The sequence below is a fragment of the Pseudomonas sp. CBZ-4 genome, assembly GCF_000346755.1.
In the GTDB taxonomy this organism is placed as follows: domain Bacteria; phylum Pseudomonadota; class Gammaproteobacteria; order Pseudomonadales; family Pseudomonadaceae; genus Aquipseudomonas.
This window is the reverse complement of record NZ_ANNV01000020.1, coordinates 1-41,925: the sequence shown is the minus strand read 5'-3', so window position 1 is coordinate 41,925 and position 41,925 is coordinate 1. Positions and strand designations below refer to the sequence as shown.

The following is a 41,925-nucleotide window of genomic DNA, read 5'->3' as shown; positions in this document are numbered from 1 at the left end:
GTGTCAGCCCCACATTTTGCACTGATAGACCGCTATCGCAGGCAAGCCAGCTCCCACATTTGGACCGAGGACAACCTTTCAGCCAGCAACCATCTCCGCCTTGAGCTGCGCTTCCTTCGCCTGCGCATCCGCCAACCGATACAACTCGATCTGCCCATCCCAGTGCTCGATCAACGCCGTGCACGACTCCACCCAATCCCCGCAATTGAGGTAATCCACCTCGCCCACCTTGCGAATCTCCGCATGGTGAATGTGCCCGCACACCACGCCGTGCAGCTCGCGCTTGGTCACTTCGTGGGCGATGGCTTCTTCGAAATCGCTGATAAAACTCACCGCCGTCTTCACCTTGTGCTTCAGATACGCCGACAGCGACCAGTAGCCGTAGCCGTACCGCGCGCGCCAGTGATTGAGCCAGCGGTTCAGGGTGAGGGTGAATTCGTAGGCCGAATCGCCAAGGAACGCCAGCCAACGGTGATAGCGAGTGATCACATCGAATTGGTCGCCATGAATCACCAGCAGGTGCCGACCGTCCGCCGTCACATGCACCGCTTCGTCGACCAACTGGATATTGCCGAGGATCAGCTTGGAATAACGGCGCAGGAATTCGTCGTGGTTGCCGGTGACATAGATCACCTCGGTGCCGCGCTTGGCCATGGTCAGCAGGCGGCGGATCACGTTGGTGTGGGCCTGGGGCCAATACATGCCGCCGCGCAGTTTCCAGCCATCGATGATGTCACCCACCAGGTAGATCTTGTCGGCGTGGTAGCCCTTGAGGAATTGCGACAAATGTTCGGCCTGGCAATCCCGGGTGCCCAGGTGCACATCGGAAATCCACAGGGTACGCACCCGTTGCTTGCGGCTGGGCTTGGTCAACTCGGCACTGGTCATGGGCATCCCTCGACGCTGTTTTTGCGAGCTTGCGCCAAGGCGATTAATAGCCCATGACAACGGTGCGTCAGTCTGATGACAGCGCCCAGCAGGCACGAAGCGTTGTAGACTGCGACAGCCTGCCCCAGGAGACCGCGATGAGACCAATCCTCACGCTACGCCATTACACCCAAGCGCCCATCGACCACAGCCATGACCATGCGCAGCTGGTGTTCGGCCTGTCCGGGCACCTGGACTTCGAGGTCGAGGGCCGTGGCAGCCAGGTGCGCGAAAGCAGCGTGATGGTGCTGCCCTACTCTGCCCACCACGTCTGCGACAGCCGCGATGGCAGCCGCTGCCTGGTGCTGGACGTGCCCACCGAACACTGGGTGCTGCAATCGCTGGGGGAGCATGCGGATGCCAGTCGCCGCTTGCTCGATCAACCGACGCGCCTGGCCCTGGACGCGCGGCAACACCAGTTGGTGCAGTGGCTGGCGCACAGCCCGGTGAACGACCCGCTGATCGTGCAACAAGGCGCGGTGCTGCTGCTCGCCAGCCTCAACCATCAGCAAGAGCCCCTGCCGGGCAAACGCCTGCCGTATGCCGCGTTCAATGCGCACATCGAGCGCCACGTCGCCCACCCGCTACAGGTCGCCGACCTCGCGCGCATCGCCGACCTGTCGCCGGCGCGCCTGCATGCACGGTTCATAGCCGAATGCGGGCAGACACCCATGGACTACATCCGCAGCCGTCGCCTGCACATGGCCCTCGACCTGCTGCGCCGCACACCGCTGCCCATCGGTGAAATCGCCGAGCGCGTCGGCTATAGCTCGCAAAGCGCCTTCGCCGCCGCGATGCTGCGGGAATTCGGCGCCTCCCCTGGTCAGTTGCGGCGCGCACCGTAGCAAGAGTCCCGCGACAAACAGCGCGAGCCCGACGACAGACACCCAGGCCTGCCACCCTCTAGACTGGGTTTTTCGTCACCCCGTATGGTCAAGGATTGCAATGACTCCCCGTTCAGCCCTCGGCGCCCTGCATATCGGCGCATTGATGTTTGGCCTCACCGGCGTATTCGGCAAGCTGGCGGCCGCCTCGCCGACCATCATCGTGTTTGGTCGCGCCGCGTTTGCCGTGCTCGCCCTGGCGGTGTTCGCACGCTTTGCCAGCAATGCCCCCTGGAAAAAACTGCAAAGCCGCGACTGGCGCCGGCTGCTGGTCAGCGGCGTATTGCTGGCGGCGCATTGGGTGACGTTCTTTATGGCCGTCAAGGTGGGTGGTGTGGCGGTCGCGACCCTGGGCTTTACCGCGTTCCCGGCGTTTACCGTGATCCTCGAAGGGTTGATTTTCCGCGAGCGCATCCGCGCCAACGAAGTGCTGCTGGTGGTGTTGGTCAGCATCGGCCTGGTGCTGGTCACCCCAGACTTCAATCTGGCCAGCGAAGCCACCGGCGGCCTGTTGTGGGGCATCGCCTCGGGGCTGCTGTTCTCCTTGTTGTCGCTGAACAATCGCGCCAGCTCCGGGAGGATTCCCGCCGTGCAGGCCGCGCTGTGCCAGAACGTGGTGGTCGCGGCGTTGCTGTTGCCGGTTGCGGCCCCCGGGCTGGCGGATGTGCGCGGCATGGACTGGTTGTGGATCGGCTTGCTGGGGGTGTTCTGCACCGGCCTGGCCCACAGCCTGTTTGTCGCCAGCCTGGCGGTGATCAACGCGCGTACCGCGTCGGTGGTGTTTGCCATGGAGCCGGTCTACGGCATCACCGTGGCCTGGCTGCTGTTCGCCGAAACCCCGACGCTGCGCATGCTCCTGGGCGGCGCGCTGATCATCGTCGCCATCGTGCTGTCCGGCCTGATGGGCAGCGCCAGCCAGGCCAAACAGCCGGCGGCAACGGCCTGATCTATACTCTGGCGATCCGCAACAGTCTGTCGTCGTTCAACGGATAAAGACTTCTCGACGACAGCCCTGACGTTTGAAGTTGCTGCAAGCGAGTGGTCACTCCATTAACGCTATGCAGGGGTTTCATCATGGAAACACTTATCAGCTTGCTGGTGCAGATCATCAGCGGTGCCGTCGGCGGCAACCTGGCCGGCATGACCAAGCAGAGCCTGGGGACCGGGCTCAACACCTTTCTCGGCGGTGTGGGCGGCCTGGTCCTGGGGCAGGTCATTGCGCAGTTCACCGGCACAGCCGACGGCGCGGCACTGGACGTGGCGGCGGTGGGCACCAACATTGCCGGTGGTGGCCTCGGCGGCCTGGTGCTGACGTGGGTTGTCGGGTTCATCAAGCAGAAGATGGCCGCCAAGTAGCCACGTCCTGGTCACCGTTCCCCTGGAGCGGTGACCTTCACGGCGTGCGGTCGTTGTGCCCGAGGTCGCGCTGCGGGTCGATCTGATCACGCACCCGCTGCTTGAGCACCTTGGCTTCCGGGAAGCCGCCATCCCCTTTGCGCTCCCAGATCTGCACGCCATCGCAGGTGATGCGAAACGCACCGCCGGTGGCCGGTTCCAGCGACACTTTGCCCAGGTCATCCGCAAACGTGCTGAGCAGCTCCTGGGCCAGCCACGCCGCGCGCAGCAGCCACTGACACTGGGTGCAATAGGTGATGACAATCTCGGGCTTGCTCGTGGACATAACTTGATAGGCTCCAGGGGTAACGGGCTCGGCGGATCGGGTGGCTATAATACCGGCCTTTATCGCCAAGCCTTGAGATTCATGATGCGCCGCCTGCTGTCCTGCCTGTTGCTGTGCCTGCTGCCCCTCCTCGCCCAAGCCGTCGAAACCCCACGTCCGAAAATCGGCCTGGTGCTCTCCGGCGGCGCCGCCCGTGGCCTGTCGCATATCGGCGTGCTCAAGGCGCTGGAGGAGCAAGGCATCCATATCGATGCGATTGCCGGCACCAGCATGGGCGCGGTGATTGGCGGGCTGTATGCGTCGGGCTACAAGATCGACGAGCTGGAAAAACTGGCGCTGAGCATCGACTGGCAACAGGCACTGTCCGACGCGCCGCCACGGGAAGACGTGCCGTTTCGACGCAAACAGGATGACCGCGACTTCCTGGTCAAACAAAAGCTGAGCTTTCGCGACGATGGCAGCCTGGGTTTGCCACTGGGCGTGATCCAGGGCCAGAACCTCGCGCTGCTGCTGGAAAGCATGTTCGCCCACAGCAGTAACACGCGCAATTTCGACAAGCTGCCGATCCCGTTCCGCGCGGTGGCCACCGACATCACCACCGGCGAAAAGGTGGTGTTCAGCAAGGGCCACCTGCCCCAGGTGATCCGCGCCAGCATGTCGATCCCCGCTGTGTTTGCCCCAGTGGAGCTGGACGGCCGCCTGCTGGTGGACGGCGGCATGACCGACAATATCCCGCTGGACGTGGCGCGGGAGATGGGCGTGGACATCGCCATCGTCGTGGACATCGGCACCCCACTGCGTTCGCGCAAACAACTGGCGACGGTGGTGGACGTGCTCAACCAGTCCATCACCCTGATGACGCGCCGCAATTCCGAGGAACAACTCAAGGCCCTGCACCCCAAGGACGTGCTGATCCAGCCACCCCTGGCGGCCTTTGGCGTGACCGACTTTGGCCGCGCCAAAGAGATGATCGACGCCGGCTACCGCGCCACCCGCGCCCTCGACCTGCGCCTGGCCCACCTGCGCCCCGCAGAGCCGGTCGACCCGCAACTGGTGGCGGCGCGTACACCGGGCGAGCGCACGCCGGTGATCACCGCGATCACCGTGGAGAACGATTCGAAAGTCAGCGAAGACGTGATCCGCTACTACATCCGCCAACCCCTGGGCGAACCGCTGAACCTGGGGCGCCTGCAAACCGATATGGGCACCTTGTACGGCCTGGATTACTTCGAGCAGGTGCAATACCGCGTGATCAAGAAAGGCCAGGACAACACCCTGGTCATCAGCGCACGGGGCAAGCGCAGCGGCACCGATTACCTGCGCCTGGGCCTGAACCTGTCCGACGACATGCGTGGCGACAGCGCCTTCAACCTCGGCGCCAGCTACCGCATGAACGGCATCAACCGCCTGGGGGCCGAATGGCTGACGCGGGTACAGATCGGCGATCGCCAAGAGCTGTACAGCGAGTTCTACCAACCGATGGACACCGGCTCGCGGTACTTCGTCGCACCTTATATCAGGGCCCAGGCGCAGAACGTCGAGCTGATCCTGGACAACGATCCCATCTCTGAATACCGCCTGGAACGCTACGGTTTCGGCTTGAACGTCGGACGGCAGATCGGCAACAGCGGCGAAATCCGCTTCGGTGTCGGTGAGGCCTGGGGCAAGGCGGATGTGCGCATCGGTGATCGCGACCTGCCGAGCGTGAGCTTCAGTGAAGGCTTCTACGAGTTGAAGTACTCCTTCGACTCCCTCGATAACGTGTACTTCCCCCACACCGGCGAAGACATCGGCCTGGCCTACCGCGAATTCGAACCGGGGCTGGGCTCTGACCAACGCTACCGGCAGTGGGAGTTCAAACTGGACAAGGCCATGAGCAATGGCCCGGATACGCTGGTGCTGGGCGGTCGTTACGGGCGCACGCTGGATAAGTCTGACGTGGTGATTTCCAGCTTCCTGCTGGGTGGTGCGCGGCAGCTGTCAGGCTTTCGCGAGGATGCGATTTCCGGGCAGAACGTCAGCCTGATGCGGGCGGTGTACTACCGCCGGCTGACGCCGCGCTCGTACTTGCCGCTGGATTTCCCGCTGTACCTGGGGGCGTCGCTGGAGCGGGGCCGGGCGTGGAACAACGATAACGAGTTCGACAGCGGGTACATCAACGCGGCGAGTATTTTCCTGGGGTTCGATACGCCGTTGGGGCCGCTGAATTTCAGCTATGGGTTTAACGATGACAATCAGAAGGCGGTGTATTTGAACCTGGGCCAAACCTTCTGACACAGCATGTGTGGGAGCTGTTTTCTGTGGGAGCTGGCTTGCCTGCGATGGCATCACCACAGTTTAACTGGCAGACCGAGGTGCCTGCATCGCAGGCAAGCCAGCTCCCACACAAGCCAGCCCCCACCTATCGTCCAGGATCAGGACTTTTCCAGATTCGCCAGGATGTGCCCATGCACGCGCATGCACACCTTCATATCCTCTTCATCCACACCGACAAACAGCTCATGCCGCAACGCCGTGGCGATGGTTTCGATCTGATCGATCAGCGGGCGGGCCGTGTCGCACAGCAGGATGCGCTTGGCGCGGCGGTCTTCCACCACGGCCTGGCGTTGCACCAGGCCCTGGCTTTCGAGGCTGTCAAGCAAACGTGCGAGCGTTGGCCCTTCAACGCCGACACTTTGTGCCAGCTCACGTTGGGTAGGCGCTTCTTCAAAACGCGCCAGGTGCAACAGCACCAACCAGCGCGCCTGGGACAAGCCCAGCCCCGCCAGGCGGCGATCCAGCTCGGCGCGCCAACCTCGGGACATTTGCGCCAACTGCATGCCAAAACGGTGTTGATCGGTTAACGGCATAAAAAACTCATGATTTAGACTGAAAACAAAGTGTGGCTAATTATTAGTCAGCTAAGCATGAGCCCTGCCAGTAGGCAAGAGGTGCTATGTACTGATTCGTTACATTGTCGTAATTGACGCACTAAATTTCGAATTCGGACTGCAAAGCAGCCCGTACGCAGTACAAAACGCCCTCAGGCACCCGCCCGGTGAACAATGGCGCGATCTCCGCAACCGGCGGCAGTTCGCCCTCGCCGTCGAGGAATGCATCCTGGATTTCACCCAGCAAGTCTTCCGGCAAATCGAGGGCCTGCTCCAGCGACAGCTGCTGTGCGCCGATGGACTCGGCCAGCAAGGTATAGACGTTTTTCTCCGAACATTGCAGTTGGCCGGCGATCTGGATCGGCGTCATGCCCGCACGCGCCAGGCTGATCAGCTCGTGGCGGATATCGGCGACTTCCTTCGGCGCTTCGGCCTGGCCGCCAAGGACTTCGAGGAAGGCCTGGCCATAACGTTCCAGCTTGCGTGCACCCACGCCGCTGACCCGGGCCATTTCCGACATCGTCGTCGGCTGCTCGCGCAGCATTTCCAGCAACGTGGAGTCGGGGAAGATGACGTACGGCGGCACGCTGTGTTCCTGGGCCAGTTTGCGCCGCAGGGTGCGCAAGGCTTCCCACTGTTCGCGTTCTTCGCCACGGACCAGTTGGCTGGCCTGGCTGGTGCTGGTCTTGGCGGTGGTTTGCGGCTTGAGGTCGCGGCGCAGCTCCAGACTAACCTCGCCCTTGAGCAACGGCCGGCAGCTGTCGTTCAGGCGCAGGCCGCCATAACCCTCGATATCGATGTCCACCAGGCCACGCGCAACCATCTGTCGGAACAGCGAGCGCCATTCGCCTTCGGCGCGGGCCTTGCCGACGCCGTAGACCGAGAGTTTCTCGTGGCCGAAGCTGCGCACCTTCTCGTTGTCCTTGCCCAGCAATACATCCACCAGGTGGCCGACGCCGTAGCGCTGGCCGGTGCGGTAAATGGCCGACAGGCCCTGGCGCGCGGGTTCGGTGGCATCCCAGGTCTGCACGCCATCGGTGCAGTTGTCACAGTGGCCGCAGGGCTCGGGCATGTCTTCGTCGAAATACGCGAGCAGGGTCTGGCGGCGGCAGCGTGTCTCTTCGCACAACGAGAGCATGGCATCCAGCTTGTGCTGCTCCAGGCGCTTGTGGCGCTCGTCGCCTTCGGAGTTTTGCAGCATCTGCTTGAGCATCACCACGTCTTGCAGGCCGTAGACCATCCACGCATCCGCCGGCAGGCCATCACGGCCGGCGCGGCCGGTTTCCTGGTAATACGCCTCAAGGGACTTGGGCAGGTCCATGTGCGCCACAAAGCGCACGTTGGATTTGTCGATGCCCATGCCAAATGCAATGGTAGCGACCATGATCAGGCCTTCCTCGTTGAGGAAGCGCTTCTGGTGCGCCGAACGCGTTTCATTGGGCAGGCCGGCGTGATACGGCAGCGCCGGGTAGCCTTGCTCGCAGAGGAACGCGGCGACTTCATCGACTTTCTTGCGCGACAGGCAATAGACGATCCCCGCATCGCTGCGCCGCTCCGACAGGAACGCGAGCAACTGCTTGCGCGGCTGCTCCTTGGGCACGATGCGGTAGAAGATATTCGGCCGGTCGAAGCTCGACAGGAAGCGCTCGGCGTTCTGCAAATGCAGGCGTTCGACGATTTCTTCACGGGTGCGCTTGTCGGCGGTGGCGGTCAGGGCGATGCGCGGTACGTCGGGGAACAACTCGGCCAGTTGCCCCAGTTGCAGGTACTCGCGGCGGAAATCGTGACCCCATTGCGACACACAGTGGGCCTCGTCGATCGCGAACAGGGCGATTTCCAGGCTCTGCAGGAACGCCAGCATGCGCGGCTGCACCAGGCGCTCGGGCGCCAGGTACAGCATCTTCACTTCGCCGCGCTTGATCCGCGCGGCCAGGTCGCGCTGCTGCTCGGCGCTGAGGGTGGAGTTCAGGGATGCTGCGGCGACGCCCAGTTCTTCAAGGGTCGCGACCTGATCGTCCATCAACGCGATCAGCGGTGACACCACCACCGCCAGGCCATTGCGCAGCAGCGCCGGCACCTGGAAGCACAGCGACTTGCCGCCGCCGGTAGGCATCAAGACCAGTGCATCGCCGCCACTGGCCACGCGCTCAATGATCGCACCCTGGCGGCCACGAAAACTGTCGTAGCCGAAGATGTCCTTGAGGACGCGTTGAGCCTGCTCGAGCATGTAAAACTCCAAAATATCGCCGAAATCCCTCTGTACAGGCTGGCCGAAAAAACCCGGTCTCACGGAAAATAATCCGTAAGCGAAGTTTTCGCGGGTTGGCGCTTGGCCTGCAGGGGCATCACAAAACGCGGCAGTATACCCGAGCAGCACCCGGCAAAGGGCGCGGCTGACGAATAGCGATGGCTATCTAAAACCTGGCAAATATGCAGTGTGGCTGGCCTGGGCGCTCAAGAAAGCCTAGAATTCAGCATCGTTTATTCCCAAGGTAGTCCTTCAATGTCCTTCGCTGAGCAACTAACCCGCCTGCAAGCCTTCCTCGACGCCGATGAGCTGCATGACGAGGCGCTGGACTACGTGGCCGCCCACGGCTACCTGACCGCCCTGTCCATCTGTTCCGAAGAAGTACCGGATCGTGAGTGGATCGATGCCCTGTTCGCCGAAGAGCCGCACTATGCGGACGCCGCCCAGCGCGAAGAAATCGAATCGACCCTGATCGCCCTCAAAGCCCACATCGGTCGCCAACTGGCCTCCGACGAGGAATTCGAGCTGCCATGCGACCTCGACCTGGGCGAAGAGCCGGACGACTCCGACCTGCGCGGCTGGTGCATCGGCTTCATGGAAGGCGTGTTCCTGCGTGAAGCCGCCTGGTTCGAAACCGCCGAGGAAGAAGTCAGCGAAATGCTGCTGCCGATCATGGTCGGTTCGGGCCTGTTCGACGACCAGCCAGAGTTCGCCGACATCGCCTCCGACGCCAACCTGATGGACGACATGATCGTCCAGATCCCGGAAGCCCTGACTGCCTTGTACCTGCTGTGCAACGCCCCTGACGAAAAACCGGCGATCCTCAAGCCACGTCACCACTGAGTCGCGTGCCCGTGACACCCATGGGCAACCGCTCGCCGCTCCTGCGTTACGCACTGCTGGCCATCGGCTGGCTGAGCGTAGCGCTGGGAGTGATCGGCATTTTCCTGCCGGTATTGCCGACCACACCTTTCCTGCTCCTCGCCGCCGCCTGCTTCGCCCGCAGCTCCCCGCGCTTCTACCACTGGCTGGTGGAACACCCGCGCCTGGGCCCGTGGATTCGCGACTACCTGGACGGCCATGGCATCCCCCTCAAAGGCAAGGTCTACGCCATCGGCTTGATGTGGTTGAGCATCGGCCTGTCCTGCTACCTGGTGCCGCTGCCGTGGGCGCGAGGGTTCATGCTGACCAGCGCCGTACTCGTGACTATCTATATCCTGCGCCAGAAGACCCTGCCGCCGCGCTAAATGCGAGCCTGCGACATTCCCCCTCACGCGACCTTGGTCGACACTGACTAACCCCCTGCATCGTGCGAAACTGCCCCACCGGGCCTGGAATGCCTGGGTGTTCTTCTGCTCGGAGTTACCATGACGCTGTCCAGCGGGCTGATCGCCGCCGTTGCCCTGGCCTATATGGCCATTATGTTTGCCATCGCCTTCTACGGTGACCGCCGCCGCGCGCCGCTGCCGCCACGTGTGCGCGCCTGGGTGTACAGCTTGTCACTGGCGGTCTACTGCACCAGTTGGACCTTCTTCGGCGCTGTCGGCCAAGCTGCCGAACAACTGTGGGCGTTTTTACCGATCTACCTGGGACCGGTGCTGCTGCTGGTGTTGGCACCCTGGGTATTGCAAAAGATGATCCTGATCAGCAAGCAGGAAAACATCACCTCCATCGCCGACTTTATCGCCGCACGCTACGGCAAATCCCAGTCCCTGGCGGTGGTGGTCGCGCTGATCTGCCTGGTCGGCGTACTGCCCTACATCGCCCTGCAACTCAAAGGCATCGTGCTCGGCGTGAACCTGCTGATCGGCGCCGGCGCAGACACCACCGGCACCCGCGCCCAGGACACGGCATTGATCGTGTCGCTGGTGCTGGCGCTGTTCACCATTGTCTTCGGTACCCGCAACCTCGACGCCACCGAACACCACCGTGGCATGGTGCTGGCGATCGCGTTTGAATCGCTGGTCAAGCTCTTCGCTTTTCTCGCCGTCGGCGCGTTTGTGACCTACGGCCTCTACGACGGTTTCGGCGACCTGTTCAACCAGGCGATGCTCGCGCCGCGCCTGGAGGAATACTGGAAAGAAACCGTCAACTGGCCGTCGATGGTGGTGCAGACCGGCGTGGCCATGATGGCGATCATCTGCCTGCCCCGGCAGTTCCACGTGACGGTGGTGGAGAACATCGACCCCCAGGACCTGCGCCTGGCCAAATGGGTATTCCCGGCCTACCTGATTCTCGCCGCGTTGTTCGTCATCCCTATCGCCCTCGGCGGCAAGATGCTGCTGCCCGGCTCGGTGCTGCCGGATTCCTACGTGATCAGCCTGCCGATGGCCGAAGCCCATCCGGCCCTCGCCGTGCTGGCGTTTATCGGCGGCGCGTCGGCGGCCACGGGCATGGTGATCGTGGCGAGCATCGCCCTGTCCACCATGGTTTCCAACGACATGCTGCTGCCCTGGCTGTTGCGCCGCTCCAGCGCCGAGCGGCCGTTCGAAGTGTTCCGCCACTGGATGCTGTCGGTGCGCCGGGTCAGCATTGTGATCATTCTGTTGCTGGCCTACGTGAGCTACCGCTTGCTGGGCTCCACCGCGAGCCTGGCGACCATCGGCCAGATCGCCTTCGCCGCCGTGACCCAACTGGCACCGGCCATGCTCGGCGCGCTGTACTGGAAACAAGCCAACCGGCGTGGCGTATTTGCCGGTTTGGCGGCGGGCACTTTCCTGTGGTTCTACACCCTGGTCCTACCGGTGACGGCGAAAAGTCTCGGTTGGTCCTTGAGCCTTTTCCCTGGCCTGACGTGGATGCATTCCCACCCGTTCGGCTTGTCGGTGACCTCGCTGACCCTGGGTACCGTGCTCTCCCTGGCGGGCAACTTCACCCTGTTCGTCTGGGTGTCGATGTTGTCGCGCACACGGGTGTCCGAGCATTGGCAGGCGGGACGTTTTATTGGCCAGGAAATCAGCCAGCGGGCCAGTGCGCGGTCGATGCTGTCGGTGCAGATCAGCGATCTGCTGAGCCTGGCGGCGCGGTTTGTCGGTGAAGAGCGCGCCCAGCAGAGCTTTATCCGTTTCGCCTACCGCCAGGGCAAGGGTTTCAACCCCAACCAGAATGCGGACAACGATTGGATCGCCCACACCGAACGCCTGCTGGCCGGCGTGCTTGGCGCATCGTCCACGCGGGCCGTGGTTAAAGCCGCAATTGAAGGTAGGGAAATGCAGCTGGAGGACGTCGTAAGGATCGCCGACGAAGCCTCCGAGGTGCTGCAATTCAACCGGGCGCTGTTGCAAGGCGCGATTGAAAACATCACCCAGGGCATCAGCGTGGTGGACCAGTCCCTCAAGCTAGTGGCGTGGAACCGCCGTTACCTGGAGCTGTTCAACTACCCGGAAGGCTTGATCAGCGTCGGCCGGCCGATTGCCGACATCATTCGCTACAACGCCGAGCGCGGCCTGTGCGGGCCGGGCGAGGCGGAAGTGCACGTGGCGCGCCGCCTGCACTGGATGCGTCAGGGCCGCGCGCACACCTCCGAGCGCTTGTTCCCCAACGGACGGGTAATCGAGCTGATCGGTAACCCGATGCCGGGCGGCGGTTTTGTCATGAGTTTCACCGACATCACCGCCTTCCGCGAAGCCGAACAAGCGCTGACCGAGGCCAACGAAGGCCTGGAACAACGGGTGACCGAGCGCACCCATGAACTGTCGCAACTCAATGTGGCGCTCACCGATGCCAAGGGCGTGGCCGAGTCCGCCAGCCAATCGAAGACGCGCTTCCTCGCCGCAGTCAGCCATGACCTGATGCAACCGCTGAACGCCGCACGCCTGTTCTCCGCCGCCCTGTCCCACCAGAACGACGGCCTGTCCGGCGAAGCCCGGCAACTGGTGCAGCACCTGGACAGCTCGCTGCGCTCCGCCGAAGACCTGATCAGCGACTTGCTGGACATCTCGCGCCTGGAAAACGGCAAGATCAATCCGCAACGCCAGCCCTTCGCCCTCAATGACCTGTTCGACACCCTCGGCGCCGAATTCAAGGCCCTGGCCCAGGAACAAGGCTTGCGCTTCCGCCTGCGCGGCAGCCGCCTGCGGGTAGACAGTGACATCAAGCTGCTACGGCGGATCTTGCAGAATTTTCTCACCAACGCCTTCCGCTATGCCGACGGCCCGGTGCTGCTTGGCGTACGCCGGCGCAAGGGCGAGTTGTGCCTGGAGGTGTGGGACCGTGGCCCCGGCATTCCCGTAGACAAACAGAAAGTGATCTTCGAAGAATTCAAGCGCCTGGACAGCCACCAGACCCGCGCCGAAAAAGGCCTGGGCCTGGGCCTGGCGATTGCCGATGGCCTGTGCCGCGTCCTGGGCCACCGCTTGAGCGTGCGCTCATGGCCCGGCAAGGGCAGCGTGTTCAGCGTGCGCGTGCCATTGGCGCGCAACCAGGCGACCCCGCAGGTGAAGAGCGCGCAAGAAAGCGGCTTGCCATTGAGCGGCGCGCAAGTGCTGTGCGTGGATAACGAAGAAAGCATCCTGATCGGCATGCGCAGCCTGTTGAGCCGCTGGGGTTGCGAAGTGTGGACCGCCACCGACCAGGCGCAATGCGCGGCGTTGCTGGCCGACGGCGTGCGCCCGCAACTGGCCTTGGTGGATTACCACCTGGACCATGGCGAGACCGGTACCGAGTTGATGGGCTGGCTGCGCGCACAATTGGCGGAGCCGATTCCTGGCGTGGTGATCAGCGCCGATGCCCGGCCGGAGATGGTGGCCGAGGTGCATGCGGCGGGGCTGGATTACCTGGCCAAGCCGGTGAAGCCGGCGGCGTTGCGGGCGTTGCTGAGTCGGCATTTGCCGCTGTAGGTAGGCTTGGCACATATCCCTGTGGGAGCGGGCTTGCCCGCGATAGCGGTGGATCAGCTTGTATATGGGCTGCTGACACACCGCTATCGCAGGCAAGCCAGCTCCCACATTTTGCTCAGTGTTTATTCAGGGAGATGAGCTACGCCATCTGCATCGGTCATTGCCCGTTCCAGCAGATCTGCCGGCAGGCTTTTGCTGGCGCGCGCACCCAGCAACCTTAATTGCTCGGTACGACTGACCAGATTTCCGCGTCCATCTGTCAGCTTGTTCCGCGCCGCGCTGTAAGCCTTATCCAACTGCTGCAGACGATTGCCCACTTCATCCAGATCCTGGATAAACAACACGAACTTGTCGTACAGCCACCCGGCACGCTCGGCGATTTCCCGCGCGTTCTGGCTTTGCCGCTCCTGCTTCCACAGGCTGTCGATCACCCGCAGGGTGGCAAGTAACGTGGTCGGGCTGACGATCACGATATGGCGGTCGAACGCCTCCTGGAACAGGTTGGGCTCGGCCTGCAAAGCCGCGGAAAATGCTGCTTCGATCGGCACGAACAGCAACACGAAATCCAGGCTGTGCAAGCCTTCCAGGCGTTTGTAATCCTTGCCCGCCAGGCCTTTGACGTGGTTCCGCAAGGACAGGACGTGTTGCTTCAATGCCGCCTGGCCGATCACCTCATCATCCGCGCCCACATACTGTTGATAGGCAGTCAGGCTGACCTTGGAGTCGACCACCACCTGCTTGTCACCGGGCAACATGATCAACACGTCCGGCTGGAAGCGCTCGCCGTCCGGGCCTTTGAGGCTGACCTGGGTCTGGTACTCGCGGCCCTTCTCCAGACCGGCGTGTTCCAGCACGCGCTCGAGGATCAGCTCGCCCCAGTTGCCCTGAGTTTTCTGGCCCTTGAGGGCGCGGGTCAAGTTCGTGGCTTCGTCGGACAGACGCAGATTCAGTTGCTGTAGGCGTTCAAGCTCCTTGGCCAGGGAAAAGCGCTCGCGTGCCTCATTCTGGTAGCTCTCTTCCACGCGTTTTTCGAAGGACTGGATGCGCTCTTTCAGCGGATCGAGCAACTGCCCCAGGCGCTCCTGGCTGGTTTCGGCAAAGCGTTGTTCGCGCTCATCAAAGATCTTGCCGGCCAGCTCGGCGAACTGCGCCCGCAGCTCGTCGCGCGAGCCTTGCAGGTCGGTGAGGCGTTGTTGGTGGCTGTCCTGTTGCTCGCGCAGCTCGGCGCGCAGGGCGGCCGACAACGCGTCGAGGCGGCGCAGCTCGGTGTCCTTCGCGTTGCGGTCGAGGTTCCAGGCATGGGCGGCGTCGCGGGCGTTGTCGCGGTCGATCTGCAACAACTCGACTTCGCGGCGCACGGCAGCCAGGTCGGCTTGCTTGGCAGCATTGGCCTGGCTCAGGTCGCTGATTTCATCGCGGCTCGCGTCCAACTGGGCAGCCAGGCCTTCCTGGGCCATCTGTGCCGTGGCCAGACGCTCTTCGAGCAATTCCCAGCCGGTGGTGCGTGCGGTCAACCGCCGTTGCAGCTGCCAGCACAGAGCCAGTAGCGGCAATCCAGCGCCAGCGAGGCCCAGGGCAATACCTGTCCAGTCAAAAGCCATAGCCATTTCTGCCATCAGCGAAAAAGAGAGAGGTTAACGGAGCACAGGACCTGGCGACAGCTCAGTCTTCGACCTGGCCCAATTCACGCTGGGCACGCCGATCACCGGCGCGGGCGGCCAGGCGCAGCAGATCATGGCCGATGCGGCGGTCGCGCGCATTCCCGCATTCGCGGCACATCAACTGGCCCAGGCGGCTCTGCGCGGCCACGACACCGTCACGGGCAGGCTGCTTGAGCAAGCGCCCGGCAAAGTGTTTGACGTTGGTGCTGTGCCCCAGGCGAGGACTGTCGAGCAACCACAAGGCGACTTTCAAGGAAAAGCGCTTGGGTGCGGTAACAGTTTGGGGGGCGTCGGTAACAGAAGGTGATACTGAGCGAAACTTCATAAAGCACTGTGGGACAGAACGGAAGGCGCGCCACTCTACTCTTTTTTTCGCACAGGTAAAGCTGAAAAAACGCGGCACGCCCGTTCTAGAGCAAGCGCTCGGGACAATCCACAGAAGCTGTGGATAAGTCAGTGGACAACCCCACTTAAACTCACGCAAAGGCCCATGGAGCGGGGGCCGCAGTCAAACTGACGATTTTTTCACCAATTAAAAAAAGCCAGATTTTTCATTGACTTAAATTTCCATAACAGGCTAAAGGCATCCCTGCGAAGCCGTTGACAGGTTGGTTACACACATCGCAACTAATGTGCACAAGTACCCATCCGCTGGTTATATCGCCGGCTTTTTTAAAGCGCATGGCCGCAAAAATGTTACCGCCCCCGCGAATCGGCCACTTTTCAAATCCTGGCCAGCTCGCCACACTGCTCCACCGCTAGCGCAACGGTGAGTGAGCCGATGAAAGGGATATTGTTGTTCGCCGTGTTGCTACTGGCCATCTGTGCAACGTCGCTAGGGATCAATGCAGCGTTGCCCTCCCCCGACGGTGCGTTGTTTGCCATCGCCATTTTGTTATCAGCGGCCTTTACCGCCGTGAGCCTGTGCATCGAGCTGGGCGACGGTCGGATCAACGACATGCGCGACGTGATGAATGTGATCGAGGCCGGCCAATCACTGCGCCTGACACTGGCGGCCTATGCCCTGGGCTGCTCGCTGGCCGCAGCCGCCACGGTGCTGGTCTATCGCGGCTTGCTGGGAGGCTGATTGAAGTTTTTTGGCTGGCACACTTTCTTTCCTTGTTTCAATCCGTTACTATCCGCGGCGTTAGTACCAAGCTGAAAGTCAATTCTGGTCGAACAACTCCCCCGAACAACGCGGGATCGACCACCTCGATGGTTTCCAGGTATCACTTGCGACGACACTGCCTTTGCACAAGCAAAGGGTGACGCGAAGTCTTGATACTCTGACCGAACCAACCTGCAAATTGATCAGGATCTTCACCCCGGGCCCAGAACCTTTGCCCCTGTTGTGTTGCCTGCCCTCCTAAGTACCTACCTGCCAGCCCAAGCGCGCCTAACTTATCAGCGCTTCAAACTGGCTGCTTTGTTCCAGTCGGTTTCTTCGTTCGATCAATCGTGATCAACGTCGCTGGAACGTTTTAATACGGCACGGTTCTTATCCGTGTCATTTGTAGGAACACCAATAATATGAACGCTCAAATCCATACTCAGGATGCCATTCGCACCCTCACCAACGCTTTTGCACCAATGAACTGCCTGATCATGGCTGCTCGCAAAGGCTGCTTCAGCTTCACCCTGGTCAACGAACACGGCATCGCTCGTCACAGCGAACGCCTGTACCCCGATCAATACTCCAGCGCAGAACCGCTGCAGGCCGTGATCGAGCGTACCCGTCAGGCACTGACTGCCTGATCGACCCGAGTCGCTGAAACACCAAAAACCCTGTTTAAAACACAGGGTTTTTTATTGCCTGAAGTTTCTGCAATGCGCTTTCTTGCTCATTACGAATAGATATAAACGATATAACTAAATGAATAAGATGTTTTAAAAACAGTCCTTTACATCATGAATATGACACTACACTTCAACTCAAGCGGCATGATCCGCTTCCGGCAAGCCTGAGATCCGATCCATTGCTGCCAAGCCCCCCCCCCCGCTCTCAGGCTTCGCCGACCTATTCGTCACGGATTGAGGCCTGTATGGGTATCGCTGCCAGCGAATTATGTCGTTATGTGATCCGGCCGACGTTGATCTACCTGGGCCGCCATGACCCGACTGCCGAAGCCCTGCTGCTGGGCATCGCGGCCAGCCAGTCAGAACTGGGCTCGGCCCTGCACGACCGGCGCGGCCATGGCCTCTACAGCATCACCGAGCCGCGCCATCGCGCCCTGTGGGACGACTACCTGGCACTGGACCCCGAGCGCGCCAGCCTCGTACGCGGACTGGCCAGCCAACACGCCTTCCTCAGCGCGCCACAACTTGAGCTCACCGTAAACCTGCGTTACGCCACCGCCATTGCCTGGCTGCTGGTCGAACAACATCACCCCGCACTGCCACCCCCTGGCGATATCCTGGCCATGGCGCGTATCTGGAAAGAAATATTTCACCCACAAGGACGCCTGCGTGATTTCACCCAAACCTGGCAAACCTGTGTTTCACCCATGAATCACGTGGTTTGCTGACCGGGCAATTTACAAGGTTCGTCAAAAAACCTGAATTTTGGTCGGATTGTCCTACAAAACCGCTCTATCTCCAGCATTTCAGCCTATAGCGCGAACTTAAAATTATTGTTACTTTCCGCAGCGGTGATCACCACGGAGTTCTAATAATGAAAAAAGTAATGCTCAAGACCACACTTAGCCTCGCCGTTGCCATGGCCTCTTCCCAACTGTTCGCAAGCGGCTTTGCCCTCAACGAACAGAGCGTCAGCGGGATGGGTACCGGTTTCGCAGGTCGCTCTTCTTCTGCCGATGATGCAAGCACTGTCTACGGTAACCCTGCCGGTATGTCGCGCCTCAATGGCCAGCAAATCACTGGCGGCGTTGCAGCCATTGATGCATCGACCAACATCAAAGATGCGAGCGGTGGCGTCAAAGGCACCAACAAAGGCGACATGGTTCCCTTCACGGCCGTGCCCTTTGGTTTCTACACCAACAAACTCAACGATCAGTGGGCCATCGGCTTTGGTGTGTACGCACCGTTCGGCCTGGTGACCGACTATGAAAGCGGCTTCCAGGGCCGTGGCTTCGGCAGCAAGAGCGAAGTGAAGGTCATGACCTTCCAGCCGACTGTCAGCTATGCATTCAACGACAAAGTGTCCATCGGCTTTGGCCCGACCATCAACCGGATTTCCGGCGTACTGGAATCGGACAAGACCATCAGCCCGCTGGCCAACGACACCAACGTCAAAATCAAGGGTGACGATACCGCCCTTGGCTTCAACGTCGGCGTATTGGTGCAAGCCACCGACACCACCCGCGTTGGCCTGACCTACCATTCGAAGGTCAAGTACAAGCTTGAAGGTCACACCACCGTCAGCGGTCCAGCCGCGACTCAACCCGTGCTGAGAAACAACCGTTACGACGCGTCGCTGAAAATCGACACGCCGGAATCCTGGGATGCGTCGGTCACTCAAGACCTGACCGCCGATTGGAAACTGTACGGCGGTGCTACCTGGACCCGCTGGAGCCGCCTGAAAGAAATCACCGTCAACAACGAAGGTGTAACGGCTGCATCGGGCATTGGTGCTGCCGCGATCAAGACCATCAGCGAGCCGCAAAACTGGCACGACACCTGGGCCTACGCAGTGGGTACCTCGTACCAGCTGACCAAGCAGGTTGTGCTGCGTACCGGCCTGACCTTCGACCAGTCGCCGACCAACAACAAAGACCGTTCGCCGCGCATCCCGACTGGCGACCGTACGATCTTCAGCGTCGGCCTGGGCTACAAAGTCATGGATAACATGACCGTCGACCTGGCTTATTCCTACCTGCAGGAAGAAGACATCAAGGTCACACGCACCGACGCGCCGGGCTACCGCGCCAAGTACGAAAACAGTGCCAACGGTTTCGGCCTGGGCATGACTTACACCTTCTGATTCAGACCGGTGTAAAAAAGCCCCGCTCTCCTGCAAAGGAGGCGGGGCTTTTTAGTGGCCGGCGATCAGGGCTTGGAAGCCAACGCCTTCTCCACGGCCTCGATCAGGTCCGGGCTGTCCGGCTTGGTCAGGCTGGAGAAATCGGCGATCACTTTGCCTTGGCGGTCTACAACGTACTTGTAGAAATTCCACTTCGGCGCGTTGCTCTGCGCGGCCAACACCTTGAACAGGTGCACCGCATCCGGCCCCTTGACCTTCTGCGGATCGGTCATGGTGAAGGTCACGCCGTAGTTCACGTAGCAGACCTTGGCGGTCTCCTCGCCGGTCTTGGCTTCCTGCTTGAAGTCATCGGACGGTACGCCAATCACTTCCAGCCCTTGATCCTTGTAACGCTGATACAACGCCTCAAGCCCTTTGAATTGCGGCGCAAACCCGCAAAAGCTCGCAGTATTGACGATCACCAGGGGCTTGCCAGCAAAGCGTTGGCACAGGTCGATGGATTCCTTGGCCCGCAGCTTGGGCAATTGGCCCTCCAGCAACGGCGGGCAACTGGCAGCCATCGCGGCACTGCCAATGGCCATCAGCACGGGTACAGCGAGCCAGCGCATCTGCATGTCGTGTGTCCTTGAATAGGTTCAGGCAACGAACTTAACAGATCGCCATGCCCAGTTGCATCAATGCCAGGCCACCGTGCTGCCAGCCCATCCAGGCCAGCACCATCAGGATCAACCCCGCCGCGATCAACAACCCGCGTACCGCTATGCTCATGCCGCCTCCATCTGCGCCTGCAAACGTGCCACCGGCCGCTCGCGCACCGGCCAGTTCAGGGCCGCCGCCAGCAGGCTCAAGAGAATCGCGCCCTGCCAGATCAAATCGTAGTTACCGGTTCGATCATAGACCACCCCGCCCAGCCATCCGCCCAGGAAGGAGCCGATCTGATGGAACAGGAACACAATCCCGCCGAGCATCGACAGGTTTCGTACACCAAATAAGGTCGCCACCGTGCCGTTGGTCAGCGGCACGGTGGACAGCCACAACAACCCCATCGCCATGCCGAACAGGTAGGCACTGACCTGCGTCACCGGTGCCCACAGGAACAACACGATAACCACCGCACGCAACAGGTACAACGCCGTCAACAAGCGCGGCTTGGACATGCGCCCGCCGAGCCAGCCGGCGGTGTAGGTGCCGATGATATTGAACAGGCCAATCAACGCCAGCACGGTGGTGCCGGTGGTCGCCGGCAAGTGCTGATCCACCAGGTAAGCCGGCAGGTGTACACCGATAAACACCACCTGGAAACCGCAGACGAAAAAGCCGAACGCCAGCAGCCAGAACCCGGAGTGGGAGCAGGCTTCTTTCAACGCTTCACGCAGGGTTTGCTGGCCGGCCATCACCGGCAGCGGCTTGTCCTTGAGCATGCCGACCAGCGGCAAGATCAACGCGACCATCAGGCCCAACGCCAGCAAGGCGGCGGACCAGCCCAACCAACTGATCAAACCCAAGGTGCCCGGCACCATGGCGAACTGGCCAAACGAACCGGCGGCGCTTGCAATGCCCATGGCCATGCTGCGTTTTTCCGGCGCCACAGCACGGCCCACCACGCCGAGAATCACCGAGAACGAGGTCCCGGACAGGCCGATACCGATCAACAAGCCGGCACTGAGGGACAACGACCACGCCGAATCAGACAAGCCCATCAGCACCAGGCCCACGGCGTAGAGCACCCCGCCGACAAACACCACTTTGGTCGCACCAAAACGGTCGGCCAACGCGCCGGCAAACGGCTGGGCCAGGCCCCACACCAGGTTCTGCAAGGCAATCGCCAGGGCAAACGTGCCGCGGCCCCAGCCGAATTCGGCGCTCATCGGCGCCAGGAACAGGCCGAAGCCATGCCGTACGCCCAAGGACAACGCCAGGATCAGCGCACTCCCTAAAAGGATCCAACCACTGGTGCGCCACATCGAGGTCATTTCTTATTCTCCGCTCGCGGGTATATACCCGCTTGTATTCGAACAAACCCGCCGTCAGGCGAGTTCGTCCAGCAAGGCCAACAAGGTTTCGCGTTTTTCCGCGCCGAGTCGATCGATCAGTTTCTGCTGTGCTGCTTCCCAGGCCGGTAACGCCGCGGCCAATCGCTCCTCGCCTGCCGCGGTCAACAACACCAGGCGGTTACGCAGGTCATCACCTTCCACCAACTGCACCAGGCCTTCGCCTTCCAACACCCGCAGGTTGCGCCCCAGGGTGCTGCGATCCAGGCCCATGGCTTCGGCCAGGCTGGAAATGCTGGGTTGGTCGAGACGTTGCAGGTTGCACAGCAAAGAATACTGGGCAACGTTGATCCCGAAGCCGTCGAGAGCGCCGTCGTAGTGCCTGCTGACGCCACGAGCGGCGCGACGCAGGTTGGTGCATAAACATTGGGAGGCAAGCATGGAACGTGTATATACCCGCGATTAAGAGAATGCAAGAAAGTGTTACAGCGCCAAGCCGACCAAAACCGCGACTTCCAGCAGTTCCAGCAAGGCACCGGCGGTATCGCCCGTGGTGCCCCCCAGGCGTTTGACCATCAGGTGGCGCAAGCCGACAAAGCACAGTGCCGCGAGCAGCACCGCAATGCCGCCGCTGAAACCGCCGATCAGCAGGCACGCGAGGCCGCTGAGGATCAGCACCTGTTGGCCGACAACTCGGGGTAAATGATCCGACAATGCCTGCCCCAATCCACCTGCGCGCACGTAGCGCGTGGTCAGAAACAGCGCCAGCATCGACGCCCGGCCGATCAATGGCGCGAGGATCAGCGCAGCAGCGTTGTGTTGTTCGATCAACGCCACCAGCGCGGTGAACTTGAGCAGCAGCACCAAGCCCAGAGTGACTACGGCAATCGGTCCGCTGCGCGGGTCCTTCATGATGGTGAGGGTGCGCTCGCGGTCGCCAAAGCCGCCGAGCCAGGCGTCGGCACTGTCGGCCAGGCCGTCCAGGTGCAGGCCACCACTGAGCAGCACCCAGGCCGTCAACAGCAGCGCGGCGTGCAACAGCAAAGGCGCGCCCAGCAACAGCGCATTCAAACCCCACAGCAGCCCACCGAACAGCAAGCCGACCAGCGGATAAAACAGCAACGAGCGCCCCAATTCCTGCGGCTGCGGCATACCCGGCAGGCGAATCGGCAAGCTGCTGAGAAATTGCAGGGCGATCCAGAACGGCAGCATCGTCAGACTCCTTCCTTCAACACGCCGTCAGCCGCGACGTGCAGGCTGAACAGCGCGCCGTGGCCGACTTCGACATTCAGCAGCTGCTCCCGGGGCAACCCGCGCGCCCGCGCCAGCAGCAGGCGCATGACGCCGCCATGGCTGACCAACAACACGCGCTCACCGGCATAGGCCTGATGCAAGCGTGCGACGGCGCCAAGCACACGGTCGGAAAAGTCGCTTACCGCCTCGCCCTGAGGCGGGGTGAAGCTGTAAGGATCGGCCCAGAACAAGCCGAGCGCTTCGGCGTCGGTCTCCATCAGCGCCGCCGCGCTCTGCCCTTCCCAAGCGCCAAAATGCAGCTCTTGCAGATCCTTCTCCAGGCTCACCGGCACCGCAAGCTGCGTACCCAACTCGTCGGCAAACCGCGCACAACGCTGCAACGGCGAGCTGACCACACGATCCCACAGCCCCTGCGCCACCACGGCGGCGCGCATCTGCGCCCAGCCCTTGGCAGTCAGCGCGTCGTCCAGGCTGCCGCGCAGGCCGCCGCCCAGCTCGGTTTCGCCGTGGCGCAGCAGGTCCAGGTGCAAGGTCATGCCGGGCGATCTGCCACGGCAGCTTCGGCGAACGTCGCCATCTGGCCATGCAGGGCACAGGCCAGGCGCAACAGTGGCACCGCCAGCGCCGCGCCACTGCCTTCGCCCAGGCGCAAGCCAAGCTCCAGCAACGGTTGCGCGTCGAGGCTTTGCAGCACATGGCGATGACCCGGCTCGGCGCCCCGATGGCCGAACACCAGCCATTCGCGACTTGCCGGGTTCAGGCGCGTGGCCACCAACGCGGCGACGGTGCAGATAAACCCATCCACCAACACCACGATGCCGGCCTGGGCGCAGGCCAGGTAGGCGCCGACCAGCGCGGCAATTTCAAAACCGCCCAGGTTGAACAGGGTTTGCAGCGCATCACCCCGCTGCCCGGCATGCAACGCCAGTGCGCGTTCGATCACGGCCACCTTGTGGCTGACGCCCTCGGCATTCAGCCCGGTGCCCGGACCGGTCAGGTCGCTGACCTGGCAATCGAGCAACGCACACGCCAACGCACTGGCGGCGGTGGTGTTGCCGATGCCCATCTCGCCGCCGATAAACAATTGCGCCCCGCCTTGCAATGCACGCAAGGCACTGTCGCGACCGGCTTGCAGGGCCAGGCGCCCCTGAGCTTCAGTCATCGCCGGGCCGTTGACGAAGTTGGCGGTGCCCGCGCCGATATTCAGGTGACGCACCCCAGGCAAGTCCAGCGTCGGCGTCACGGTGCCCAGATCGACCACTTCCAATTGCGCGTTCAACTGCCGCGCCAACACGCTGATTGCCGCGCCCCCGCTGACAAAGTTATGCAGCATCTGCGCGGTCACTTCCTGGGGAAACGCCGACACACCCTCCGCCACCACACCGTGGTCGCCAGCAAAGATCGCGATCCACAGCTGCTCCACCGAGGGTTTGACCTGGCCTTGCAAACCCGCCAACTGTACCGCCAACGCCTCCAGCTGGCCGAGCGAGCCGGCGGGCTTGGTCAGTTGCTGCTGGCGTGCCAGCGCCTGTTCGTACGCATTCGCGTCGATTGCCTTACAAGGGTTGAGCCACCAGGTGTCAGTCATAACGCAGGTCCTTTCAAAGTCAGGGGCAGGCCGGCAACCGTCAGGACAACACGCTGACAACGCTCGGCCAAGGCTTGATGCAGCCAACCGGCTTCATCCACATAGCGGCGAGTCAATTCGCCCAGCGGCACGACACCCATTCCGGTCTCGTTGCTGACAAAAATGATTTCACCCGGCAGCGTGGCCAGGGTTTCCAGCAGTTGATCGCGCTCGCAGGCCAGGCGCTGCGGGTCTTCGAGCATCAGCAGGTTGGTCAGCCACAGGGTCAGGCAGTCCACTAGCAGGCAGACGTCGACGGCGGCGTTTTCCCGCAGCACGCGAGCCAGTTCGATGGGCTCTTCGATCAGGCCCCAGTGCTCGGGGCGGCGCTGGCGATGCAGGGCCACGCGCTCGTTCATCTCGCCGTCCAGGGGTTGGCTGGTGGCGATGTAGATGACCGGCAGCGCGCTGTCGCTGGCGAGTTTTTCGGCGAGGCGGCTCTTGCCTGAACGGGCGCCGCCGAGGATCAGTTGCAGCATAAAGTCATACCTTTATTCACGACCGGAGACTCAAGCCAAACTCGGTCAACTGTGGGAGCTGGCTTGCCTGCGATGCAGGCACCGCGGTGTCTCAGTTGATCCCGGTTGATGCCATCGCAGGCAAGCCAGCTCCCACAAGGGGACCGTGTGCCCACCGTCAGATCCCGCATAGCTTGCGCAGCAATTCGGTATCCAGATGGTTCTCCACCAAGTCCGCCAAGCGCTCGATATCTCGTTCGCGCAGCGCGTGGTAATCCACCTCCTGCACATCCTGCAACCCCGCCCAGCGCAGCAAGGCGCTGCACGCTGCCGGCGTCTCGAACAAGCCATGCAGGTAAGTGCCGAGGATTTGTCCGTCCGCACTTTGCGCACCGTCACGGCGGCCGTCGTCCAGCATGACAGCGGCAAGCGACAGGGCATTCCCGGTGGTCACGCCAGCGTGGATCTCATAACCACTGACCTCGGCATCTTCCAGCAGCAACCGCCCACGCACATTGCGCAGCTGTTTCTCTTCCTCCAGCGTCGTGCTGAAGGCCAACAACCCCAGGCCATCACTGGAACCTGCCGGCCCTTCCAAGCCGAGCGGGTCGTGCACCTGTTCACCGAGCATCTGCAAACCACCGCAAATCCCCAGCACCTTGCCGCCGTAGCGCAAGTGCCGCGCCACGGCGCTGTCCCAGCCATTGGCACGCAGGTAGGCCAGGTCGCTGCGCACGCTTTTCGAGCCGGGCAGGATGATCAGGTCGGCCGACGGAATCGGCTGGCCTGGGCCGACGAACTGCAAATCCACCTGGGGATGCAGGCGCAGCGGGTCGAAATCCGTGTGGTTACTGATGCGCGGCAACACCGGCACCACCACTTTCAGCACCTGGGCGGCCTTGTCGGTCTGGCGGCGGTCGATGCCGTCTTCAGCCTCAAGGTGCAGGTCCATCACGTAGGGCAGCACGCCCACCACCGGTTTGCCGGTGCGCGCCTCCAGCCAATCCAGGCCGGGCTGTAGCAGCGCAATATCGCCGCGAAAACGGTTGATGATGAAGCCTTTGACCCGCGCCTGCTCAGTCGGCGACAGCAATTCCAGGGTGCCGACCAGATGGGCAAACACGCCGCCGCGATTGATATCGGCGATCAGCAGCACCGGGCAATCCACCGCTTCGGCGAAGCCCATGTTGGCGATGTCATTGGCGCGCAGGTTGATCTCCGCCGGAGAGCCTGCGCCTTCGACCATCACCACTGGGTAGGCTTGGCTCAAGCGTGCGTGTGAGGCCAGTACCGCCTGCATGGCGACGGCTTTGTAGTCGTGATAGGCCACGGCATTCATGCTGGTCACGGCGCGACCGTGGATGATGACCTGGGAGCCGGTGTCGCTGTTGGGCTTGAGCAGCACCGGGTTCATGTCGGTGTGCGGCGCAAGGTTGGCGGCCTGGGCCTGCACGGCCTGGGCGCGGCCGATTTCGCCGCCTTCGGCGGTCACGGCGCTGTTGAGGGCCATGTTCTGCGGCTTGAACGGCGCCACGGCCACGCCCTGGCGGATCAACCAGCGGCAGAGTGCGGTCACCAGCGTGCTTTTGCCGGCATCGGAGGTGGTGCCTTGCACCATCAGCGTACTCATGAAGCGTCCTTGTAGGCGATCAGTGCTGCGTCGAGGCGCTGCCAGTCGGCCTCGGTGTCGGGCAGGCCAAAGCGCAGGCTGCTGTCATGCACAAACAGGCGCAACAGGATGCCGCGCTGGGCCATGAAATCATGCAGGCGCTCGGCGTGCGGGGTGATCAGCCATTGGAACAAGGCGCAGCCGCCCTGGGGTTGCAAGCCGTGGCGCTCAAGCACTGCAAACAGCCGCTCGCCGGCGTCGACGCAGCGCTTGCGCTGGCGCGTGTGCCCGGCCACGTCGAGCAGGCATGCCTGGCCGAGCACGCGGGTCGGCCCGCTGACCGCCCACGGCCCGACCTGTTCGGCGAGCAGCTTGAGCAGCTTGCGCTCGGCCAGCACGAAGCCCAGGCGTACTCCGGCGAGGCCGAAGAATTTGCCGAACGAGCGCAGTACGATCAGCCCGACCTGGTGGGCCTGGCTGGCCAGGCTCAGGTGCGGGGTGATGTCCATGAACGCTTCGTCCACCACCAGCCAGCCGCCGCGTTGCGCCAGGCGCGCGTGCCAATCCAGCAGGCGCTCCGGGGTCAGGCTCAGGCCGGTGGGGTTGTTCGGGTTGACCACCACCAACACGTCGAGGCCGTCGAGGAAGAAATCGACTTCCTGCTCCAGCACTTCGCGCACCACATAACCGGCGCGGCGCCAGGCTTCGGCGTGTTCGGCATAGCACGGCGACAGCACGCCGACCTTGCCCGCCCGGCGCAAGCGCGGCAGCAACTGGATCGCGGCCTGGGAACCGGGCACCGGCAATACATGCGCGGCGCCGTAGTACTCGCTGGCGGCGCGTTCCAGGCCGTCGTCGGTCTCGGGCAAGCGCGCCCAGGCGCGCAGCGGAATCTCCGGGATCGGCCAGGGCCACGGCGCAAGGCCGCTGGACAGATCGAGCCAGTCGGCCTCGGCAATCCCGTACTGAATCGCCGCCTTGCGCAGCCGGCCACCGTGTTCAAGCATAGAATTGCGCCCCCGCGCAGAGAATCAGCAGCCACAACCAGACGCCGCGCTGCACCAGCTGCCAGCCGCGGTCGATGGAATCCGCATCCGCTGCCGGGCCTTCGCCAAGCTGCGGACGCTGGTGGACTTCGCCGTGATAGATCGCGGCACCGCCCAGTTCGACACCCAGGGCGCCCGCCCCCGCCGCCATCACCGGGCCAGCGTTGGGGCTGTCCCAGGTCGGGCCTTGGCTGCGCCAGCATTTCAGCGCCAGGCGGGTTTTGCCCAGCAGCGCGTAGGTCAGCGCTACCAGCCGCGCAGGAATATAGTTGAGCACGTCGTCGATCTTGGCCGCTGCCCAGCCGAAGCGCTCGAAGCGTTCGTTGCGATAGCCCCACATGGCATCCAGGGTGTTGCTCAGGCGATACAGCACCACGCCCGGCACGCCGGCCACCACAAACCAGAACAGCGCGGCGAACACCGCGTCGCTGCCGTTCTCCAACACCGATTCGGTGGCGGCGCGGGCGACTTCGGTGCGGTCCAGCTCGCTGGTCTGCCGGCTCACCAGGTAACTCACGCGTTGGCGCGCCTCGTCCAGGTCGTCGCTGCGCAGGGCCTGGGCCACCGGGATCACGTGTTCGCCCAGGCTGCGCATGCCAAGGGCGCAGTACAGCGCGAGGATCTCCAGGACCCAGCCGATATACGGCGCCCACGACAACGCGGTGGCCAGCACGGTCAGCGGCACCACGGCGATAAACCACGCGGTCACGCCATGGCTGCGCCAGCCACGGCCACCGGTGTTGAAACGTTGCTCGATGCGCCCGGCGAAATTGCCGAACGCCACCAGCGGATGCCAGCGCCTGGGCTCGCCCAGCAGCGCATCCAGCGCGACGGCGGCGACACACAGCAAGGCCACACTCATTGACTCACTCCCCACACATTTTCATACAACATGTCACTCAGCGGCCGTGGTTCGGTCCAGCCTTCGAGTTGCAACATCGGTGCCGGATAGAACTCGGCCACCGGGCCCAGGCACAGCACGGCCAGGGGTTTGGCGCCGGAGGGCAGGCCCAGCAGATCGGCCAGGGCCTGGGGCTCGAACAGCGAGACCCAGCCCATGCCCAGCCCTTCGACGCGGGCGGCCAGCCACAGGTTCTGGATCGCGCAGGACAGCGAGGCCATGTCCATTTCCGGCAAGGTGCGGCGGCCGAAGATGTGGCGTTCGCGGTCATCCATCAAGGCTGCCACCAGGACTTCGGCGCAATCGTGGATGCCTTCGACCTTGAGCTTCATGAAGTCGTCGGAGCGTTCGCCCAACGCTTCGGCGGTGCGGATGCGTTCTTCTTCCACCAACTGCTGAATTTGCCCACGCAGGTGGCGGTCGCTGATGCGGATGAAGCGCCAGGGTTGCATCAGGCCGACACTGGGCGCCTGGTGGGCGGCCTGGAGCAGGCGGTGCAGCAGTTCGGGGGCCACCGTGCCGCCGGTGAAGTGGCGCATGTCGCGGCGTTCGGCGATGGCGCGGTAGACGGCGTCGCGGTCGGCTTGGGGGAAGGCGTTGTCGGTCATGGCCCTATCGCGGGCAAGCCCGCTCCCACATTTGGATCGGTGAACACTGTCGAGGTGGGGGCTGGCTTGCCTCCCTTATTTGGATCGGCGGACGCGGTCGATGTGGGAGCTGGCTTGCCTGCGATGGCGCCCTCCCGGTCTGGCGCAAACAATGCAGCCACCGCCGCCGGATTCGACGGAAAGTAAAAGTGCACGTAGGAAGCCGTCATCCGCCCCTGTCGGTAAACCGCCTCAGCACCCCGCCCGCCATTGGGGCTCACGCCACGGGCAATCGGCGTGCAGTCGGTGCTGGTCAGGGAGTGGTGATAGGTATGCCCACGCAGTACACCTTCCGGCAACTCGACATTTTGCAGGGCCAGGGCGGCCAATTTCTTCTGCATCACCGCATCACCCTGCAGCAGACCGAGCAGTTCAGCGCGATTGCCATCCACATCAGTCAGCGAGTCCAGCAGGTACAACATGCCGCCGCACTCGGCGAGCAACGGTTTGCCGGCGGCGTGGTGGGCGCGGATTGCGTCGAGCATCGCGGTGTTTTCCGACAACGCCTGGTGATGCAATTCCGGGTAGCCGCCCGGCAGATAGAGACTGTCTACGTCAGGCAATTCACGATCATGGATCGGCGAGAAGAAGTGCAACTCGGCGCCCATCGCCCGCAACAGGTCGAGGCTGGCGCCGTAGGTAAAGGCGAAGGCTTCGTCGCGGGCCACGGCGATGCGCACACCGTCGAGCAGCGGCTCGGCGGCGATCACTTCCGGCGCAGCGAAGGTCACTGGCGGCGGCAAGGCGACTTCGCAGCTGCTGCCCAAGGCTTGGGCGGCGGCGTCGAGGCGTACGTCGAGGTCATTCAGTTCGCTGGCTTGCACCAGGCCCAGGTGACGGCTTGGCAATTCGATGCCGGTCTCGCGGGACAAGGCGCCGTACCAGCGCAGGCCTTCGGTGAGGCTGCCTTCGAGCAGTTGCGCATGGCGCAGGGTGCCGACGCGGTTGGCCAGCACGCCGGCGAACGGCAGGTCCGGCTGATAACGCGCCAGGCCCAGGGCCAACGCGCCAAACGTCTGGGCCATGGCGGTGCCGTCGATCACGCCGAGTACCGGCACGCCGAAGTGGCGGGCCAGGTCAGCGCTGGACGGAGTGCCGTCGAACAGGCCCATGACGCCTTCGATGAGGATCAGGTCGGCCTCGCCGGCAGCTTCCCACAACAGGCGGCGACTTTCCTGCTCGCCCACCATCCACATGTCCAACTGATACACCGGCGCACCGCTGGCGCGCTCGTGGATCATCGGGTCGAGAAAGTCCGGCCCGCATTTGAACACGCGCACCTTGCGCCCCAGGTTGCGGTGCAAACGGGCGAGCGCAGCGGTGACGGTGGTTTTGCCCTGGCCGGACGCCGGTGCGGCGATCAATACGGCCGGGCAATGACGGGGCTGATTCAAAGTTCGACGCCCTTCTGTGCCTTGATACCGGCCTGGAACGCGTGCTTGAGCATGCCCATTTCGGTGACGGTGTCGCCCATTTCGATCAATTCAGGCTTGGCGCCACGGCCGGTGACCACCACGTGCTGCATCGGCGGGCGCGCTTGCAGGTCGCTGAGCACCTGGTCGAGGTCGAGGTAGCCGTGCTTGAGGGCAATATTCAGTTCATCGAGGACGACAAGGCCAATGGACGGGTCTTGCAGCAGTTCGCGGGAAACTTCCCACGCGGCTTCGGCGGCGGCGATGTCGCGCTGGCGGTCCTGGGTTTCCCAGGTGAAGCCTTCGCCCATGACGTGGAAGCGCACTTGCTCGGGGAAACGGCGGAAGAACAGCTCTTCGCCGGTGCTGTTACGCCCCTTGATGAACTGCACCACACCGCACTGCATACCGTGGCCCATGGCGCGGGCGAGCATGCCGAACGCGGAACTGCTTTTGCCTTTGCCGTTGCCGGTCAGCACCAGCAGCAGGCCGCACTCGTTGGGGGAATTGGCGATGCGCTCGTCGATCACGGCTTTTTTGCGCAGCATGCGCGCCAGGTGGCGTTCGTCGCGGTCGGGGGAATCGGTCATGGCAGCTCTCCGTTGGGGCTGGACAAAAACGGCGGGCAGGAAAAAGAAAAAACAGACAGCCAAGCATCGCCCACCGTGATGCTGTTGGATGTTGCAGGCCGGTCTCCGGGCTCATGAGTGGCGCGCTTGCCGACACTGCGCCTTCCCATATCGCGGGGCGATACAGTGGCAAAAGCAGGGTCTTGACTCATTTACCGTTGCGGGGGCAGCGCCGGAATTGCGGCAACACTGTGGACAAGTGCGCTCGCTCACCGGCTTCCCTGTTTCACTCCGTCGACCCGTGGGTCACAGAGCACCTGGAACAAGTCGCGAAGGGTAGAGGGTTGGGGGTGGAGCGTCAATTAAAGCCGGCTGCGCACTTGAACCATCGGACCGCCGCGCGCCTCTACCCTTACAGGTATCCAGGAGAAAAACATGCACAAGACCCGACTTGCCCTACTGATCATGTGCGCAGGCGCCCTCGTCGCCTGCGGTGAAAGTTCGACCCTGCAAGTGTCTGACGGCACCGGGCCTTCCCCCAAGCTCCCGGAGCCGAACAAGACCCTGATCCCCACGGTCAACATCGCGCCGGCCATCGGCTGGCCTGAGGGCGCGAAACCCACCGCGGCTGCCGGGACTCAGGTGGCGGCGTTTGCCGAAGGGCTGGACCACCCGCGCTGGCTGTATGTGCTACCCAATGGCGACGTGCTGGTGGCAGAAACCAATGCGCCGCCCAAACCCGATGATTCAAAGGGCATTCGCGGCTGGGTGATGGAAAAGGTCATGGGCCGAGCCGGTGCTGGCGTGCCTAGCCCGAACCGCATCACACTGCTGCGCGACGCCGACCACGATGGCATCGCCGAGACCCGCACGGTGTTTCTGGCCAATCTCAATTCGCCGTTCGGCATGGCCCTGGTGGGCAATGACCTGTATGTAGCCGACTCGGACAAGCTGCTGCGCTTCCCCTACCAGCCGGGTGAAACCACGATCAAGGACGCCGGGACCAAGGTCGTCGACCTCCCCGGCGGCAGCATCAACCACCACTGGACCAAAAACGTGGTGGCGAGCAAGGACGGCAGCAAGCTGTATGTGAGCGTTGGCTCCAACAGCAACGTCGGTGAAAACGGCCTGCAGGCAGAAGAAGGCCGGGCGGCGATCTGGGAAGTGGACCGCGCCAGCGGCCAGCACCGCATCTTCGCCTCGGGCCTGCGCAACCCCAACGGCATGGCCTGGGAACCGCAAAGCGGCAAGCTGTGGACGGCGGTGAACGAACGCGATGAGATCGGCAGCGACCTGGTGCCGGACTACATCACCTCGGTGCAGGATGGCGCCTTCTATGGCTGGCCATTCAGCTACTACGGGCAGCATGTGGATGTGCGGGTCAACCCGCAAAACCTCGACCTGGTGGCCAAGGCGATTGCGCCGGACTACGCCGTGGGCCCACACACCGCCTCGCTGGGCCTGACGTTTGCCGAGGGCAGCAAACTGCCAGCGCCGTTCACTGATGGCGCTTTCATCGGCCAGCATGGCTCGTGGAACCGCAAGCCCCACAGTGGCTACAAGGTGATCTTCGTGCCGTTCGAGGCTGGCCAGCCCAAGGGGCAGCCGGTGGATGTGCTGACCGGGTTCCTCGACAAGGACGAGAAAGCCATGGGCCGGCCGGTGGGTGTGGTGGTTGATCAGCAAGGCGGGGTGCTGGTGGCGGATGATGTGGGGAATAAGGTGTGGCGGGTGTCGGCGGCTAAGTAGGTAGGCTTCAGACCAACACAAATCCAATTTGGGAGCGGGCTTGCCCGCGATGAGGGAGTGTCAGTCAACTGATGCATGACTGACACTCCCTCATCGCGGGCAAGCCCGCTCCCACAGTTAGCTCTGCATTCAATTCAGGGATTACGCGCCAGATTCCCTGGCAACACGCGCTTGGCACTCAGATAAGCATTCTGCCAATACGCCTTGGACAAGGTGTCCAGCTTCACCGTACCGCCGGTCTGCGGCGCATGCACAAAGCGGCCCTCACCCACGTAGATCCCCGCATGGCTGACCTGCGAACCGCCGCCGGTAGCAAAGAACAACAGATCACCGGTTTGCAGGTTCTGCTCACTGACATCCTGCGCCCGCATCACGATCAGTTCACGGGTAGTACGCGGCAAGGAGATGCCGGCGGCGTCGCGAAACACAAAGCCGATCAGGCCGCTGCAATCAAAGCCCGAATCCGGCGTGTTGCCGCCCCAGCGATAAGGCGTGCCGACCAGGCCCAGCGCGCGAAAGAGCACGTCTTCGGCAGCCGGCGAGAAATTCTGGGTGGCATAGTTGAACACCGGCTTGGGCTTCACCGCGACGGGTGCAGGCGGTGGACGGCTGGCGCAGGCGCTGAGCAGCGCGGCGCAGACAATGAGGATCAGGCGGGCCGAGGTCGACATGTGCAGAACAATCCTGGTCTGGATGCGGCTTTCGCTGCCGAACGCTGAAAACCAGAACGCGCAAGCAAAGCTCGCGCGTACGGATTACAACAATGTCCAGGGATTCTAGCGCTTACACGTCAAACTTCAAGTATCACTTTAAGTTTACTTGCTAGCGGTAACCGTCGTCGGGGCCATGGCGAGTGCGCGCTTGGCTTCGATGAAGGTTTTGCTCCAGTAGCTGTCGCCCAGGTTGTCGACGCGAACACCGCCACTGCGGCGGCTGCTGGAGTGGATAAACTGGTTATCGCCCAGGTAGATACCGGCGTGGCTTACACGACCACGGCCAGCCGTACTGAAGAAAAGCAGATCACCGGGCTTGAGGTTGTTGCGCGCGACCAACGGTGCATTCACGTTGATCATCTCGCGAGTGGAGCGTGGCAGGTTCATGCCCGCTTCTTCACGAAACAGGTAGCCGATGAAACCGCTGCAGTCGAAACCGGCTTCAGAGGTACCGCCGAAACGGTAACGGGTACCGATCAGGGACATGCCGCGTTCGAGGATGCTGTCGGCCAGGACGGGAAGCTGGTAAGGCTTGTTGCCGGCGAAGGCGCCCAGTTCCTTTTCAGTCGCCAGCTCTTCTTCATAAACAGAAGCAGACTGTGCAGCGACGAATTTTGCCTGATTTTGAACCTGGGGTTTTTGCTGCTCAACCACCTGTTGAGGGTGGGAAGCGCAACCAAACAACAGGGTAACGAGTGCGAGAGGCACGAGGGGTGCGAAGCGATTTAGCATGGGCACGACCGTGGCTGATGTGTAAAGAAGCCGAGACTATGCCCTCTATCACATCGATTTGCAAATTCAATCGTGATCTATGTGACTTCTTGTTTGGACTATGACATCTAAGCCCTTAACACCCTATACGCGCCTTTTGCGTGGCCAAAGCGGCCCAAACGCAGGTTTTCTGGCGCCTGGAATTTGCCGAAAGCCCCGAAAACAAAGGGCTGGCTACCAGCCGAGGGTTTCCTTGAGGAAGGGAATGGTCAGCTTGCGCTGGGCCTGCAAGGAGGCCTGATCGAGCTGTTCGAGCAAATCGAACAACGCGCTCATGCTGCGGGTGCCGCGAGTCAGGATAAAGTGCCCCACTTCGTCAGTGAGGTGCAGGCCGCGACGGGATGCACGCAATTGCAGGGCGCGCAGCTTGTCTTCGTCGGAGAGCGGGCGCATCTGGAAGATCAGGGCCAGAGTCAGGCGCGACTTGAGGTCAGCCAGCTTCACCGGCAGCTCGCGCGGCGAGGTCGATGCGGCGATCAACAAGCGCCGGCCGCTGTCCCGCAGGCGGTTGAACAGATGGAACAGCGCCTCTTCCCACTCCGCCTTGCCGGCAATCGCCTGCAGGTCGTCCAGGCAGACCAGCTCGTATTGCTCAAGGTGATCGAAGATGCCGATGCCACGGTCCATCAATTCAGCCAACGGCAGGTAGACCGCCGCTTCGCCCATCTGCTCAAAGCGCAGGCACGCGGCCTGCAGCAGGTGAGTACGCCCTACGCCGTGTTTGCCCCACAGATAGATCAGGCTTTCGGTCCACCCGGCGTCGGCTTCGCATAGCCGCTCGACATAGCCGAGTGCAGCGGCATTGGCGCCTGGGTAGTAGTTGATAAAGGTGGCGTCGTCACGCAGACGCACACCCAAGGGCAGCTGAATCGGTTTCATGCTGACTGAACGGCTCCAAACGAACCGCTAGTGGCCTCTGTGTAAAGTTTGCAAAGTTTATACCCGTGACGCCGGGCGCACAATGCAGCAGACCACAAGCAAAATCAAAGGTTTGCGTTAACTCGCCGGTTTTGCGCAAATTGTTTGACACCAGAAACAACAAACCCGGCCAGGCCGGGTTTGTGACAGAAGGTTTACAGATCGGGGTCTTCGACCCCCGTGTACACATCCGAATCCTTGTACAGATCATGCACATGGCGCACCAGCACCATAATCACCGCCGCCACCGGCAGTGCCAGCAAGATGCCAGTAAAGCCGAACAGCTCGCCGCCCGCCAGGATCGCAAAGATCACCGCCACCGGGTGCAGGCCGATCCGGTCCCCCACCAACAGCGGTGTGAGCACCATGCCTTCCAAGGCCTGACCGACCATGAACACCGCGACAATCCCCAGCATCGGGTACAGGTCGCCGCCAAACTGGAACAGCCCCGCCACCAGCGCCGCGCCGATACCGATCACAAAGCCCATGTACGGCACGATGGCCGCCAGACCTGCAATCAGGCCAATCAACAGGCCCAGCTCCAGGCCGATTGCCATCAGGCCCGCCGCGTAGATGATCCCCAAGGCCAGCATCACCAGCAACTGCCCACGCACGAACGCACCAAGCACTTCGTGGCATTCCTCCGCCAGGGAGACTATGCGCTCCTCGCGATTGCGCGGCAGCAGGCTGCGGATCTTGGCCATCATGATGTCCCAGTCACGCAGCAGGTAGAACGCCACCACCGGGATCAGCACCAGGTTGGTCAACCAGCCGATCAGCGCCAGGCTGGACGCCGTGGCCTGGCTGAGCACCACACCGACAATATCGGTGGTCTGGCCCATATGCTCGCTGATCGCGGCCTTGACCTTGTCGAACTTCCAGAAACCATCCGACAACCCCAACTTGGCCTGGGCCCACGGCATCGCCGTGTGCTGCAACCAGTCGAGCATCTGCGGCGCCAGCTCATACAGGCGGAACAGCTGCTTGGCCAGCATCGGCACCAGCACCAGCACCAGGGCCGTGATGATCAAGGTAAACAGGGCGAACACCGCCACCACGCCCCAGGTACGTGACAGGCCGGCTTTCTCCAGGCGATCCACCACTGGATCGAACAGGTAGGCCAACAGCAACGCAACCAGGAACGGCGTCAGGATCGAATGCAGCAAGAACACAAATGCACACAGCAGGACAATCCCGCCAATCCACACCCAACGACGCGTATCCGCCATAAACCACTCCATTGCTTCTATATAAGGAAGACCTTTCTACCAATGAAAGCGCAGTTGCGCCTGAGGCTCCGGGGCACCACCCGCCGCGACCGGCACTTCACCCGGCGCAACCTCCTGCAACTTGGCCAGGCCCAACTGGCTGCGCAACTGCTCGGCACTGCCATGGACCCGGTAAACAATGCGATTGCCATCTACCAACAGTGGCTGGCCACCGAACGGCTCAAGCAGATGCCCCAGGGCGGCGTAGCGTTCCAGCGTCATGCCCTGCACTTCCAGCAGCTGCTCAGTGCTGACGCCCGGCTTGACTGCAAAGCGCGGCGCCAGTTTCTGGCTGACGGCCAGCATCACCGCATCGGCCACGGCAGCGGTATCCGCCCCTTGGGCAGTGCCCTGCTCGCTCTTGTCGCCCAACCACAACCGCCACTTGGCCTGCCATTGGCTGCCTTCCTGGCGTGCATGCACCGCCAGCAAGGCATCCGCGCCGTAGCGCTCGGAGGCGGCGCGCAGTGGCGTGGCATCGGCACTTTCCAGATTCGGCGCGGTAGCGACCACCTGTTCATCCAGATCCCCCAACGGCAGGCGCAACGGCAAGCCACGGTGTTGCGCCGCACGGCGCAAGGCCTGGGCGACGCTTTGACCGTCGCCCACCAGGCTGCTGCCTTCGGTGGAGTCGTTCAGCCACCAGCCGAGGATCGACGGCCGATTGCTGCCCCAGATCGACAGGCCGGCGTCACGCAAGGCACGGTCGGTGCTCACCGGGTCGAAATCCACTTGCAGGCTCTCGGGCGGGCCGGCGTCGTAGCCGTATTGGCTGATGATTTGTTGCGGGTCCTTGCGAATCGCCGCCAGGCCCGGGCCGTCGGCCGCCTTGGCGTCGCCGGTGAGGCGGATGACCAGGGTCTGCACGGCGCGCTGGGTCGCCTGGTCGCGCTCTTGTGGCGACTGGCTGCTGACCGGTTCAAGTACTTGATAGAGGCCATTGAGGGTTTCGGCATGACTCGCCAGGCTGACCAACGACAAGCAACCTACAAAGAAGAATTTACACAGACGCATGAAAGATTCCCGAACGACAAATTTAGCGGCTGGAACAGACCGCGTGAACTCGGTTGCGCAAGGCTGTGACCACAGCGACCGGTAAAACATTCACAGGGTCTTGGTAAGTTTTCGTACTGTCATAACGATAGCGGGTTCAAGGCTATACCTTAATACGCACCAAGGCAGAGCCGATTAGCATTTTTTTAATCGGCTTTTTTAAGCTATATCGCCCTGCCCGTCGGCCCGAGGATGGCCGCTGCCCCTCAAGCCTGATAAAATCGCGCGCCTTCGCAGACCGTCAACGGCTGGGCCTTTTACCAAAAGCGCCTGCCCGCTCGGTCGTTACCCCTGAATCCCCCCTAAAGGCCTGGATCATGAGCAAGCAACCCTCCCTGAGCTACAAGGACGCCGGTGTAGACATCGACGCCGGTGAAGCATTGGTCGAACGCATCAAGAGCGTCGCCAAGCGCACTGCGCGCCCCGAAGTCATGGGCGGCCTGGGCGGTTTTGGCGCCCTCTGCGAGATCCCGGCTGGCTACAAACAGCCTGTGCTGGTCTCCGGCACCGACGGCGTGGGCACCAAGCTGCGCCTGGCACTGAACCTGAACAAGCACGACAGCATCGGCATCGACCTGGTGGCCATGTGCGTCAATGACCTGGTGGTGTGCGGCGCCGAGCCGTTGTTCTTCCTGGACTACTACGCCACCGGCAAGCTCAACGTCGAGACCGCTACCCAGGTAGTGACCGGCATTGGTGCTGGCTGCGAACTGTCCGGCTGCTCCCTGGTCGGCGGCGAAACCGCTGAAATGCCAGGCATGTACGAAGGCGAAGACTACGATCTGGCCGGCTTCTGCGTCGGCGTTGTCGAAAAAGCCGAAATCATCGACGGCTCCAAGGTTGCCGCCGGTGACGCCCTGCTCGCCCTGCCATCGTCCGGCCCGCACTCCAACGGCTACTCGCTGATCCGCAAGATCATCGAAGTGTCCGGCGCCGACATCGAAAACATCCAGCTCGACGGCAAGCCACTGACCGACCTGCTGATGGCCCCGACCCGCATCTACGTCAAGCCTCTGCTCAAGCTGATCAAGGACACTGGCGCAGTTAAAGCCATGGCCCACATCACCGGCGGCGGCCTGCTGGACAACATCCCGCGCGTGCTGCCAAAAGGCGCCCAGGCCATCGTCGACGTGGCCAGCTGGCAGCGTCCTGCGGTCTTCGACTGGCTGCAAGAGAAAGGCAACGTCAACGAAACCGAGATGCACCGCGTACTGAACTGCGGCGTGGGCATGGTCATCTGCGTGGCGCAAGAGCACGTTGAAACCGCGCTGAACGTCCTGCGTGAAGCGGGCGAGCAGCCTTGGGTCATCGGCCAGATCGCCACTGCTCCAGAAGGCGCAGCCCAGGTCGAACTGAAGAACCTCAAGGCTCATTGATGTCCCAGACCTGTGATGTCGTGGTGCTGCTCTCCGGCACCGGCAGTAACTTGCAGGCCCTGATCGACAGCACGCGCACCGGCGACAGCCCGGTGCGCATCGCTGCGGTGATCTCCAACCGCAGCGACGCCTACGGCCTGCAACGCGCCAGGGACGCGGGTATCGACACCCGCTCCCTGGATCACAAGGCTTTCGAGGGCCGCGAGGCCTTCGATGCCGCCTTGATCGAACTGATCGACGCCTTCAACCCCAAACTCGTGGTCCTGGCCGGCTTCATGCGCATCCTCAGCGCTGATTTCGTGCGCCACTACGACGGGCGCCTGCTCAATATCCACCCTTCCCTGCTGCCCAAGTACAAAGGCATGCACACGCACCAGCGGGCGCTCGACGCCGGCGACAGCGAGCATGGCTGCAGCGTGCACTTCGTCACCGAGGAACTCGATGGCGGGCCTCTGGTCGTACAGGCAGTGGTTCCGGTAGAGTCTGACGACTCGGCGCAGACCCTTGCGCAACGGGTTCACACCCAGGAACACAGGATTTACCCGTTGGCTGTACGCTGGTTTGCCGAGGGGCGGTTGATTCTTGGTGACCAGGGTGCATTATTGGACGGTCAGTTACTCGCGGCCAGCGGCCACTTGATTCGAACCTAGGAGATTTTATGCGTCGCGCCTTGCTCTTCGCTTTTGCTCTGTTTGCCTTGCCTGCGGTGCAAGCGGCAGACCTTCACCCTTTCTCCGTCAGCTACACCGCCGACTGGAAACAGTTGCCCATGAGTGGCTCGGCTGAACGCAGCCTGGCCAAGAATGGCGATGGCACCTGGACCTTGAACTTCAAGGCTTCGATGATGATCGCCAGCCTGACCGAAACCAGCGTGATCCTGTTTGACAAGGACACCCTGCAACCGAAGAGCTACACCTTCGAACGCGGCGGCCTGGGCAAGGCGAAGAAGATCAACCTGGACTTCGATCAAACCGCGAAGAAAGTCACCGGCTTTGAAAACAAAGACCCGGTCAACGTCGCCCTGCAAAGCGGCATGCTCGACAAGTCGACCTACCAGTTGGCGCTGCAACGTGACGTGGCCGCCGGCAAGAAAAGCATGAGCTACAACGTGGTGGAAGGTACCGACGTCGACACCTACGACTTCCGCGTGATCGGCCCGGAAAAGGTCCAGACCAAGGTCGGTTCCATTGACGCGATCAAGGTTGAGCGCGTGCGCGACCCGACGCAAAGCAAGCGCATTACCCAGATGTGGTTTGCCAAGGACCAGGGCGGCATTCTGGTTGCACTGCGTCAGGTAGAAACTGACGGCAAGGAATACAACATCATGCTGCAAGACGGCACCGTTGACGGCAAGGCTGTCAAAGGGAGCTGATGAGCTGGTGAATCAAAAAAAGAGCCTCGCGGAATGCGGGGCTTTTTTTCGTCTGCCGATTTTGTTTAGAGGCTTCTGACGCCATCGCAGGCAAGCCAGCTCCCACAGTTGGAATGCATTTCCCTGTGGGAGCTGGCTTGCCTGCGATGGCGGTAGCGGCCTCACAACATGAAACTTCTGTCATAAAACTCCAGCCCCCAAAACACAAACCCCCAATTCTCAAGGCCTGCAGCACTGTTGCAGTTCCTGCAATGAATAGTTGCGCGAAAAGTCGGTTTACTTAGCAAGCTAACAAAACATATAAAAGAGGCCTGCGACGACTTGCCGCAGACCCACCAGAGATTGGAGCAAGCAGATGACTGTAAAAGTAACTGAACGCGACGATGCACACATGTCCCACGAAGCGCTGGGCCATGGGATTCACATCTGGGATGTACACCAACAAGACCTGCTGGTCGGCATGTTTCACAACGAGAGTGACGCTCACAATTATAAGAACGAGCTGGAGTCGCTTGAGATGAAACGCCAGGCAGAGAGCTCCTGAGTAGCGAAATCCTATAGGTACTCCAGCCCACGCAGCCGGAGTACCTATCAACAAAAACCCCGCCTTTTGAGCGGGGTTTGTTGTTTCTACAGCCTTACCACATCAGATCGTCAGGGATCTGGTAGGCGGCGTATGGATCATCCTCATCCGGCACCTGGCTTTCGGTGAGGATGTTGAGCTGCACGATACGCTCTGGCGCGCGCTCCTGGATCTTCAGCGCCGCTTCACGCGGGATCACCTCGTAACTGCCACCGTGGTGCACGATCGCCAGGGAGCCGTTGCTCAGCTTGTTGCGCATCAAGGTGTTGACCGACAGGCGCTTGACCTTCTTGTCATCGACAAAGTTGTAGTAGTCCTCGGTGGTCAGCTTGGGCAGGCGCGAGGTCTCGATGAGTTGCTTGACCTGGGCCGTGCGGGCCTTTGCCTCGGCTTTTTCCTGCTGCTGGCGGTTCAGTTCCTGGTCGCGCTTGACCTTCTCGGCCTGCGCTTCCTGGGCCAAACGAGCCTGGGTGTCATCGGCCTCGATCTGGCCCTTGTGGACCAGGCGCTGCTGCTTCTGTTTCTCTTTGCCGACCTGCTTGGCCTGCTTTTGGTTGACCAGACCTGCTTTGAGCAACTGATCGCGAAGGGAAATGCTCATGGTGCTTACTCACTTAGGCAGCCGCTCAACCGCAGCTGGACATGTTCTTTTCCTGGCGTTTGGCTTCGCCCCACAGGGCGTCCAACGTTTCGAGGGTGCAATCTTCTATGGGTTGATGCGTGTCGCGCAATGCCTGTTCGATAAATCGGAAACGTCGCTCGAACTTGGCATTGGCGCCACGCAGCGCGGTTTCCGGGTCAACCTTGAGGTGGCGGGCCAGGTTGACTGCAGCAAACAGCAGGTCGCCGACCTCATCGGCGATCGCGACCGGGTCGTTATCCGCCATGGCTTCGAGCACTTCATCGAGCTCTTCGCGCACGTTGTCCACCACCGGCAACGCCGATGGCCAGTCAAAGCCGACCTGACTGGCGCGCTTTTGCAGCTTGGCCGCGCGGGACAGGGACGGTAGCGCTGTGGGCACATCATCGAGTAGGGACAATTGCTCCGGCGCATCGGATTTTTCCGCGCGCTCCTCGGCCTTGATCTGCTCCCAACGTTCCTTGACCTGCTCTTCGCTCAGTTGCGGGATATCCAGCGGCGCATACAGGTCACCGGTGGGAAACACATGGGGATGGCGACGGATCAGCTTGCGCGTGATGCTGTCGATCACCCCGGCGAATTCGAAACGCCCTTCTTCCCGTGCCAGCTGGCTGTAATACACCACCTGGAACAACAGGTCGCCCAACTCGCCTTGCAGGTGATCGAAATCACCGCGCTCGATGGCGTCGGCGACTTCGTAGGCTTCTTCCAGAGTGTGCGGGACGATGGTGGCGTAGGTTTGCTTGATGTCCCACGGGCAACCGTATTGCGGGTCGCGCAGGCGGTTCATCAGGTGCAGCAGGTCATCTAGTGAATACATCGGTCAATCTCTGCCCGTTTTCTGGAGCCGCTGAACAATCAATGTGGGAGCTGGCTTGCCTGCGATAGCATCGCCTCGGTATCACTGAAATACCGAGGT

The 41,925-nt window shown here is 62.1% G+C and carries 42 protein-coding genes and 1 riboswitch; of the genes, 16 read left to right on the top strand and 26 right to left on the bottom strand.

The window, feature by feature from the left end; genetic code table 11:
• Positions 1 to 78 precede the first annotated feature (78 nt).
• The gene (locus tag B348_RS0102905) at positions 79 to 888 is read right to left on the bottom strand and encodes a UDP-2,3-diacylglucosamine diphosphatase (RefSeq protein ID WP_017734664.1); all 810 of its coding nucleotides are present in this window, start codon (positions 886 to 888) and stop codon (positions 79 to 81) included.
• A 137-nt stretch (positions 889 to 1,025) separates the two neighbouring features.
• On the opposite strand from B348_RS0102905, the gene B348_RS0102900 reads away from it, so the two are divergent.
• The 3 genes from B348_RS0102900 to B348_RS0102890 all read left to right on the top strand — a co-directional run bounded on the left by B348_RS0102900 (position 1,026) and on the right by B348_RS0102890 (position 3,167).
• Positions 1,026 to 1,772, top strand: coding sequence for an AraC family transcriptional regulator (locus tag B348_RS0102900; RefSeq protein WP_017734663.1), 747 nt, complete (start codon positions 1,026 to 1,028; stop codon positions 1,770 to 1,772).
• A gap of 100 nt (positions 1,773 to 1,872) precedes the next feature.
• Positions 1,873 to 2,757, top strand: a complete 885-nt coding sequence (locus B348_RS0102895) for a DMT family transporter (protein WP_017734662.1) — start codon at positions 1,873 to 1,875, stop codon at positions 2,755 to 2,757.
• A 128-nt stretch (positions 2,758 to 2,885) separates the two neighbouring features.
• The gene (locus B348_RS0102890; protein WP_017734661.1) at positions 2,886 to 3,167 is read left to right on the top strand and encodes a hypothetical protein; all 282 of its coding nucleotides are present in this window, start codon (positions 2,886 to 2,888) and stop codon (positions 3,165 to 3,167) included.
• 37 nt (positions 3,168 to 3,204) lie between these two features.
• Here the strand turns inward: B348_RS0102890 and B348_RS0102885 are convergent, their stop codons facing one another.
• The gene (locus B348_RS0102885) at positions 3,205 to 3,492 is read right to left on the bottom strand and encodes a SelT/SelW/SelH family protein (protein ID WP_017734660.1); all 288 of its coding nucleotides are present in this window, start codon (positions 3,490 to 3,492) and stop codon (positions 3,205 to 3,207) included.
• Positions 3,493 to 3,576: 84 nt separating this feature from the next.
• On the opposite strand from B348_RS0102885, the gene B348_RS0102880 reads away from it, so the two are divergent.
• Positions 3,577 to 5,766 (top strand): patatin-like phospholipase family protein, encoded by a 2,190-nt coding sequence (locus tag B348_RS0102880; RefSeq protein WP_017734659.1) that lies wholly within the window; start codon positions 3,577 to 3,579, stop codon positions 5,764 to 5,766.
• 140 nt (positions 5,767 to 5,906) lie between these two features.
• On the opposite strand, the gene B348_RS0102875 is transcribed toward B348_RS0102880, so the two are convergent.
• Both B348_RS0102875 and recQ read right to left on the bottom strand, forming a co-directional pair.
• Positions 5,907 to 6,341 (bottom strand): MarR family transcriptional regulator, encoded by a 435-nt coding sequence (locus B348_RS0102875; protein WP_017734658.1) that lies wholly within the window; start codon positions 6,339 to 6,341, stop codon positions 5,907 to 5,909.
• A gap of 121 nt (positions 6,342 to 6,462) precedes the next feature.
• Complete coding sequence (gene recQ / locus B348_RS0102870; RefSeq protein WP_017734657.1) at positions 6,463 to 8,589, bottom strand: DNA helicase RecQ; 2,127 nt, start codon at positions 8,587 to 8,589, stop codon at positions 6,463 to 6,465.
• 276 nt (positions 8,590 to 8,865) lie between these two features.
• Here recQ and B348_RS0102865 point away from each other — a divergent pair, with 276 nt between their 5' ends.
• The 3 genes from B348_RS0102865 to B348_RS0102855 all read left to right on the top strand — a co-directional run bounded on the left by B348_RS0102865 (position 8,866) and on the right by B348_RS0102855 (position 13,448).
• On the top strand, positions 8,866 to 9,453 hold the full coding sequence (locus B348_RS0102865; protein ID WP_017734656.1) for a YecA family protein: 588 nt from the start codon (positions 8,866 to 8,868) through the stop codon (positions 9,451 to 9,453).
• Positions 9,454 to 9,473: 20 nt separating this feature from the next.
• On the top strand, positions 9,474 to 9,857 hold the full coding sequence (locus tag B348_RS0102860) for a YbaN family protein (protein ID WP_017734655.1): 384 nt from the start codon (positions 9,474 to 9,476) through the stop codon (positions 9,855 to 9,857).
• A 120-nt stretch (positions 9,858 to 9,977) separates the two neighbouring features.
• Positions 9,978 to 13,448 carry a PAS domain-containing hybrid sensor histidine kinase/response regulator gene (locus B348_RS0102855; protein ID WP_017734654.1) on the top strand — a complete coding sequence of 1,157 codons (3,471 nt, stop codon included), beginning with the start codon at positions 9,978 to 9,980 and terminating at the stop codon, positions 13,446 to 13,448.
• 122 nt (positions 13,449 to 13,570) lie between these two features.
• Here the strand turns inward: B348_RS0102855 and rmuC are convergent, their stop codons facing one another.
• Both rmuC and B348_RS01000000129660 read right to left on the bottom strand, forming a co-directional pair.
• The gene (rmuC, locus tag B348_RS0102850; RefSeq protein ID WP_017734653.1) at positions 13,571 to 15,049 is read right to left on the bottom strand and encodes a DNA recombination protein RmuC; all 1,479 of its coding nucleotides are present in this window, start codon (positions 15,047 to 15,049) and stop codon (positions 13,571 to 13,573) included.
• Positions 15,050 to 15,110: 61 nt separating this feature from the next.
• A complete protein-coding gene (locus B348_RS01000000129660) occupies positions 15,111 to 15,434 on the bottom strand; it encodes a hypothetical protein (protein WP_032864680.1) in 324 nt (107 codons plus the stop codon).
• Positions 15,435 to 15,890: 456 nt separating this feature from the next.
• Here B348_RS01000000129660 and B348_RS0102840 point away from each other — a divergent pair, with 456 nt between their 5' ends.
• From B348_RS0102840 to B348_RS0102825, 4 genes are all read left to right on the top strand, one after another.
• On the top strand, positions 15,891 to 16,196 hold the full coding sequence (locus tag B348_RS0102840) for a hypothetical protein (RefSeq protein WP_026136510.1): 306 nt from the start codon (positions 15,891 to 15,893) through the stop codon (positions 16,194 to 16,196).
• A gap of 443 nt (positions 16,197 to 16,639) precedes the next feature.
• Positions 16,640 to 16,864 (top strand): hypothetical protein, encoded by a 225-nt coding sequence (locus B348_RS0102835; RefSeq protein WP_005790139.1) that lies wholly within the window; start codon positions 16,640 to 16,642, stop codon positions 16,862 to 16,864.
• Positions 16,865 to 17,151: 287 nt separating this feature from the next.
• Positions 17,152 to 17,634, top strand: coding sequence for a hypothetical protein (locus B348_RS0102830; RefSeq protein ID WP_017734650.1), 483 nt, complete (start codon positions 17,152 to 17,154; stop codon positions 17,632 to 17,634).
• A 146-nt stretch (positions 17,635 to 17,780) separates the two neighbouring features.
• Positions 17,781 to 19,049, top strand: a complete 1,269-nt coding sequence (locus B348_RS0102825; RefSeq protein WP_026136509.1) for an OmpP1/FadL family transporter — start codon at positions 17,781 to 17,783, stop codon at positions 19,047 to 19,049.
• 65 nt (positions 19,050 to 19,114) lie between these two features.
• Here B348_RS0102825 and B348_RS0102820 read toward each other — a convergent pair whose 3' ends face one another.
• The 13 genes from B348_RS0102820 to cobO all read right to left on the bottom strand — a co-directional run bounded on the left by B348_RS0102820 (position 19,115) and on the right by cobO (position 30,584).
• Positions 19,115 to 19,663, bottom strand: a complete 549-nt coding sequence (locus B348_RS0102820; RefSeq protein ID WP_017734648.1) for a glutathione peroxidase — start codon at positions 19,661 to 19,663, stop codon at positions 19,115 to 19,117.
• Positions 19,664 to 19,813: 150 nt separating this feature from the next.
• Entirely contained in the window at positions 19,814 to 21,013 is a 1,200-nt protein-coding gene (locus B348_RS0102810; RefSeq protein ID WP_177325305.1) for an MFS transporter, read from the bottom strand.
• A 63-nt stretch (positions 21,014 to 21,076) separates the two neighbouring features.
• On the bottom strand, positions 21,077 to 21,481 hold the full coding sequence (locus tag B348_RS0102805; RefSeq protein ID WP_017734645.1) for a MarR family winged helix-turn-helix transcriptional regulator: 405 nt from the start codon (positions 21,479 to 21,481) through the stop codon (positions 21,077 to 21,079).
• Between the two features lie 42 nt (positions 21,482 to 21,523).
• Entirely contained in the window at positions 21,524 to 22,252 is a 729-nt protein-coding gene (locus B348_RS0102800) for an adenosylcobinamide-GDP ribazoletransferase (protein ID WP_017734644.1), read from the bottom strand.
• A 2-nt stretch (positions 22,253 to 22,254) separates the two neighbouring features.
• A complete protein-coding gene (gene cobC, locus B348_RS0102795; RefSeq protein WP_017734643.1) occupies positions 22,255 to 22,830 on the bottom strand; it encodes an alpha-ribazole phosphatase family protein in 576 nt (191 codons plus the stop codon).
• Positions 22,827 to 23,882, bottom strand: a complete 1,056-nt coding sequence (gene cobT, locus B348_RS0102790; protein WP_017734642.1) for a nicotinate-nucleotide--dimethylbenzimidazole phosphoribosyltransferase — start codon at positions 23,880 to 23,882, stop codon at positions 22,827 to 22,829. The genes cobC and cobT overlap by 4 nt, the downstream gene beginning before the upstream one ends.
• Positions 23,879 to 24,400: a bifunctional adenosylcobinamide kinase/adenosylcobinamide-phosphate guanylyltransferase gene (gene cobU / locus B348_RS0102785; protein WP_017734641.1), complete on the bottom strand. Its 522-nt coding sequence runs from the start codon at positions 24,398 to 24,400 to the stop codon at positions 23,879 to 23,881. Before cobU ends, cobT begins: the two co-directional genes overlap by 4 nt.
• Before the next feature lie 157 nt (positions 24,401 to 24,557).
• Entirely contained in the window at positions 24,558 to 26,009 is a 1,452-nt protein-coding gene (locus B348_RS0102780; protein WP_017734640.1) for a cobyric acid synthase, read from the bottom strand.
• A complete protein-coding gene (gene cobD, locus B348_RS0102775; protein ID WP_017734639.1) occupies positions 26,006 to 26,995 on the bottom strand; it encodes a threonine-phosphate decarboxylase CobD in 990 nt (329 codons plus the stop codon). Before cobD ends, B348_RS0102780 begins: the two co-directional genes overlap by 4 nt.
• Entirely contained in the window at positions 26,988 to 27,896 is a 909-nt protein-coding gene (cbiB, locus tag B348_RS0102770; protein WP_017734638.1) for an adenosylcobinamide-phosphate synthase CbiB, read from the bottom strand. The genes cobD and cbiB overlap by 8 nt, the downstream gene beginning before the upstream one ends.
• The gene (bluB, locus tag B348_RS0102765) at positions 27,893 to 28,543 is read right to left on the bottom strand and encodes a 5,6-dimethylbenzimidazole synthase (protein WP_017734637.1); all 651 of its coding nucleotides are present in this window, start codon (positions 28,541 to 28,543) and stop codon (positions 27,893 to 27,895) included. The genes cbiB and bluB overlap by 4 nt, the downstream gene beginning before the upstream one ends.
• On the bottom strand, positions 28,540 to 29,976 hold the full coding sequence (locus B348_RS0102760; protein WP_026136508.1) for a cobyrinate a,c-diamide synthase: 1,437 nt from the start codon (positions 29,974 to 29,976) through the stop codon (positions 28,540 to 28,542). Before B348_RS0102760 ends, bluB begins: the two co-directional genes overlap by 4 nt.
• Positions 29,973 to 30,584: a cob(I)yrinic acid a,c-diamide adenosyltransferase gene (gene cobO, locus B348_RS0102755; protein ID WP_017734635.1), complete on the bottom strand. Its 612-nt coding sequence runs from the start codon at positions 30,582 to 30,584 to the stop codon at positions 29,973 to 29,975. Before cobO ends, B348_RS0102760 begins: the two co-directional genes overlap by 4 nt.
• 78 nt (positions 30,585 to 30,662) lie before the next feature.
• Positions 30,663 to 30,899, bottom strand: a riboswitch (cobalamin riboswitch).
• A 99-nt stretch (positions 30,900 to 30,998) separates the two neighbouring features.
• Between cobO and B348_RS0102750 the strand changes: the two genes are divergently transcribed.
• Positions 30,999 to 32,312: a sorbosone dehydrogenase family protein gene (locus B348_RS0102750; RefSeq protein WP_017734634.1), complete on the top strand. Its 1,314-nt coding sequence runs from the start codon at positions 30,999 to 31,001 to the stop codon at positions 32,310 to 32,312.
• Between the two features lie 134 nt (positions 32,313 to 32,446).
• On the opposite strand, the gene B348_RS0102745 is transcribed toward B348_RS0102750, so the two are convergent.
• The 5 genes from B348_RS0102745 to B348_RS0102720 form a co-directional block, all read right to left on the bottom strand.
• Positions 32,447 to 32,983, bottom strand: a complete 537-nt coding sequence (locus tag B348_RS0102745) for a C40 family peptidase (protein WP_017734633.1) — start codon at positions 32,981 to 32,983, stop codon at positions 32,447 to 32,449.
• A gap of 144 nt (positions 32,984 to 33,127) precedes the next feature.
• Entirely contained in the window at positions 33,128 to 33,757 is a 630-nt protein-coding gene (locus tag B348_RS0102735) for a C40 family peptidase (protein WP_026136507.1), read from the bottom strand.
• A 213-nt stretch (positions 33,758 to 33,970) separates the two neighbouring features.
• The gene (gene hda / locus B348_RS0102730) at positions 33,971 to 34,675 is read right to left on the bottom strand and encodes a DnaA regulatory inactivator Hda (protein ID WP_017734631.1); all 705 of its coding nucleotides are present in this window, start codon (positions 34,673 to 34,675) and stop codon (positions 33,971 to 33,973) included.
• Between the two features lie 194 nt (positions 34,676 to 34,869).
• Positions 34,870 to 35,943 (bottom strand): AI-2E family transporter, encoded by a 1,074-nt coding sequence (locus B348_RS0102725; protein WP_017734630.1) that lies wholly within the window; start codon positions 35,941 to 35,943, stop codon positions 34,870 to 34,872.
• A gap of 36 nt (positions 35,944 to 35,979) precedes the next feature.
• Positions 35,980 to 36,996: a DUF2066 domain-containing protein gene (locus B348_RS0102720; protein ID WP_017734629.1), complete on the bottom strand. Its 1,017-nt coding sequence runs from the start codon at positions 36,994 to 36,996 to the stop codon at positions 35,980 to 35,982.
• A 356-nt stretch (positions 36,997 to 37,352) separates the two neighbouring features.
• Here B348_RS0102720 and purM point away from each other — a divergent pair, with 356 nt between their 5' ends.
• The 4 genes from purM (at position 37,353) to B348_RS0102700 (ending at position 40,327) form a co-directional block, all read left to right on the top strand.
• Complete coding sequence (purM, locus tag B348_RS0102715) at positions 37,353 to 38,411, top strand: phosphoribosylformylglycinamidine cyclo-ligase (RefSeq protein WP_005790182.1); 1,059 nt, start codon at positions 37,353 to 37,355, stop codon at positions 38,409 to 38,411.
• Complete coding sequence (purN, locus tag B348_RS0102710) at positions 38,411 to 39,061, top strand: phosphoribosylglycinamide formyltransferase (protein WP_017734628.1); 651 nt, start codon at positions 38,411 to 38,413, stop codon at positions 39,059 to 39,061. Before purM ends, purN begins: the two co-directional genes overlap by 1 nt.
• 8 nt (positions 39,062 to 39,069) lie before the next feature.
• Positions 39,070 to 39,783, top strand: a complete 714-nt coding sequence (locus tag B348_RS0102705) for a DUF3108 domain-containing protein (RefSeq protein WP_017734627.1) — start codon at positions 39,070 to 39,072, stop codon at positions 39,781 to 39,783.
• Positions 39,784 to 40,138: 355 nt separating this feature from the next.
• On the top strand, positions 40,139 to 40,327 hold the full coding sequence (locus B348_RS0102700; RefSeq protein ID WP_017734626.1) for a hypothetical protein: 189 nt from the start codon (positions 40,139 to 40,141) through the stop codon (positions 40,325 to 40,327).
• 94 nt (positions 40,328 to 40,421) lie between these two features.
• Here B348_RS0102700 and B348_RS0102695 read toward each other — a convergent pair whose 3' ends face one another.
• Together B348_RS0102695 and mazG are read right to left on the bottom strand one after the other, a co-directional pair.
• A complete protein-coding gene (locus B348_RS0102695) occupies positions 40,422 to 40,967 on the bottom strand; it encodes a DUF2058 domain-containing protein (protein ID WP_017734625.1) in 546 nt (181 codons plus the stop codon).
• A gap of 25 nt (positions 40,968 to 40,992) precedes the next feature.
• A complete protein-coding gene (mazG, locus tag B348_RS0102690; RefSeq protein ID WP_017734624.1) occupies positions 40,993 to 41,826 on the bottom strand; it encodes a nucleoside triphosphate pyrophosphohydrolase in 834 nt (277 codons plus the stop codon).
• Positions 41,827 to 41,925: the final 99 nt, after the last annotated feature.

Excerpts from the sequence above, each read along its gene's own strand:
- B348_RS0102905 (WP_017734664.1), bottom strand. The coding sequence starts at position 888 with ATGACCAGTGCCGAGTTGACCAAGCCCAGCCGCAAGCAACGGGTGCGT.
- B348_RS0102900 (WP_017734663.1), top strand. The coding sequence starts at position 1,026 with ATGAGACCAATCCTCACGCTACGCCATTACACCCAAGCGCCCATCGAC.
- B348_RS0102895 (WP_017734662.1), top strand. The coding sequence starts at position 1,873 with ATGACTCCCCGTTCAGCCCTCGGCGCCCTGCATATCGGCGCATTGATG.
- B348_RS0102890 (WP_017734661.1), top strand. The coding sequence starts at position 2,886 with ATGGAAACACTTATCAGCTTGCTGGTGCAGATCATCAGCGGTGCCGTC.
- B348_RS0102885 (WP_017734660.1), bottom strand. The coding sequence starts at position 3,492 with ATGTCCACGAGCAAGCCCGAGATTGTCATCACCTATTGCACCCAGTGT.
- B348_RS0102880 (WP_017734659.1), top strand. The coding sequence starts at position 3,577 with ATGCGCCGCCTGCTGTCCTGCCTGTTGCTGTGCCTGCTGCCCCTCCTC.
- B348_RS0102875 (WP_017734658.1), bottom strand. The coding sequence starts at position 6,341 with ATGCCGTTAACCGATCAACACCGTTTTGGCATGCAGTTGGCGCAAATG.
- recQ (WP_017734657.1), bottom strand. The coding sequence starts at position 8,589 with ATGCTCGAGCAGGCTCAACGCGTCCTCAAGGACATCTTCGGCTACGAC.
- B348_RS0102865 (WP_017734656.1), top strand. The coding sequence starts at position 8,866 with ATGTCCTTCGCTGAGCAACTAACCCGCCTGCAAGCCTTCCTCGACGCC.
- B348_RS0102860 (WP_017734655.1), top strand. The coding sequence starts at position 9,474 with ATGGGCAACCGCTCGCCGCTCCTGCGTTACGCACTGCTGGCCATCGGC.
- B348_RS0102855 (WP_017734654.1), top strand. The coding sequence starts at position 9,978 with ATGACGCTGTCCAGCGGGCTGATCGCCGCCGTTGCCCTGGCCTATATG.
- rmuC (WP_017734653.1), bottom strand. The coding sequence starts at position 15,049 with ATGGCTTTTGACTGGACAGGTATTGCCCTGGGCCTCGCTGGCGCTGGA.
- B348_RS01000000129660 (WP_032864680.1), bottom strand. The coding sequence starts at position 15,434 with ATGAAGTTTCGCTCAGTATCACCTTCTGTTACCGACGCCCCCCAAACT.
- B348_RS0102840 (WP_026136510.1), top strand. The coding sequence starts at position 15,891 with ATGAAAGGGATATTGTTGTTCGCCGTGTTGCTACTGGCCATCTGTGCA.
- B348_RS0102835 (WP_005790139.1), top strand. The coding sequence starts at position 16,640 with ATGAACGCTCAAATCCATACTCAGGATGCCATTCGCACCCTCACCAAC.
- B348_RS0102830 (WP_017734650.1), top strand. The coding sequence starts at position 17,152 with ATGGGTATCGCTGCCAGCGAATTATGTCGTTATGTGATCCGGCCGACG.
- B348_RS0102825 (WP_026136509.1), top strand. The coding sequence starts at position 17,781 with ATGAAAAAAGTAATGCTCAAGACCACACTTAGCCTCGCCGTTGCCATG.
- B348_RS0102820 (WP_017734648.1), bottom strand. The coding sequence starts at position 19,663 with ATGCAGATGCGCTGGCTCGCTGTACCCGTGCTGATGGCCATTGGCAGT.
- B348_RS0102810 (WP_177325305.1), bottom strand. The coding sequence starts at position 21,013 with ATGTGGCGCACCAGTGGTTGGATCCTTTTAGGGAGTGCGCTGATCCTG.
- B348_RS0102805 (WP_017734645.1), bottom strand. The coding sequence starts at position 21,481 with ATGCTTGCCTCCCAATGTTTATGCACCAACCTGCGTCGCGCCGCTCGT.
- B348_RS0102800 (WP_017734644.1), bottom strand. The coding sequence starts at position 22,252 with ATGCTGCCGTTCTGGATCGCCCTGCAATTTCTCAGCAGCTTGCCGATT.
- cobC (WP_017734643.1), bottom strand. The coding sequence starts at position 22,830 with ATGACCTTGCACCTGGACCTGCTGCGCCACGGCGAAACCGAGCTGGGC.
- cobT (WP_017734642.1), bottom strand. The coding sequence starts at position 23,882 with ATGACTGACACCTGGTGGCTCAACCCTTGTAAGGCAATCGACGCGAAT.
- cobU (WP_017734641.1), bottom strand. The coding sequence starts at position 24,400 with ATGCTGCAACTGATCCTCGGCGGCGCCCGTTCAGGCAAGAGCCGCCTC.
- B348_RS0102780 (WP_017734640.1), bottom strand. The coding sequence starts at position 26,009 with ATGAGTACGCTGATGGTGCAAGGCACCACCTCCGATGCCGGCAAAAGC.
- cobD (WP_017734639.1), bottom strand. The coding sequence starts at position 26,995 with ATGCTTGAACACGGTGGCCGGCTGCGCAAGGCGGCGATTCAGTACGGG.
- cbiB (WP_017734638.1), bottom strand. The coding sequence starts at position 27,896 with ATGAGTGTGGCCTTGCTGTGTGTCGCCGCCGTCGCGCTGGATGCGCTG.
- bluB (WP_017734637.1), bottom strand. The coding sequence starts at position 28,543 with ATGACCGACAACGCCTTCCCCCAAGCCGACCGCGACGCCGTCTACCGC.
- cobO (WP_017734635.1), bottom strand. The coding sequence starts at position 30,584 with ATGACCGATTCCCCCGACCGCGACGAACGCCACCTGGCGCGCATGCTG.
- B348_RS0102750 (WP_017734634.1), top strand. The coding sequence starts at position 30,999 with ATGCACAAGACCCGACTTGCCCTACTGATCATGTGCGCAGGCGCCCTC.
- B348_RS0102745 (WP_017734633.1), bottom strand. The coding sequence starts at position 32,983 with ATGTCGACCTCGGCCCGCCTGATCCTCATTGTCTGCGCCGCGCTGCTC.
- B348_RS0102735 (WP_026136507.1), bottom strand. The coding sequence starts at position 33,757 with ATGCTAAATCGCTTCGCACCCCTCGTGCCTCTCGCACTCGTTACCCTG.
- hda (WP_017734631.1), bottom strand. The coding sequence starts at position 34,675 with ATGAAACCGATTCAGCTGCCCTTGGGTGTGCGTCTGCGTGACGACGCC.
- B348_RS0102725 (WP_017734630.1), bottom strand. The coding sequence starts at position 35,943 with ATGGCGGATACGCGTCGTTGGGTGTGGATTGGCGGGATTGTCCTGCTG.
- B348_RS0102720 (WP_017734629.1), bottom strand. The coding sequence starts at position 36,996 with ATGCGTCTGTGTAAATTCTTCTTTGTAGGTTGCTTGTCGTTGGTCAGC.
- purM (WP_005790182.1), top strand. The coding sequence starts at position 37,353 with ATGAGCAAGCAACCCTCCCTGAGCTACAAGGACGCCGGTGTAGACATC.
- purN (WP_017734628.1), top strand. The coding sequence starts at position 38,411 with ATGTCCCAGACCTGTGATGTCGTGGTGCTGCTCTCCGGCACCGGCAGT.
- B348_RS0102705 (WP_017734627.1), top strand. The coding sequence starts at position 39,070 with ATGCGTCGCGCCTTGCTCTTCGCTTTTGCTCTGTTTGCCTTGCCTGCG.
- B348_RS0102700 (WP_017734626.1), top strand. The coding sequence starts at position 40,139 with ATGACTGTAAAAGTAACTGAACGCGACGATGCACACATGTCCCACGAA.
- B348_RS0102695 (WP_017734625.1), bottom strand. The coding sequence starts at position 40,967 with ATGAGCATTTCCCTTCGCGATCAGTTGCTCAAAGCAGGTCTGGTCAAC.
- mazG (WP_017734624.1), bottom strand. The coding sequence starts at position 41,826 with ATGTATTCACTAGATGACCTGCTGCACCTGATGAACCGCCTGCGCGAC.